This is a genomic window from Lysinibacillus sp. CNPSo 3705 (assembly GCF_028674935.1).
Taxonomy (GTDB): domain Bacteria; phylum Bacillota; class Bacilli; order Bacillales_A; family Planococcaceae; genus Lysinibacillus.
The window spans coordinates 1-57,671 of record NZ_JAQZSD010000019.1; the positions used below are offsets into that span (position 1 = coordinate 1).

The following is a 57,671-nucleotide window of genomic DNA, read 5'->3' on the forward strand; positions in this document are numbered from 1 at the left end:
GCTTTTAACAATTATAATCCTAATGATAAATAAATCAATCAATATTTTAAATTAATTAATTTAATTAAAAGTCAAAACCTCTATTTTAACAGAAAAGAAATAGTTTAAAATAAAATCTTGATGCTTAGTCAATCTAAATTGGATTAATTAATTTAAAAATGTTACATTTTAAATTAGCGTGTGTTACTATTAAATTGATTATATTTAAAATGGTAAAATAAGGGGGTTGAAAGGTTTGAAGGTTGGAAAAACGAAAGAAGAATTAATTGAAGATATTAAAGCGAAAATACCTTTGTTAGTTCAAAACGATTTAATTTTAGACGAAATTTCAATACAGCTTAATAAACATAACATTAACATAGGAAATATTCTCGAATTGATTAATGATGAGAACATATTAAGAGATGCGAATTTACAGGAATTGTTATTACTAGGAGAACAACTGCATTTAAAATTTGCAGACACTGATGATAATTGGATAGCAGAGTGGCTTAATCCTTCAGAAATTAAAGAGTTAAGGTTGTACATAAAAGAATCACCATATCAAGAAACTATTACGTTGCCATATACTTTCGAGAATGTTATGAAAACAGGACATAATGAGTATACTGCAGTAATTCCAAATTCAATTATTGGTAAGCTTTGGATGAGCGGTATTACAATGTATAATCCAAATATTCAACGTCAAGCAAAAAAGAAAAGAGTAAAAAGTGGAATTATTGAGGTCATGAATTTAAATCCAAAATCTTTACATGAGATTGAAAAGCAAGCTTTAGAGGGAGACTTAATTACTTCTACTTTACGCTACAATGCCAAAGTTGGTTCTGGGATGGATGGGGTTGAATTTATTTTCGATGAACGAGATAAGTCTCTGACATTGTTAGAAGGTACTTTATTAGATGTCTTAGATGGGGCGCATCGTACTTTCTCAATTTATAACGCGTATATGAAGAAAGCAGATTTAGAAGGTAACATGATCGTTATTTTTTCTAATATGACAGAGGCACAATGTAAACGAGTACAAGTAGATATGGCAAAGGCTAACCCAATACCTAAACCAAGATTACAAGAATTAGCAAAAGGAAAATTATCCGACGAAGTTGTCATTGAGTTAAAAGCAGAAGGGGAATTAAGAGGTAAGATTACATCAAGTTCTAATGTTAAATATTCATATGGTGAAGTAGTTACTTTTTCGGAATTATCAAATGCCATCGACAAAAGCTTTCATTTGGAAAATCGCCTAGAAGTTATAAAAGTAGCAAAAGTAATTAATGATTATATGATGTATCTTTTTGCATACTATAAGGCAAATGTGTTTGATAAAAATTCCTTAATGTTTAAGAGTAGAATGTTTATAGGTCACATTGAGCTAGCAGCTAAAATGTTTGAACATAATATTCCGTTTGAAAGCTTAAATGATTATTTAGACAGAATTGATTTTACAATCGATAATCCCTTATGGGAGAAAATTGGACTACAGAAATATGGTAGTTTAAGTGCACGCAGTCGAACAAAAATTCAAAAAGTATTCGAACAATTAATTCAAGAATGAGGTGTAAAAGATGCTAAAGGAAAATGTTTTTAATAAAGATATTAAAGAATGGTACTTACAATCATTAGATGTTCAGGAAAATAGTCTAACTACTTATTTATCGTTATTCAATAAAGCAACGTTGCTTGAAAATCAAAAAAATAAAGATATTTTTGATATGCACAAAGTAGAGCTGGAAGAGTTATTTTATAGTTTAAAATCACCAAGTCCACAATCCATTAGTGCCTCCATCGGTGTTATTGTCAGATATATAGACTGGGCTATTATGAATGGCTATACAGACAATCGTTCACAAAGGCTTCCTAGCATTATTGATATGGAATATTGTAGTAAGTTTATCTATAAAGCATCGATTGTCCGATATACAAGGGAACAATTATTACGCTATATGAATTTGTTTGATGACCAGAGATATGCCATATTTCTCCTATGTTTATTTGAGGGAATTAAGGGCGAGGGCTATAGTGAGATTTTAAATTTAAAGATGGAAGATTTGACAAATGAAGATGGGGTCTGCTTTGCTAATTTGACGAATAGTAAGGGTTACACAAGAACGATTGAAATCTCTGAAGATTTATATTGGAGGCTGGAGAGGTTAGATAAAGTATCTTCAACAAGCTCACAACCGAAGCAGGGCCAAAAATATTTTTCAGATAGTACCTATATATTTAAAAAAGCAAATGCTAAAGGGGGCGATATACAACTTAGGGCATCTTTTGGAAATAGGGCTTTGGATTTAGCAAAATCAATTTTTGACAATAGTAACCTGATAGCAAGTACAATACAAGTATCGGGTATGATGTGGTATATATGGGAATTGCTTGAACATAAAGAAGCAAAAGTCTTGAATAAAGAAATACTTGAGAGAGTTGCTAATAAATATGATACTGGCTATGTCAACAAAGATAATAAGTATGTAAGTTATTCAATACTCCAACATAAACTAGATTTTGATTTTATGAAAACGAATTATGGTTTTTTTTATATTGAGCTATAGAACTGGTGAATACCAGTTTTTTTTTTATTTTAAGTACTATTAAGATTCATAAATTGTAAATATTCTCTAAAAATAACCTTGAAAACGAACGTTTGTTCGTGTTAATATAAAAATAAATAAATAGATTGGTGCATTACTTTTGTTATAGGAAGTAATTAAGGAGGGATTTAAATGAGTGATAAGGAGACTACGGCAATATTAGAACTAGTAATTTATAAGGATAGAGATATATCAGAAGAGTTAATGAGTGATTTCTATGGCAGCATATCAAATGTGATATTGAATGATGAAGGTGGCAATGCTCTTACATGTCAATGCATGGACAGCTCACTTTCTAGTTTAATCCTTATGGATAAATGGAATGATGATGAGGTCGAATTAATAAAGGGGGGAGGTGATACAAAATTTATTTATAAAAAATCACAAGAATTAGATATTCAATATGATAGTTTAGTTCAGTTGGATGGTAATAACGAAAATATTTATAGTGTTGTTGAATTCCAAAATATTGTTTACTTATACAATGGATATCAACGAAAATCTATTATTGATAACAATATTACAAGTTTAAAAAGTCTCAAACATTATTTAAATCATTATTATCCAGAACATAAAGTTTTGGAAAGAATAAATTGAGGATCATTTTTTTAGCAGTTTTATAGAATATTTATAGATTAATTAATAAGAAATGCGAGGGTTTTAAATTGGAGAAACGTTTAATAAGTGATTTTGCATCTGAAATAGTTGAACAGTCCAGAGGGAGAATAAGCTCGATAGATGCTGAAGCACTGGCAATTGTTTACATATCTAAGATGAAAAATTTTAATCCCACTAAAAACATTAGAAGGATGGCCAAGGAGATTGTAAAGTGTAAATTATAAAGATAAAAAGTCTAAATTAATGAAAGGAATGATTGGTGATATATACAAAATACGCACAATCTGTTTATAAAAAATACGGAATTATCATCTTAAAAGATAGTATGAGTAGTAAATGGCTATTAGTTCAAGTAGAAGATGATTTTATTTATTCCAAGAAATTTCCTTCTAAGGTAGCAGCCCAAAAATATTTAGATAAATTAATTGGAAATATTATTAAAATTAATGAAAGTAGGGATTATAGTGGATAAATTAATAATGACAGAAATGAAACAAATGATGAGAGAGTTTGGAGAGATCTTTAGCATAATTAATCGGAGGGAGCTTTTTGAGGATGAAAATAATATGAAAGAATGTTTATACAAATGCAAAAAACTACAAAATGTATTAATGAATTGTACAAAACTAATAGAATTAACATTTATTGAATTACAGGAAAAGCGGGAACAGGCTCTGCTAGCATTAAGTTATGAATCAGATAATGAAAAAAAGTTAAAACAATTAGATTCACTAGTTTTAGAAATTAATAGAAAACAACAAGATAAGTGACGGCCTATAAAAAATGGAAGGAAGGAGTTAAATGACTATTAACAAAAATATAAATGGGTTTAAAGAAGATTATTATGAGATGGCATTAGCCTACAAGGAAATGGGTGATCTAAATTTAACGATATCAAAGGAGATGGAACATCTAGAATGGGAAGCAGTTAACTTGATAGAAGCCTTTATCGAGAATATCAATGTACTTGAGATTTAATTAATGTTTATACATAAACTAATATAATACATATTTCGGAATTAAAAATATGGTCCTGCAAGACCTATATGGAGTACTAAAGTATCATATGAATAAATATAAAATAATTTTAGCCATATTTTTCATCTTTTTATTTCCTATAAGTTTAATAGATGAAGATGTAAATAATGATATAGATTATAAAAGGATATTTCAAAATACTCCTAAGCATAGCTATGATAACATGATTACAACAATTGTTACTTCAGCAGAACAGCTAGAACAACAAAAAAATGAGAAGCGGCAAGAATTAAAACGATTGATGCATGAAAAAGAGATTCGAAAAGAACAACTTAGAATAAAACGGCAACAGAAAGATTCTAGTATAAAAGAAAATATTGAGTGGTTAAATTTCCACGCTACTTATTATGGCAATGATTGTATAGGATGTAGTGGGATTACGGCTACAGGAATTAATGTACAAAAAACAATATATTTTAAGGGGTTGAGAATTGTAGCAGTGGACCCAACAATTATCCCATTAGGAACTATTGTTGAAATTAAAACACCGAATGAGAGGTTTAAGGCGATTGCTGCCGATAAAGGTGGTGCCATTAAAGGATATCGGTTAGATATCCTTGTTGAATCCGAAAGAGTATCAGCACAATATGGCAGACATGACGTCCAATTACGCATTATAAAGTAATTAAGCTACTCAAAAAACTTGATAATTCAATACATAAATTTTAAGGAGCATAGTTTTTGCTCCTTTCTTTTATTTTGAAAATGTGAAAAATTACGAAACTTTTTGTAGTCTGCATCCGTATAGTAGGTAATACAATGAAAAGGGGTGAACAACTTGACGCTATTTGGCTATTCACTCGAGCAAATCTTTTTAGTGGGGTTAATATTCGGGGGCCTTGCAACACTTTTATTTACGTTTTTTAGTGATGCTGTCGAGGGCATTGGAGAGGGGCTACCGATTTTTAATCCAAGTGTCATTCTATCTTTCATTACGTTGATGTCAGCAGCAGGATTTATTTTAGAAAAACTAGCCTTCTTCCCTAGCGTTTGGAATATTGTTGCTGCTTGTATCATCGGAGCTATTTTAAGTGCACTATTTTATTTATTTGTTCTAGTTCCGCTACGATCAGCCGATGTTTCGTTAGCTTATACAGAAGAATCGCTTGGAGGTCAGCTAGGAAAGGTCATTGTTCCAATCCCGACTGACGGTTTTGGAGAGGTAGTGATTGCAACGACTAGCGGAATGATTTCAAAGCGAGCAACAGGATTTGACAATGAGGCTATTGATTACGATACGACGGTACTTGTTGTAGAAGTGAAGGAAGGAACGCTTTTTGTGAGATCTTATGATAAGAAATTTTTATAGAGGAGCGATATTTATATGTCAATGGAGATTTTAATTGTAATAGGAATTGTAGCCTTTGTTTTAATTGCACTAGTTGCACTATATGTGACAAAGTATCGTACAGCAGGTCCTGATGAAGCACTGATTGTGACTGGTAGCTATCTTGGCTCAAAAAATGTACATAAAGATGAGTCGGGAAACCGCATAAAAATTATTCGTGGTGGCGGTACATTCGTATTCCCAATTTTCCAGCAAGCACATCCATTAAGCTTATTGTCTAGTAAGCTTGATGTGACAACGCCTGAAGTGTATACGGAACAAGGTGTACCGGTTATGGCCGATGGAACGGCTATCATTAAGATCGGTGGTTCCATTTCAGAAATTGCTACGGCGGCGGAGCAGTTTTTAGGGAAGCAAAAGGATGAGCGTGAAAATGAGGCACGTGAAGTGCTAGAAGGTCATTTACGTTCAATCTTAGGTTCAATGACGGTTGAGGAAATTTATAAAAACCGTGATAAATTTTCTCAGGAAGTACAGCGTGTTGCGTCACAGGACTTAGCGAAGATGGGTCTGACAATCGTTTCCTTTACGATTAAAGATGTACGTGATAAAAATGGCTACTTAGAATCGCTTGGTAAGCCACGTATTGCGCAGGTTAAACGTGATGCGGATATAGCTACCGCAGATGCTGAAAAGGAAACACGCATTAAGCGTGCTGAAGCATCAAAAGAAGCACAAAAGGCTGAGCTTGAACGTGCGACAGAAATTGCGGAAGCGGAAAAAGAAAATCAATTAAAGGTAGCAGAATTCCGTCGTGAGCAAGATATCGCTAAGGCACGTGCTGACCAAGCCTATGAACTTGAAACAGCTCGAGCAAAGCAAGAGGTTACTGAACAAGAAATGCAAATTCGCATTATTGAACGTCAAAAGCAAATTGAATTAGAAGAAAAAGAGATTTTACGTCGTGAGAAGCAATACGATTCAGAAGTTAAGAAAAAGGCTGATGCGGATCGTTACGCTGTCGAGCAAAATGCGGCGGCAGCCAAAATGCGTGAGCTTGCGCAGGCGGACGCGGAGAAATATCGTATCGAATCATTGGCACAAGCCGAAGCGGAGAAAATTCGTTTGGACGGTCTTGCAAAAGCGGATGCTGAGCGTGCAAAAGGGGAAACAGATGCGGATATTATTCGTCTTCGTGGTCTAGCAGAAGCCGAGGCGAAACGTAAAATTGCGGAAGCCTTCGAATACTACGGTCAGGCAGCTGTCCTGGATATGATTGTACGTATGATGCCTGAATATGCGAAAGAACTTGCGAGCCCACTTGGCAATATTGATAAGATTACTGTTGTTGATACTGGTGGTGGAGAAGGCGGAGGCGGTGCTAATAAAGTAACTGCCTATGCAACGAATTTAATGTCAACATTACAGGAATCGTTAAAGGAAACTTCAGGAATTGATGTGAAGGAATTAATTGAAAGCTATGCAGGTAAGCATACATTGCGTCCGGAGCTAGAGCAAATAGCAGTAGGCTTAGGAAAGCAAACAACAGCTACAGCTAATGAAACGCAAGACGAAATAAAAGAAACGGTTGAACAATAATAGAAATAGCCGCCTGATTTGCTATCAGGTGGCTATTTTTTTCTCTATTTTTCCTTCCACTCACTTGCGAGCATGCCATAAGCAACTTGGTCAACATAATGGTCATAAAGCCATTCTGCTGCACGAATCGTTCCTTCTTTTGTAAAACCAAGTCGTTCAGGGATGGCGCGGCTTTTTGCGTTGCCCGTAGCAGCACGAATTTCGACCTTATTGAGCTGTAAATTCTTAAAAGCATATTGTAATAATGCTTGGACAGTCTTTGTCATAATACCATGTCCTTGAGCCCCTTCGCTGAGCCAATAGCCAATAGCAGCGATTTTATTGCTATGATTTATCGTATTAAAGCCAGCAATGCCTACGATTTCATTGCGAAAAATGATAACAAGAGAGAGGCTGCTTTTAACTTCATGCCCTTTTATACAGCCTTCTATATATGCCGTTGTATCGGCTACTTCTTTTGTAATATCCAGCCACGGCAACCATTCCCGTAAATATGTACGTGATGCATCTGTTAAGGCAAAAACAGCATTTGCATCTTCTAATTCGATAGTCCGTAAAGATAATTCCGGATTAATGGTCATTTGCAATATTCTTCACCTCTTTTTTATTTTAAGGCGTTATGCATAAAGCCCTTCATTTCATGACTAAGAACGGTTAACTCCTCAATAATTTCACTAAAATCTTGAACGAGCTGAGACTGTTCGTTTGTTGCGTCATTGATTTGCCCCATATTTTGCTTAAGGTTTTCTAGGTTCCTATTTATATTATGTAGGGAGGCTTCGATATTTTCTGTGGCGCTGGATGTTTCGAACGAGAGCTTTCTAACTTCCTGCGCTACGATGTTAAAGCCAGCACCATGCTGGCCTGCACGAGCCGCCTCAATAGATGCATTTAAGCCGAGTAAATTTGTTTGGCGAGAAATGCTTTTTATTAAATCTGTTACTTCATTTGTTTTCTTTGAATCTTCAAGGGCGTGCTGTGCTTGTTTATTAATCTCCTCACTTGTTGCTGCTAATTCCTCAGAATGTGAGGCAATTGTATGTACTTTGTCCTGTAAGCTGTTTACAAGGCAATCCATTGTCCCCATATAATCCTCAAGTTTAAGCTCATTGTCGATTGGTAGTCCAAAAGCTAGGGCACCTACGACTTTACCATTTTCACGGATTGGAAATGAAAAAGCATTGATGGCAACCCCGTATACATCCTTTGGTATTACGACATCAGCATTTTTTCCAGTAAAGGCAATGAAAACATTTTGGTCATTAGCATTTACTTTTTGTCCATCTAGGTAGCCTGAATCTACACGTTTGCCAGCTAAATATTTTACAACTATTTCACTTTCCTTCTCGACGACAGCCACAATTGCCTCTTCCTTTAATGCAAGGTGGATATAAGGTACTGAAAGTGCTAAAGCTTCAATAATTTTCATGAAAATTCCTCCAAGTCTGTGCAGTGAAAAATAGTTTAGTCATCGGAGCTTTTTGCCAAGGATTGCTAGATGATTACTTTCACTGTAACACAATATTTGCCACTAAAAATAGACAAAAACTAAATTTATATGAAGAAAATGTGATTTTAGTCACGGTAATTTGTCAAATGAAATCATGCGCATAATAAAAAAACAACGGTAAATTTGTCTATTTTTTGACAAGTTATCGTGTGTTTTGAAGATCATTGTATTAGAATAATAGTAGAATTGAAAGAACGTAAGGAGAGAGAGAGATGGGTTACATTCAAAAGGGGACAAAGGCGTTTCATAAAGCAAACTGGGCTTTATTTTTAGCAGGCTTTATCACCTTCGCCAATTTATATGTATCACAGCCATTATTACCAACATTTGCGAAGGAGTTTCATGTATCACCTGCAGTTGCAAGTTTAACGCTTTCTGTGACAACTTTTGCGTTATCCATCAGTATGATTATTGTGGGTTCATTATCAGAGGCATGGGGTAGGAAATCTTTGATGACCATTTCTATTTTTGCGGCATCTATTATTACGCTTGCTCTTGCCTTTTCCCCTAATTTTGAAACAATCCTAGTGTTACGAATAATACAGGGCGTCGTTTTTGCAGGATTGCCGGCAATTGCGATGGCATATTTAGGAGAGGAAATGGATCCAGCTAGTTTAGGGATTGCAATGGGTTTATATATAAGTGGAAATTCGGTAGGCGGGCTTAGTGGTCGAGTTATTATAGGCACATTAACGGATCTTTACAATTGGCAAGTGGGGATGATAGTACTAGGTGTCATCAGTCTGATGATAAGCGTGTTATTTATCTGGATGCTACCTAACTCCAAGCATTTTACAGCACGCCCTTTGCAGATAAAATCATTGACGACATCTCTTTTGCAGCATTTAAAGGACCCATCCATGCTTTGTTTGTTTGGCATTGGCTTTGTGTTGATGGGAAGTTTCGTGACGCTATATAACTACATTGGCTTTAAATTGATGGCACCACCTTATAATTTAAGTGCTACGGTTGTTGGCTGGATTTTTGTCATTTACTTAATAGGTACATTTAGCTCTGCCTGGTTCGGTAGTCTTGCTGATCGATATGGCCGTCAAAAGATGTTATTATTCTCTATTGCGATCATGTTTGCAGGGGCGATTTTAACATTAAATGGGCTACTTAGTTTGAAAATTTTAGGGATTACAATCTTTACATTTGGCTTCTTTGCTGCGCACTCGATTGCCAGTGGCTGGGTAAGTAAACGAGCCACTCATGATAAAGCGCAAGCCTCTTCGCTCTATTTATTTTTCTATTATTTTGGTTCAAGTGTTGGAGGTACAGTAGGGGGAATATTCTGGATGCATTATGGCTGGGGAGGCGTTATTGTCATGATTGCTGTATTTTTAGTCGTTGCATGCTTGCTGTCTGTTTTATTAAAGATGTCTAATCAGCTCCGTGGAAGAAGTCATTGGTCTGAGTTAAAAAAATGAAGCTTTTAGTATAAAAAGGATATAAAGAAAGTTGATGCTGTTAAGGAAAAGTGGATAGCGTTTTTTTATTTTGTTGCAGACCCTTTTTACAGGATTAAAATAGCCATCTGCACGAATTATTCATAAAAATGATTTGTCGTAAACTATCTGATAATATAAAGAGTAGACTGGTGATTAAGAGGAGTTGAAAGAATATGTTCGCGCGTTTTAAAGAATTTTCTGTTGTCTTTGCGTTGCTGATGGTAGCATTTGTTTTGACAGGTTGTGGAGCCGCTAAAGAAAGTGGGCAATCGGAAGGAGATACGGCAAAGAAAACGGAAGAAAATGTGGATTATTCATCAAAAGTGAAGGAAAATCCAATTGTGACGATTACGATGAGCAATGATGAAAAAATCGTCATCGAATTAGAACCTTCTACAGCGCCGAATACGGTAGCTAATTTTATTTCGTTAGTTAAAAAAGGTTTTTATGATGGTCTTATTTTTCATCGAGTTGTCCCTGATTTTATGATTCAAGGTGGGGATCCTTTAGGTAATGGTACGGGTGGTCCAGATTACTCGATAGAAGGTGAGTTTTCATTAAATGGCTTTAAAAATGATTTAAAGCATGAACGCGGTGTCATTTCAATGGCTCGTTCACGGGATCTGAATTCTGCGGGATCACAATTTTTCATAATGGTAAATGAAGCGACACATCTTGATGGTGAATATGCTGCCTTTGGAAAAGTGATCGAGGGGATGGAAACAGTAGATGCTATCGCTGCTGCTGAACGAGATGGTGAAAAACCAATAAAAGATCAGCAAATGAAAAAGGTAGAGGTGGATACAAAGGGCTTTGATTATCCAGCCCCTAAAGTAATAAAATAACGTTTGTTAAATTTAGAAGTACAATACGAAACAAAGAAGCATGAGAGATCAATGATGATCCTTCATGCTTCTTCGTATTTAACCCATAATATTGTAGCCTGCGTCGATGTAAATCGTTTCGCCTGTTACACCGCGTGATAGGTGAGAAAGCATCACGATTGTCATATCTGCTACTTCGTCTTGTTGAACATTACGTTTTAATGGAGCTGTTTCTTCGATTTTGTGTAAAATTGTATTGAATGAAGGAACACCTTTTGCAGCAAGGGTGCGAATTGCCCCAGCAGAGATCGCATTAACGCGAATATTATCTTTACCAATATCTGCTGCAAGATAGCGCATAGATGCTTCTAATGCTGCCTTCGCTACACCCATGACATTGTAGCCATCAAGTACGCGTTCTGCTCCTAAGTAACTCATTGTTACGATAGAGCCACCCTCAGTCATATAAGGATGTGCGGCCTTTGCTGCTGAAATAAGAGAATAAGCGCTAGTATCTTGTGCAAATGCATAGCCATCACGAGTTGTATCTAAGAAGCGATTGTGTAAATCTTCTGCATTGGCAAAAGCTACTGAGTGCACGATACCATGGATAACGCCTACTTTTGTACCGATTTCATTGAAAGCCGCTTTTGTGCTCTCGTCGCTGTTAACATCACATTGTACGATCAGTGAATCAGCTTGTCCGATGTTTTCTAATTGCTTTTGTAATTTTTTTAATGAACGTTCTTGGCGATAAGTGAAAATAACATTTGCACCTACGTCAAATAAACGTTTTGCGATGCCCCAAGCAATACTTCGATCGTTTGCCACACCCATTACGACAATATTCTTATCTTTTAATTGTAATAAATTATCTATCATTTATAAGAACCCCTTTATGAAATAATATCTGTTATTAGTACCAACTACTAAAATCTTATCATACATAAAAAATGGTTGCAATAACAAGATGAAAAGAGTGACCAACTTTACTTGCAAAGTACAAAAAAATTCATCTCCATTATGTTAGAGATGAATCATTGCATAAGAATCGTTCGTTTGTAGAAAATTGCTCATCACCATACGTATGGTTGATTTCCGTTCCGGCTGGGTGCTTTGTTGTTGCTGACGCTTCGCTATGCTACAGGATCTCGAGCCAACAGATGTTTTTTGCGAGAAAGTAGTTGCGATATGGTGGCAGCGTCACGATGCAGGATATGATAATTTTAACCTTCGTTCCTCTATTGCTGATCTCCAAGGAGTCGTCCTGTCTCTGCTCCAATCAACTAATACATGAGGGGATAAAAAAAGCATCCAGTTAAGGATGCCTTTAAGATACGTATGAAGGACTATTCGAATTTTAAAGAGTCGCCATCAAAAGGTTCATCTGCTACTTTGATTGAGTCAGTTGGGCATCCTTCGAAAGCATCTTGCATGTCTTCTAGTAGATCTTCTGGAACTTCAGCAGTTCCCATGTTATCATCTAAAATAACGAAGGCAATCCCTTCATCGTCATAATCATAAATATCTGGTGCTGCGGCTCCGCAAGCGCCACAAGCGATGCATGTATCTTTATCAACAATTGTGAATTTAGCCATTTTTCTTTCTCTCCTTTTACATGTTCCTACAAAGCTTCATACTCATTTTAAAGATGTTTATCTTACATTTCAACATAAATACTATTAAATTGGAGGAATTTGCGTCTATGTTTCATCAAATCTTATTGCAAATCTTTCAAAAACTAAATAATGAAAGAACAATTTCTGCTGCTTATCACATATTAAGAGGGAAGCGCTCAGGTCAGACTATTCAAGACATTGGCCTATTTCAGTTACATAAATATTTTGGGCTATTACCTAAGTTACCTAGGAAAACATTTGATGAAGCCGTAACTTCGTTTTTACAGTATAGTTGGTTAACAATGCAACAATCTGGTCACTATTCCATGAAAAAGCTAGGTTTACAGCGAGCAACGCAGACACCTGATTTTTTATTTGACGGATGGCACTATCGAGGAAATGAGCATGTTTTTTTTGCGAGGTTCTCGTTAATTGTACAAAGTTTATCTTATCAAAGTGCTGGGGTTCGTTCTTTTTCTCCCATAAGTAGGGATACGAATATTCAATCTTGGGTGCGTACATTTTTAATCGAGCATAACTATCAAGATGGGCATTTACAGCAACGATTATTGGAGGAATGTGAACAGGTACTTTCTGTATTACCTTTATCAGATGCCAACAAACAGCTTGTCCTCTATCGGTTGAGTGGTCAAAGTTTACCTGGATGGACGTGGCAGCAGCTTGCTGGTGAACGTCAGGAAACAGTTTTAGATAGTCAGTTAGCGTTTATAGAATTGCTACATACATTGTTAAATGAAGTTCATGAGACAAATGATTATCCGTTGCTTGGTAAGATTGCTGAAGGATTAAGAGTAAAAGCATTAGTAACTGATTCAGCGCAGCAAACAGCACATTTATATGAGCAGGGCTATTCAATTGAACAGATTGTGCAAATAAGGAAACTAAAACAAAGTACAATCGAGGATCATTTAGTAGAATTAGCCATGAATGAACCGAACTTTTCGATTGGCCCATTCGTCTCATATGAAGAAGCGGAAAAAGTTTGGCAGGCATCGAAACACTATCAAACAAAAAAATTGAAAACATTGCATGAAGTAGTTGAAGGTATGAGTTATTTCCAGTTAAGGCTTGTCCTCGCGAAAGGAGAAGTATAAATGGAACTTGAACAAACGTTAGTAAAGTATTTTGGCTATACAACATTTCGTCCAGGCCAGAAAGAGGTTATTGAAGCAATCTTAGAAGAAAAAGATGTTATTGCTTTATTACCAACTGGAATGGGAAAGTCACTTTGTTACCAACTATCAGGATATATCTTGCAGAAGCCAGTATTAATTGTTTCTCCGCTGCTTTCTCTAATGCAGGACCAGGTAGAGGAGCTAAAACGCTTTGGTGAAAAGAGGGTAGTTGCCTTAAATTCATTTTTAACCGTAAGTGAAAAACGATATGTATTACATTTTTTAGAGCAGTATCGTTTTATATTTACGTCACCGGAGATGCTTTTACAGCAGCAAGTTCAAGACAAGCTTTCACAAATGCAGCTAGGTCTTATCGTCGTGGACGAGGCACATTGTATTTCCCAGTGGGGCTTTGATTTTCGGCCAGATTATTTACGAATTGGACAATGGTTTTCACAAGTAAATCGTCCACCGGTTTTAGCATTATCAGCTACTGCGACGAATAAAGTAATCAATGACATACGAGATACACTGTCGCTACATACACCATTTGAGTTTTTGTACAATGTGGATCGGCCTAATATTCATCTTGGGCGTGTCATATTTGAGGATAGGACAGATAAAACACACTGGATTATGCAACATATTAAAGAGACGGCAGGACCGGGTATATTATATTTGTCCTCGCGTAAGCGTGCTGAACAATATAGCGCAGCACTTATACAAGCAGGTATACGTGCAGCAGCTTATCATGCAGGCTATGGTGCTGAGGACCGTCAGTTTATTCAGCAACAGTTTATTGACGGGGAGCTCGACTGGATTGTGGCGACGAATGCTTTTGGAATGGGTATCAATAAGTCAAATATTCGTCAGGTTATCCATGAAACGCTTCCTGCTAATGTAGAAAATTACATGCAGGAGATTGGCCGCGCAGGGCGTGATGGTCAATCAGCGCTCGCAATTTTACTTTATAGCGATGGTGATGAGGAACTTGCGAAATTTGTTGTAACAGGCGATTTGCCAACAGCTGGTCATGTTGATCGTTATCAGGAACTACTAAATCAACATATGCATCCTTCCCAAATGTTGAAAAATGGGGAGGTAAGTGAAACCGCTTTTCGTGTACTTGATTACTGGTTACAACAAGAAACGGTGGAACAAGTGAAAGTACGTTTAAATCATTTAGTACTGGAAAAGTATCGAGCTGTCGATAAAATGCATAAAATTACTCAGACAAAAGACTGTATTCGCACACAGCTAGTCGGGTATTTTGGGCAAAAATTGCTGAAAAAACCAGAAAACTGTTGTGAAAATTGTGGAATCCATTATGATGAAATCAATAAGGTACGCTTAAAAGAAGAAAAGAAAATAGAAATGATGCCATGGAAAAGTCGGCTAAAGCAGCTCTTAATGGGTTGTTAAAGGCTCATCACTCAAAGTTGTGGATGACATTTTGTTAACAACGTATGCCAAATATCAGTTGATTTCCGTTCCGAATGGACGTCTCCAAGAAAGCGCCCTGTGGAACGGAAAATCAACCCCACGTTATGGTGATATGTCCTTTTTAGCCTATAACTGACGGTCATTTACTTTTTTCGCAAAATTCGTCATAATAGAATGATAGAAAAGCGTAGTAAGGTTGGAGGAACGGCGAATGAGTAAAGAAGATTATCGCGATAAAATTGAAGAACATCGTCAATCTTTTGAGGAAGAACAAAAAGAACAGCAAGCTTTATCTAGAGTTTCAAGAATGAAGAAAAATGGAAATGACAATAAAAAACCAAGTAAAACAAAACGAAAACCGCCATTAATGACGATTCTTTTTGTAATTTTTATCTTAATTCCATTATCGATATTGGTCTATTTTTTAAAATTCTATGAACCTGGAACAACAATTGAAGAGGCCGAAAAAAATTCTTCAGATGAAATTGTAGAAATTGATAATTCAGGGGATGAAGATAAGGTGCCTGTATCTACTGACAAAGTAAAAGAAGACGATAAAGCAAACAAAGATAAGGCAGACAAAGCAAAAGAGCCTTCTAAGAAAGACGCTGAGAAATTAGCTGCTGAGCAAAAGGCAGCTGAGGAAGCGAAAAAGACCGAAGCAGCCAAGAAGGCAGAAGAAGCTAGAAAAGCCGATGAAGCTAAAAAAGCGGAGCAAGCTAGAATAGCACAAGCAGAAGAGGCTAAACGAGCTGAACAAGCTCGAAAGGCCGAGGAAGCGCGTAAAGCTGAGGAAGCACGCAAAGCAGAAGAAGCAAAACAATCTGCAAAAGCAAGTACTCATACTGTAAAAGCAAATGAAAATCTATATCGTATTGCTTTAAATCACTACGGCGATGGAAGTGAAGCAACATTATCGAAAATTCGTGCAGCAAATGGTATGTCTTCAAATAATGTAATGATTGGGCAAGTGATTAAGCTACCATAAGAAAAGCGGGTGTCATTCTTTGGCAATGATGTTTTTCTAGTATAAAATAATGGACAAACGTCAACACCAAATATGGTTGAGGCGTACGTCTTATTTAGTGAAAAGGCGATTCTTCATTATAACGAATCGTCTTTTTGCTTTCGTAAGGAGATGTGAGGGAATGATTTATATTGGACTATTTGTTTTAGTAGTCATCGCGTTCCTGCTTTATATGTTGAAGGTGGCACATGAAAATAATGTTTTACATCATCAATTGTTATTAAAGGGTGAACAGGAAAAGGTCCGACTATTTTTTATTTCGGATACACATTTACGCAAAATTAATCGCCAAATGATTGAACAGTTAGATGGTCAATTTGATGCTGTTATTATTGGTGGAGATTTTGCAGATGGACGCACACCTATTCAACGTATTCATGACAACCTTAAATTATTAACTCCTTTAGGACCGACATTTTTTGTATGGGGTAATAATGACAGAGAAGTAGGCGAAGAACGATTAAGAAGTATTTTGCAGGAACATGGTGTTCAGGTCATCGCTAATGATGCTGTATTACTACCTAAAAAAAACCGTTTTTGGCTAAATGCAATTGAAGACACATCTACAATGAAATATAGCTTTGATGAAGCATTTGCAAAGGTAGGAGAGAAAGACTTAGTTGTTTTTATCTCACATAACCCTGGTGTTTTTGCAAGAGTCCGTGCAAAATTTAGAGCAGATTTAATGATTGGTGGGCATTTACACGGTGGTCAAATAAGAATTGGTCCATACGGTGTGCATCCTAATGGCTCTTACCGGGAGCGTGAGGGTGTGATGACGTTAGTAAGTAACGGCTATGGTACGACATTATTGCCTTTCCGGCTTGGTGCGAGACCACAGTGTCATATTATTGACATTGAAATTTCGGGTAAATAAACAACCAAAACTCGATGGAAGGCGTATAATGGAAGCGATAAGGATTTATTTGAAAGTAAAGTATTAGCAAATTGCTGATACAAAGTTGATAGGAGTGTAAGAAATGCAGCAAGTAGATGCAATTATTGTTGGAGGAGGCCCATGTGGTTTAGCAGCAGCAATAGCCTTGCAAAATATTGGATTAAAGCCAATTGTCATTGAAAAAGGCAATATCGTAAATGCGGTTTACAATTACCCGACGCATCAAACTTTTTTTAGTACTAGTGAACGACTAGCTATTGGTGATGTACCCTTTATAATTGAAGGGCGTAAGCCAAAGCGAAATCAAGCACTAGTTTATTATCGAGAAGTTGTACGTTTGAAAGGTATTCAAGTAAACCGCTTCGAGAAAGTAAATAGCGTCGTAAAAAGTGGAGCCGTGTTTACAGTAACGACAAATAAAGAGATCTATACAACACCTTATGTTGTAATCGCAACAGGCTACTATGACCATCCGAATTATTTAAACATCCCAGGTGAGAAATTGCCAAAAGTCTTCCATTACTTTAAAGAGGGACATGAATTTTTTGATACAGATGTTCTTGTAATAGGTGGAAAAAATTCTGCAATAGATGCGGCGCTTGAGTTAAATAAGGCTGGAGCTCGCATCACTGTTGCCTATCGCGGTAGTGAGTATTCACCTAGCATCAAGCCATGGGTTTTACCGGAATTTGAAGGTGTAGTACGAAATGAAGAAGTCCAAATGCTTTTCAATACAAATATACTGGAAATCCGAGAGCATGAGGTCGTAATAGAAATTGCTGGTCGCAAGAAAACTTTACAAAATGATTTTGTTTTTGCTATGACAGGATATCATCCGGATCATTCATTTATTCGAGCAATGGGTGTCTCTATTGATTATGAAACGGGTCGTCCCTTCTTTAATCCTGAAACGATGGAAACAAATGTAGAAGGCTTATTTATTGCGGGAGTTATTGCAGCTGGAAATAATGCCAATGAAATTTTTATAGAAAATGGCCGTTTCCATGGCGATTGTATTGCAAAGACAATTGACAAAAGAACAAAATAGCAAGATGAGCTGTATAGGCATATAAGCTTATACAGCTTTTTTAAACCGTTAGAGAGAAGAAAGAAAGCAGTGGAGGAGTACGAAGCGACGGATAGAAGTTTCGGAGTGATGGATGAGAGAGCCGAAGCGACGGAAAGAAATGTCAGAGCGACGGAAAGAGCCGAAGTGACGGAAAGAAGTGTCAGAGCGACGGATGAAAGAGCCGAAGTGACGGAAAGAAGTGTCAGAGCGACGGATGAAAGAGCCGAAGCGACGGAAAGAAGTGTCAGAGCGACGGAAAGAGCGAAGCGGCTCTCCGGATAACCCCCAGGAAAGTGCCCAGTCATATCGGAAATCAACCTCACATTATGGTGATAGTACATATAAAAGGTGTGAAAGAATGATTGGATTATATTGGATTATAAGTTATGTTATAGGGAACTTCATGACAGCGTATGTCGTTGGAAAAGCATATGGCGTTAATTTACAGGAAGAAAGAAGTAAAAACTTAGGTGCAAGAAATGCTGGTAGTGTGATTGGGAAAGGTGCTTTTCTATGGACTTTTTTAGGGGATTCTTTTAAAGGTGCGCTCATTGTTAGTGTAGGGCGTTTACTGCATTGCGAAGAATGGGTAATTGTGTTAGGCGCTAGTTTGGGTATGTTTGGTCATATGTTTCCGTTTTGGCTTCAGTTTAAAGGTGGAAAAGGAGTAGCAACTTTTATAGGTGTAGGTCTGGCATTATCTCCGAGCTTATTTTTTATGATGGTTGTAGGAACAGCTATGACGTTTAGTGTAACTAGAAGTTTAACACTTAGTATGGTAGGTGGCTTAGTTTTATATGTGGGAGCAATTGTTTGTACAAATAAATTACTGTTATACATACCGATACTAGTAGCAATTTGTTTTATGCTTATTAAACATATGTCGAATATTAAAGAGTCTTTAGAGAGAAAGAAGTGATTATTATGTATTGGTGTAAAATTGCGCAAACAGATGCGGAGTTTGAGGAAATTGCACGTTTAAATTATGAAACCTTTGTTGAAGAAATTCCACAGCATAAACCAAACTCTGAAAGGAAAAAAGTTGACCGTTTTCATCATGAAAATACGTATATTGTTGTTTATAAAGGAATAGAACTTATAGGCATGCTTGCATTTAGAGATCAGAGGCCGTTCTCAATTGATGAAAAGATAGGAAAAGTTGAGCAATATTTATCTAAAGAGATTAGTGCTAAGCTATGTGAAATTAGATTGCTTGCAGTCAAGAAGGCATACCGTACAGGAAGAGTACTGCTGAAATTGACACAGGCATTGACTGCTTTTGCATACGAGAAAGGTTATTCGGCAGCGGTTATTTCAGGTACTACTCGTGAAGAGAAGCTTTATAAACAAATGGGCTTTAGCCAATTTGCACCTGCTACAGGGACAGAGGATGCTTTATTTTTACCAATGGTATTAACGAGACAGCAGTTTGAAAAGTCTTTACAGCAAAGACTTGCGAAGGAATGTCATACGTTTTATCCAGGTCCAGTGAAACAAAGAGAACCATTTATGTATTCAGAGCTTTCTCATCGCTCGTTAAGCTTCCAATCATTATTTGAGCAAATGAGAAATAAGTTACTTCAATTATCTGGAGCAGCGCATGTAGCTACAATTGTAGGAACTGGGACATTGGCAAATGAAGTTATGCTAGGGCAATTGAAGGCACAACAATTAGGGCGTGGACTAATTTTAACAAATGGTGAGTTTGGAGAACGTCTTCGAAAGCAAGCAGAGAGATGGTCATTGGATTTTGATGTAATTGAGCAAGTTTGGGGAAGTTCCTTTGATACAAATATTTTGGACGCTTATTTACAAAAAAGTTCGTATCAATGGCTTCTAGCAGTACATGGAGAAACGTCGACTGGTACTTGTAATGATATAAAGGAACTTATACAGCTTACACAGCGGTATAATATAAAGCTTTGCATTGATTGCATTAGTTCTTTCGGAGCAATGCCATTTTCTTTAAAAGATTGTTATTTAGCGACTGCTGTGAGTGGAAAAGCAATAGGTGCGCTCAGTGGTTTAGCTTTTATTTTTTCGCAAAACATTGTGAAATCTTCTTCAACATTACCAGCTTATCTCGATTTAGCTAATTACCAGCAAGGAGCGATTCCATTTACATTACCAGCAGTACTTGTTGCAAATGTTACTGCAGCGTTGCAAGCATATCCAGAAAGGTATGGACAGTTACAGCAACGTTTTAAAACATTACTGCAACTACCATTTATGCACTACCAAGTTTCAACTAGACAGTATCCGATGCTGATCACTTTACAACTGCCTAAGACTCTATCAAATCTACAGAGAGATTTAATGTTAAATGGTTATTATGTTCATGCAGATAGCCAATACTTACGTCAAAGAGATTTTATGCAGCTCTCTGTTATACAGCCGGATTTTGAGATAGCAATCAATCATTTACATAAACTCTTGAATTATTATAAGCAAATTGTAGATGCATAAGCTTACTTGAACATTGAATACAATAGCCTTACATGAAAAATTCCTTTAAATTAAGAGGAGTTCCTACTTTGTTAAGTCCAATTAATAATTTTAGTCGTGCCTTTTGACCATTAATACCAGTTGCAAATATAGCGCCTAAGTCTTCGAGCATTTTGCCGCCGCCAACATAGCCATAAACTCCTTCTGCGATACCATTAAAACAACGGGATACCAGTATAACAGGAATGCCGCGCTCTAAAAGACTTTCAATACCTTTAGCGACTGTTGGAGGGACATTGCCTTGTCCAAGGCCTTCTAATACAACGCCATCATATTTACATGCGAGTACTACATCAAGTAAGTCAATCTCCATGCCAGCATACACTTTCAGCATGGCTACTCGTTTTGATAATTCATCAATTTCTACATATTGACGGCGGATAGGGGCATGATGAAATAATATTCTTGATTTTGTAATAAGTCCAATCGGGCCATATTGAGGCGATTGAAAGGTATTTACAGAACTAGTGCTTGTTTTTGTAGTGTTAACAGCAAGGTGGACCTCGTCATTCATGACAACAAGTACACCTTTCTCACGAGCTTCTTCATCAACGGCCACACGAACGGCTTCTACTAAATTATAAATACCGTCTGCACCAAGTTCGTTTGAGGAGCGCATTGCACCTGTTAAGACAATGGGAATTGATAAATCCGTCGTTAACTCTAAAAAATAAGCTGTTTCTTCTAATGTATCAGTACCATGCGTAATAACAACGCCATCAATGTTCTTTTCTGCAACTTTTTCGATAATGAGATTACGTAATGTAAGCATTTCTTTTTGCGTAATATGTGGTGATGGGAGGTTAAAAGCCTCCATTTCAATAATTGTGGCAAGTGCATCAAGTTTACGGCTTTCCTTCATTAGAGGATTTTCCTTGTTTGGCATAACGGCACCTTCATCACTCATCGCCATAGAAATTGTGCCACCTGTATGAATTAATAAAATTGTTTTTTTCATAAAAAATATTTATCTCCTTTTAAAAAGTTTTATGTCATATCATGGTATAATAATAGCAGTTTATCTTCATGTAATAGATAGTTATTGTTGAAAACGGAAGCTTAATGTCTCATAAGTTTTTACACTTGAGATATACGTATATATTTTTTATGCAGCCGTCCAATATTCGGTAGATAAAGATAAACTTGGGAAATTATTTTACATCCTTTAAAAACACTAAAGTATCCCAACATGATGTCGCTTCACATACGCGCAAGAATAAAGTTGTTGGTTTAATGTATTGAGGGATGTCACGAATTTTAAAATCTTAACATAATTATGTCAAGGCGAAATTGATTTTTTGAAAGGAGCCGGCATCATGATCATTTTATTATCAGCTGCCATTGCTCCCGGTCTAGCGCTTTTTAGTTACTTTTATTTGCGCAATCAGATGGCAACGGAGCCAAGAAGAACCTTACTTCAAACGTTTTTATATGGCGCATTTTTAACGTTCCCAATCTTGTTTTTACAATATGTACTAACAGAGGAAGGGGTCTTTCGTTATCTTTATCTACAAGATGTAGTTTTTTCTAGTGTAGTTGAAGAGTTTTTTAAATGGTTTGTTCTGTTGATCGCAATCTACAATCATGTAGAATTCGATGATCCTTATGATGGCATACTGTATGGTGCAAGTATATCTCTTGGTTTTGCCACGATAGAAAATGTGCTTTATTTATTTTCTTTCGGTTTGAATACTGCATTTATGCGTGCATTATTACCTGTATCGAGTCATGCTTTGTTCGGTGTTGTAATGGGCTATTATTATGGACGTGCCAAGTTTTCTAAGCTTGCAAAGACGAAAGAAATGATTGCTATGGCGCTTTGTGCACCGGTAGTATTACACATTTTATATAATACAATTTTATCATTCAAAGGGTATTGGGTATATTTAATGATCCCTTTTATGCTATTTTTGTGGTGGTTTGGGCTACGGAAAGTCAAGCTCGCTCACTATCACCTCGTACAACATTTGCATATGCATAAAAAAATATAAAGCGTAGAAATCTAAAAAAGATTTCTGCGCTTTTCTTTTTTAACTTTTCAGCAATGTTTTCTATAAAGAAAGTTAAACGTAGTTACTAGTAAAAGAAAGCGTCAGCAATTGGAATCTTCCTTTTCTATAGGTGGTGAGATGAATACGGATTTAAGTTACTTTGCAGCGGGTGTATAAACACCTGTAGCTCCGCTTTCGGTACAAAAAAATCTACTAAAATAGAGGAACTCAGTCAAACAAGTGGCAATTTAAGTTTAAGCACAAAACCGATTTCAGACGCAATTTTACCGAGGCAAAATTGATAGGTATAAAATGAGTCGTTTGTTTCAAGCTATGAAAAAAGGAGTGATGATCATGCGTTTAGTAAGCATAGTTTTTGCTTTCATGTTGGGGATTAGTATTTTTGCTATTCCGCAAAATGACGCCATTGCATTTACCGAGCAACAGATTTCTCGTGGTGCTTATGGAGATGATGTAATTGAGCTACAGGCAAGGCTACAATACTTAGGATTTTATAAAAGTAAAATTGATGGCAAATTTGGCTATAACACATATTGGGCTTTACGAAATTTCCAAGAGAAATATGGTTTACCAGTAGATGGAATAGCCGGTGCAAAAACTAAAAAAACTTTATCTGGTTTTTCGGATTACGATGAAGGATGGGTAAAAGCACAATTAAATGCAGGAAATCAATTTACTTATTATGGTGGAACGCCACTTGAACAGCAAGTGAAACCAAACACTGGCGGCGGTGGTGGAGGTGGTAAAAGTAGTGGTAGTAGTAATAATAATGGGACTAAAACTCAAGTACCTCCAAAGTATACTGACAGAGATGTACAGTTAATGGCGAATGCGGTTTATGGTGAAGCTAGGGGAGAGCCCTATGAAGGTCAGGTGGCTGTAGCGGCTGTTATTTTAAATCGTTTGGAAAGTCCTGAATTCCCTAATACTATTTCAGGGATTATTTTCCAACCGCTCGCTTTTACTGCAGTGGCAGATGGGCAAATTTGGCTTGAACCAAATGAACGTGCAAAAGAAGCAGTTCTTGATGCGATGAATGGATGGGATCCTTCGGAAAATGCACTTTATTATTTTAATCCGAAAACAGCAACAAGTAAGTGGATTTGGTCACGACCTCAAATTAAACGAATTGGAGAACATATTTTCTGTTCATAAGAAAGGAGGAAAAAAATGAGAACTATGCTCGTTATTCTCACTGCTGCAGTTATTGGTTTAGGGGCATATAGCATTAATATGCACGGAAAAAATGCAAGTTTACAACGAACTGTGTTAGCTCAGTACACGGATAGTTTAACAGATGCATCCGAGAAATTATCACATTTACAAAGAGCTGTTTCGCAATCTTTATTGTTTCGAGATGACAATGCCATTCACAATGAGTTAGATTCTGTTTGGCGACTAAGCTCTGACGTTCGATCTTCTATGTCGAATATTCCTATCGGGCAGGAAGTGTCGAACGACTGGCTAAGCTACTTAGGGCGCCTAGGAGATGAGGCAAAGAAAACAGCTAAAACTGGTGATTTTAAAGCATGGCGAGAAAAAATGCCACAAGTCTCTACAAATTTACAGGCACTTTCAGATGAATGGTCATCTGCAACAGTAGATTTTTATAAAAACAACGGTAAGATGGATGTCTGGTTAAGACAAGTAGATACTAAAAACCCAAATACAACATTTGATAATGTGCATAAGACATTAAAGGATTACAGCGAAAAAGACTTCCCACTTACATTAAGTGAATCGGATTGGCAGAAAAAAATGGATCTTAAAGCATTACAAGATTCAGACATTACTGAAAAAGAAGCGTTGGAAAAAGTAAAACAGTTATTCCCTATCATAAAAGACGCAACATTTACTGTGACGAAAAGCAGTGATACGGCACCATATCCGTTTTATCATATCCAATTCCACCAAGATATTCGTTTAGGATATGTCGATTTAACAGAAAAGGGTGGACATTTAATATCCTATTTAGTGGAACGTCCAGTAGATGAAGCAAGGCTTTCACAAGATGAAATTATGAAAAAAGCTGAAGAATATGTAAAACGACTTGGAATGAATGATGTTGCATTTGTGGAATCTCGTGAAAACCATCAAGCATGGCATGTAACATTTGCGCGTGTTCACCCTGGTGATAATGCATTGATTTATGCAGATGGAGTGCAATTAAAACTTGCTAAGGATACAGGCGAGTTACTTGGTGCAAATGCGATGGAATATATTCAGGCAGAGACGATTAAACCACAAACGGCAAAACCAATAGATTGGAAAACTTTCTTCGATGATGATGTGAAAGTACAAGAAGTAAAAAATATTTATACAGATAACGGCTCATTTGAACAACGTCTTTGTTATGAGGTAATTGCGGTCCGTGATAAAAACGCGCAAGAAACTTTCCGAGTTGTTATTGACGCTGAAAATCACAATGTTTTAAAAGTGGAATATTTAACGTAATATAAGAAAAAACTACCAGTATATATAGCCAAAATGGGCATCTCGTGCGATAATAAATGTATATTTGTGTTCGGGGAGATGCTCATGGAAATAAAAATTGGTACACAATTAGAACTAGAACCAACTTATACAGAGCGTGTTGAAAAATTCCGCTGTAAAGTTGTAGAACAAAAAGATAATATTATTTATATCGATTATCCAATAAATATTGCCACAAAGAAAACAGCTTTTTTAATAGATGGCTCTGAATTTAGAGCAACTTTTCACACGGGGGATAAACAATCATTTTCTTTCAATACTGAAGTAATTGGACGTAAAGCTGGTAATATACCGATGATTATGTTGCATTGTCCAAAGGCAGATGACTTTATCAAAATTCAACGTCGTGAATATGTACGTGTGGAAACGCCTGTGGATGTAGCGATTCAGTTTAAGGATTACAAATATCAGCTAGTAACATCGGACATTAGCGCAGGTGGTTTGGCAGTAACCTTAAAAGGGGCAATCGCTTTCCAAGATGGTGATGAGGTTCAGCTGACCATCGTTTTACCATATGCCAATGGCGATATAAAATACGTGGTCACAGATGCGACGGTTGTTCGTATATACGAAAAAGATGAGATGAAAATGGCAACCATTCAACTAACAGATACGGATGATGTGGACCAACAGCATATTGTTCGTTTCTGCTTTGAACGCCAATTAGTGAATCGTCGTAAAGAAATAAATCCTTTTGATGCCTAATTTTACAAAGCTGATTTGGACGCAATGAAGCAGTAGCATAATTATTGGTCTTCCCAACTTCCATTGGTGAGTGGAAAATTCCATGAAATTTTGCAGGGAGTTTACACACCTTCAAATCGAGTAGTAGTTTGATTTAAGAAAGCCCTCTGCTTAAAGAGGGCTTTTTTATGATACAATATGGTGTGTTAGAAAGTAGGGGAAATTATGAAGAAAAACATTCAAATTGCAATTGACGGACCGGCTGGTGCAGGGAAAAGCACAATTGCGAAAATTGTTGCAGAAGCACTTGGATTTACTTATATAGACACAGGTGCTATGTATCGTGCGGTGACGTATAAAGCGATGCAACAAAACATACATTTAAATGATGAAACAAAATTAGCAGAAATGCTAGCATCCAGCACAATTGACTTAAAGCCTTCTTCTGAAGGACAACTTGTCTTTTTAGACGGGAACAACGTGTCGGCAGAAATTAGATCTAATGAGGTAACTTCATCCGTTTCACAAGTAGCAGCACACGCTAAAGTACGTGAACTATTAGTAGCGCAGCAACAAAAGCTTGCGGCTAATGGTGGCGTTGTTATGGATGGGCGCGATATTGCTACGCATGTATTAAAAACTGCAGAACTAAAAATCTTTATGTCTGCAACTGTAGAAGAAAGAGCAAGACGTCGTTTTATGGACAATCAAAAACGAGGAATCGAATCTTCTATTGAAAAGCTGCAAGAAGAAATTGCCCTGCGCGATAAAATGGATAGCGAGCGTGAAGCATCGCCACTAATTCAGGCAGAAGATGCCATATTTTTAGATACGACAGCATTGTCAATTGATGAAGCAGCACAAGCCATTTTAAAATTAGCGCACGAAAAAATGGTATAAATCCTAAAATTTCAGACATTTTTTGAATTTAAAGGATTTATTTTTGTCTTTATCTTCAATTTCGAATAAAATAGTAAGGGAAGATGCGAAGGAGGGTTACATATGTCTGAAGAAATGAACTATGCAGAACAAACGTTTAACGAAGGTGATATCGTCAAAGGTATTGCAGAGCAAGTTGATGAAAAAGCGGTAACTGTTTCAATTCCAGGTGCACCATTTGACGGTATTGTACCAATAAGTGAATTATCAAGCTTACACATTGAAAAAGCGTCTGACGTAATTTCTGTTGGAGATGCGTTAGAGCTGATGATTACAAAAGTCGAAGAAGAAAACTATGTATTATCAAAACGTAAAGTAGATGCTGTAAAAGCATGGGATACACTTGAGCAACAATTTAACGCTGGGGAAATTTTCGAAGCGGAAGTCAAAGATATTGTTAAAGGCGGTCTTGTCGTTGATTTAGGAGTACGTGGCTTCGTTCCAGCATCCCTAGTAGAAGACCACTTTGTTGATGATTTTGAAGACTATAAAGGCAAATCTCTTAGCTTTAAAATTGTTGAGCTAGACAAAGAAAAAAATCGCTTGATTTTATCACATCGTGCTGTAGTTGAAGCTGAAAAAGCTTCTCAAAAGAAAGATGTTATTAACCAGATTAAAACTGGCGATGTTTTAGATGGTAAAGTACAGCGTATCGCATCATTTGGTGCATTTATTGACCTTGGTGGTATTGATGGACTTGTGCATATTTCACAAGTGTCTCATGAGCATGTCAGTGATGTAAGCGAGGTTTTAGCGGAAGGACAAGAGGTGAAGGTAAAAGTCCTTTCTGTAGACCCGGAAAATGAGCGTATTTCGCTATCCATTAAGGACACGATTCCTGGTCCTTGGTCGAACATCGAAGAGCGTGCAGCTAAAGGTACAATACTTGATGGAAAAGTAAAACGTCTTACTTCATTTGGAGCATTTGTTGAAGTTTTCCCAGGTGTAGAAGGTTTAGTGCATATTTCACAAATCGCGCATAAGCATATTAACACGCCACACGAAGCGCTAAAAGAAGGACAAGAAGTACAAGTAAAAGTGCTTGACGTTAATGCTGAAGAAGGTCGCTTAGCATTAAGCATTAAGGATTTACTTGAAAATCCTGAGGCAGAGGAAGTAGTCGACTATGAATTACCAGAAGAAAACACTGGTTTCTCTTTCGGTGATGTCATTGGCGATAAACTGAAAAATTTTAAATAAACTAGACATGTGAGGATGCAATTTGTGTCCTCGCTTTTTTATGGAGAAAATAGCTAGAAGTGCCGAAGAGATGGATGAAATAAGACAAAGTGAGGATAACCACATCGAACCAGCAGATTTAAGTGGAAACGATGAAAAAAATACCAGAGAGATGAATAGAACGGTACATAGCGCGCTCGTTTATGGATATGATATGATATAATGGCATTTTTCGTGTATAATAGCGAAAGACAAGAAGTTGGAAGGATGAAGTACAGATGACGAAACCAGTAGTAGCCATCGTAGGTCGTCCGAACGTAGGTAAGTCGACGATTTTTAATCGTATCGTTGGAGAACGTGTATCGATTGTGGAAGATATTCCAGGAGTTACACGCGACCGTATTTATAGTTCGGCAGAGTGGTTAGCACATGATTTTAATATTATTGATACAGGTGGTATTGAGATTGGGGACGAACCGTTTTTAGAGCAAATTCGTCAACAAGCAGAGATTGCCATTGATGAGGCGGACGTTATTGTCTTTATGACAAATGGTCGTGAAGGTGTAACAGCTGCTGATGAGCAAGTAGCAAAAATTTTATACAAAACAAAAAAACCGGTCGTTTTAGCAGTGAATAAAATTGATAATCCGGACATGCGTGAGATGATTTATGATTTCTATGCGCTTGGCTTTGGTGAACCTTGGCCAATTTCTGGTTCTCACGGCTTAGGCTTAGGGGATTTATTGGATGAATGTGCAAAACATTTCCCTAAAGAAGATGAAGATCAATATGGGGACGAGGTCATTAAATTCTCGTTAATTGGTCGTCCAAATGTTGGGAAATCCTCGTTGGTAAATGCATTTTTAGGTCAAGACCGCGTTATTGTTAGTAATATCGCAGGTACTACACGAGATGCTATTGACACGCCTTATGAGTATGATGGACAGGAATATGTCATTATTGATACTGCAGGTATGCGTAAAAAAGGGAAAGTATACGAAACGACAGAGAAATACTCTGTATTGCGTGCGTTACGTGCAATTGAACGCTCGGATGTTGTTTTAGTTGTTCTTAATGCAGAAGAAGGCATCCAAGAGCAAGATAAAAAAATTGCAGGCTATGCGCACGAAGCAGGAAAAGCGATTGTTATTGTTGTTAATAAATGGGATGCCGTTGAAAAAGACGAAAAAACAATGAACGTCTTTACACAACAAATACGCGAGCATTTCTTATTTTTAGACTACGCACCAATTATTTTTGTTTCCGCCAATACAAAGCAACGTGTACATCAAATTTTACCGATTGTACAACGTGTAAGCGAAAACCATGCAATGCGTATTCAATCATCTATCCTTAATGAGGTTATTGAGGATGCTGTAGCGCGTAATCCGGCACCTGCTGATAAAGGCCGCCGTCTGCGTATCTACTATGCTACTCAAGTTGCGATACAGCCACCGACGTTTGTGGTGTTTGTCAATGAACCAGAGCTAATGCATTTCTCTTATGAGCGATTTTTAGAAAATCGTATTCGAGAGACATTTGATTTCGAAGGAACGCCAATTCGTTTAATTTCCCGTGCTCGTGCTTAGGAAAAATATACACATATAATACGCCAGCCCGACAATAATTGTTGGATGGCGTCTTTTTACAAGAGGGGAAAGTATAATTTTCTAAAGTCTACTATAAGATTGCTTTGAAGGTTTACTGTTGTAAGCATTTTCTCTAGCATTTTTCGTAAGAATAAGAATGAATTGTCTTTTCTTAACAAGGGAGGATTTTGAATGGAAAAAGTTTGTGTGTTAGGGGCAGGCTCGTGGGGTACAGCACTTGCAATGGTACTTGCAGAGAATGGGCATGATACACTTCTATGGACTCATCGAACTGATCAAGCTGAAGAAATTAACAGCTTGCATACAAATAGGAAGTATTTACCTGAAACGGAGCTGCCGACAAATTTGTATGCAACAAGTGATATTGCTCAAGCAGTAGCTCATTCGGAGACTATTGTCGTTGCTGTACCTACTAAGGCTATTCGAGAAGTATGTGAAAAAATGATAGCAGAGCTCGATAAAAAAGTACTGTTTGTTCATGTTTCTAAGGGGATTGAGCCTGATACATTAAAACGAATTTCAGAAATTTTGGCAGAAAGTCTACCAGCTGAATATGTAGAAGAGATTGTTGTACTTTCAGGTCCAAGCCATGCAGAGGAAGTTGTCTTACACCACCCGACAACTGTTACAGCCGCTTGTGCAAGTATTGAAGCCGCGGAAAAAGTACAGGATTTATTTATGAATCAATATTTCCGTGTCTACACAAACAAAGATGTGATTGGTGTAGAAATAGGTGGCGCCTTAAAAAATGTAATCGCATTAGCTGCGGGTATTTCAGACGGCTTAAATTATGGTGATAATGCCAAAGCGGCGCTAATTACTCGAGGATTGGCGGAGATTTCACGTCTTGGTGTTAAAATGGGTGGGAATCCATTTACATTCTCAGGACTTACAGGCATGGGAGACTTAATTGTAACATGTACAAGTGTGCACTCTCGTAATTGGCGTGCAGGTAATTTACTGGGGCAAGGAATGAAACTGCCAGAGGTACTAGACCAAATGGGCATGGTTGTTGAAGGGGTACGCACAACAAAAGCCGCCTATCAACTAGCAGAGAAATATGACGTGGCTATGCCAATAACAACGGCGCTTTATAGTGTTCTTTTTAGTGATATCGAACCGAAAGTAGCAGTTGATGCATTAATGATGCGTATGAAAAAGCGAGAAATCGATGACATGATATACTAATAAAAAATCATTAACCGTTATATATAGATTTTTGGTTAATGGATAAAAATGACTAATCAACATGCCTAATCTATGTGATTAGTTTTGTCATAAAATGGACATAAATAAGGTGTCTCAGTGAATAACTGAGACACCTTATTGTGTGCTTTTAGTTGAAAAATCTATAACGCTACAAAGGTTGTACATTTAACTTCTTTCAGCCAATGTCCTGCCTCTATAGGTGTTGGTATGATGCGGATTTAAGCTACTTTTCAACGGTTGTCCAAACGCCCGTGAAAGAAGTTAAAGCCTCCGGCAGATCGGGAAGGAATTCTTTGCGTAAGCTCGATTCCAGCCGCAATTATGCGTGGGCATAATTGATGGATAGTTATTGGACAACTATTTCTTTTTGGCGAAAGCACATAGTATAATATAGTTTGATTGTTTCGTGACGTTGAAGAAAGGTGGTTGTCTTAAATGGGTCCGTTAGCACATTTGCCAGCGCTAGATGTAATGTGGGTATCATTTTATTGTATCGGCTTTATGATTATCTCTGTTGGTTTAATTTATTTAGCTCGAAATAAGGTTTCAAACGGTTTTTTACGTACAATCGTAAATTTAATTGCATACATACTATTTGGGCTAGGCACATTTTTAATGGTACTAATTGTAGCAACATGGCCATGATAAAAAATGATGAGGTGGAAGTGACATGAAAAAACTAAGTGCTTTTCTTTTGGTAATAGTAACCGCAGTTCTTCTAGTAGGTTGTGCATATCCAGAAGACGAAAAAAGGGCAAAATTAGTGCCTGATGCTGACCAGTTAGCCGCTGTACAGCGTGCGGTTGATGAATACCGTGAAGCAACTGGAGGCCTAGTTCCCATTAAAAATAGTGAGCTAGATACAGATATATATATAAAATATTTAATTGATTTTGAAAAACTAATGCCTAAATATCTTGCTCAAATTCCAGGGAATGCCTATGAAAAGGGCGGGATTTTCCAGTATATTATTTGGGATCCTGAGAATGAAGCTAAAGTAAAATTGGTAGATTTAAATGCTGCAGAGCGAATTCGTGAAATTAATATTCAAAAACTTTCTACCCAATATTTACCGATAAAGGGTGCGACTTCTGATAATGTATATCAAATTAACTTTGAAGAATTGGGCTATAAAAAAGATGTAACTGTGAAAAGCCCTTATTCTGGTACCGAATTACCAATATTTATGACAGGTGATGGAGAAATGCATGTGGACTATTCCATCGATTTAGGTCAACTACTAAAGGAAGACAAGCCTAATGTGAAGCCTGGAGATGATATACGTCAACTACTTGTCGATAAATACCCAGTAGTACCAGCATATTCTATACCATATACAGTAGATGAAAAAGGTGAGCCCATTTATTTTATGGACGCCTATAATAGTGACGCAAAAAAAGCTAGAGAGAAAGCTAGAGAAAAAGCAATTCAAGAGTCTAAATCCAAAACTAAATAAGATTAGTCACCAAGCTCCTTACATTTGTGAGGAGCTTTTCATATTTATCTATCTGCTCGCATATAGTGAAAAAGCGTAGATAAAGGAGGCAGAAACCTTGAGTGAAGCAGTATTTAGAGAAATTGCAGAGCGCACAAATGGCGATGTTTATATTGGTGTTGTCGGTCCAGTACGTGTAGGTAAATCAACATTTGTAAAAAAGGTTATGGAAGCAGTCGTGTTACCAAATATTGTGGATGATACAGAAAGAATGCGTGCACAAGACGAGTTGCCACAAAGCTCGCCGGGGCCAGTCATTATGACTGCTGAGCCGAAGTTTGTGCCTGCCCAAGCAACACGTATTGCGGTCGGTGAGGATGAAATGACGTTCCAAATTCGATTAGCAGATTGCGTTGGTTATATCATTGAAGGTACAAAGGGCTATGAAGATGAAAATGGGCCGAAATATGTGCATACACCTTGGCATACAGAGCCTATCCCTTTCCAGGAAGCGGCGAAAATAGGCACAGATAAAGTTATTCGTGACCATGCCAATATTGGAATTGTTGTAACAACAGATGGCACGGTAAATGGAATAAGTCGTCGTGCGGCAGAGAAGGCTGAAGAGGAAATTGTAGAGCAATTAATGGACATTGGAAAACCTTTTGTTATTGTATTAAATTGCCAAATGCCAGCACGAGAGGAAACAGTACAGCTTCGAAATGAGTTATTTGAGCGCTATAATGTTCCAGTAATTGCTACGTCAATTGATCAAATGCGTGCATCTGATATTCAGTTTATTTTGCAAGAAGCGTTATTTGAATTTCCAATTCGAACAATTGAGGTGGAAAAACCAGATTGGTTAGATGTTTTAGATGCTACACACCCGTTGAATGTTGCGTTAATTGATTCGATGGAAGAAGTGTTGTCATCTATTATGAAAATTAGAGATGTACAACAGGCGTCAGATGCCTTTAAAGCCATTGATTTTATTGACCAGAGTGAAGTGGTGCATGTGGATGCTGGTGTTGGGACCGCAGTCATTCGAGTGTCATTACAAGGTGAGCTTTATAAGTCGGTTTGCAATGAATGGCTAGATGAGCCGATTGAGACGAAAAGAGATTGGCTACTATTTATTAAAGAGGCAGCAGAAGCAAAAGAGGCGCAAAAACGCTTTAAAACGGCTATTAGTGAAGCAGATTCGAAAGGTTATGGCGTAACATTGCCAATGATGCAGGAGTTTGAGCCAACAGCACCAGAGCTTATTAAACAAAATAATTTTTATGGTGTACGTATGAAGGCAAAAGCGCCATCATACCATATCATTCGTGTAGATATGGAATCAGAATTCGCGCCACTAATTGGCTCTGAATTCCATAGCCAACAATTACTTAAGGATTTAAATCATGCCTATTTACATGATCGTGAAGCTTTATGGAACACACAACTTTTTGGAACTCCGCTACATGAAGTGTTAAAAGAAGGAATACGCTATAAAATGGATGCAGTACCAGCGACAGCCAAAAAACGGATGCGCCAAACAATTGAACGTATGGTGAACGAAGGTGATAGAGGATTAGTTACATTTATTTTGTAGTGAAAAAATGAAAAATAAAGCGCAAAAAATTACTACAGGGCTATTCGTTTTTATGCGAAAAGTCCTGTTATTTTTGTTTTTTGGGTGAAAAACGCAATTTTTGGTTATAATCATGTATGAATACAGTTGCGTAGCGGTTTTCTATGTGTTAATCTTTTTACAGAATTGGTTCATGACCCTTTGAGAGGAGGTGAATGGTGTGAATAAAACAGAATTAGTAAACTCTGTTGCTGAAGCTGCAGGTCTTTCTAAAAAAGACGCTTCTAAAGCAGTTGAAGCTGTATTTGATACAATTCAAGATGCTCTTGCAAAGGGTGACAAAGTACAATTAATTGGTTTTGGTAACTTTGAAGTACGTGAACGTGCGGCTCGTAAAGGTCGTAACCCACAAACTGGTAAAGAAATCGAGATCGCTGCTAGCAAGGTACCTGCTTTCAAACCAGGTAAAGCGCTTAAAGACGCGGTAAAATAATACACGTCTAGTAGTTACATAGAGCAGTCTTCATGTAAATGACATGGAGGCTGCTCTTTTTAACTTTTTTCAGCGGGTATCCAAACATTCGCTTAAATAGAGTCTAAAAACACCACGACCTTTGGCAATTTAACTGTGCGAAGGCGAAGCTATAGAAACGGAATGACCCACATAATGTTTTTCCACTAAGAAAAGATGTGAAAGATAGCTAAAAAAGTTAATGTACATAGAAAGATGCAATAAACGAAAGTGTGAGCGTTAGAGATATTATTTGCACAATTTAGGTCCATCACTAAAAATAGAGCTATCTTTGCTAATACTAGAATATTAGTTGATTGGAGTGGAGGCTGGGCGACTCCTTGGGGATCAGCGATAGAGGAACGAAGGCTAAAAGCATCACATCCTGTGATAACGCCTTCGTGACCAACATCGGAGCGGCAGCGGTAAAGCGCCCAGCCGGAACGGAAATCAACCTGACGTTATGGTGATGAGCCAAATTTACAAAACATACTGCTAATTAGAAAGCAATAAGTGGCTATTTTGCTCATATAGCGTTGAATTTCTTTTGAATCAAGTAAGTCGTTTTGCGCTTACCTTTTGGATATGCTACGATGCATAAGGAAATGTGTAATGTACTGATACGCAGGAGGGTTTTTACGGATGTCGAATGTTGATTTATTGAAAATAGAAGAAGCAGTAAAAATGATTTTAGAGGCGGTAGGAGAAGATGTAAATCGTGAAGGTTTACTCGATACACCGAAACGTGTAGCAAAAATGTATGCGGAAATGTTTAGCGGCCTACATGAAGATGCAAAAGATTATTTTAGAACAGTGTTTCATGAAGACCATGAGGAATTAGTACTTGTAAAGGACATTCCGTTTTATTCAATGTGTGAGCATCATTTAGTTCCTTTTTATGGAAAGGCTCATGTTGCATACATACCAAACGATGGCATTGTTGCTGGACTAAGTAAATTAGGACGTGCAGTAGAAACTATTGCTCGCCGACCGCAATTACAGGAACGAATTACTTCCGCTGTTGCAGAGACAATTATGGAAATGCTCTCTCCGAAAGGTGTTTATGTAGTGATAGAGGCGGAGCATATGTGCATGACTATGCGAGGACTTAAGAAGCCAGGATCTAAAACTGTGACATCGGTTGCACGTGGTATTTACGAAGAAGATGAAGTGAAACGTAGAGAAGTTTTATCATTTATTCAAATGTCTTAAATTGAGTGTCTAATTATGTTATGATGGACTAAGAATTTGTCGGATTTAAGGAGTGTACAGACAATGGCACAAGATTATATTGTTATTCAAGCAGAGGAAGATGGCGTACATGTAATCGGTTTAACACGAGGTACAGATACAAAATTCCATCATTCTGAAAAATTAGATGCAGGCGAAGTTATGATTGCTCAATTTACCGAACATACATCTGCCATGAAAATTCGTGGGAAAGCACAGATTCATACAGCACACGGTGTTATAAATAGCGAAGCTAAAAAGTAATAGAGAGAAATACCATTCAAAATGCATGATGAAAGGTATCGTGTCTATGTAAATTAGCAGGGGCACATATAAATCGACTAGATGTGAAAACTTAGTAATGGAGTTTTCGATTCGATTCTTTCGGCGGGTGTTAAACATCACTGAAATAGACTAAGAACGCCACGTTCTGTGGCAATTTATCTGTGTGAAAGCGCTTTGTTAAACACAAAGCCGTTTCCGGACGCGATTATGCCGAGGCATAATTGATAGGCAGTTGGGATTTCTTCCGTTTTTTTTACGGGGAAGCTCTTCTGCCTATCATGTTGAATAAAGCAAAAATTTTTTATTCCGAATCGTCGCGTATGCTATAATGACTCAGTAAGCAAGCGTTAGGTCATGAAAAGACTAACGTATTTGAAAGTGAAATGGAGTAAGGTCTATGAATGCAACATACATTCAAAATTCAATTGCACAATTAAAAACAGAGATTTTCATGGATGTTCGTCATAGAACTTTGCAAAAATACACAGGATTGCCTGTGCTCGATGAAAATCAATTATTTTACTTGTTAGTTCCCTTTTTTAATGGGGAAGAGTGGCAACAAGATGAACGAGAAGCTGCCATCACTGTTGGAATTGTGTACGCAGCCTTAGCAGCGCACGATCATATTAAAGAACTAGATGCCACGTCAAAAGAACAGCAGTTAACTGTTTTAGCTGGAGACTTTTATAGTGGCCGTTATTATGAGATTTTAGCGATGTCGGGAAATGTCGCATTGATTCGAAATTTGTCACAAGGAATTGTGGCACGTTGTGAACACCAAATTAAAGTATATGAGGCTGAAAAACGTTCCAGTGAACAATGGTTTGCCTCAATCACTAACATTGAATCAGGATTAATCTCAAAATTTTTTGAGCTCTATTCATTTAGAGATTATATTCCAATTGTGGAGAAGAGCTTATTAATCTTGCGTTTAGAAAGAGAATTGGCGACATATCAACGTGGGCAAGGATCTTTAATGAGTAAAGTTCTTGAAGAAAGCGCGAGATATGCTGGAGCGACCTTTGGCAACGTCATAAAGGACAAAATTATGCAATTAAAAGCAGAGCTGTTACAGATGATAGAAGATGCATCGTTTCTACAAGGTGATGTGAAACAAGCTCTACAAGCACGTGTAGAGGCATCCATTGCTTCTACTAATGGATAAGAGAGGTTTTTCAAAATGGCTAAAACGAAAGAAGAGCACGTGCATGAAGTATTTGAAAGTATTTCGGAAAACTATGACAAAATGAATGGCGTTATTAGTTTCCAAATGCATGTTGGCTGGCGCAACGATACGATGAAGCATATGGCAGTAAAACCTGGAGCGAAGGCTCTAGATGTTTGCTGTGGTACGGCAGATTGGACAATTGCATTAGCCGAGGCAGTTGGTGAAGGCGGAGAAGTAAAAGGGGTAGACTTCAGTAAAAACATGCTGAAGGTTGGTGAAGAAAAGGTAAAGCCATACCCACAAATTGAACTAATACATGGAAATGCTATGGAGTTACCTTTCCCAGACAATACGTTTGATTATGTAACAATTGGTTTTGGGCTTCGCAATGTACCAGATTATTTACAAGTTTTAAAAGAAATGAATCGTGTTGTAAAACCAGGGGGAATGGTTGTTTGTTTAGAAACATCTCAATCTGAAATTCCAGGCTATCGACAACTATTCCGTTTTTATTTTAAATATATAATGCCGATATTTGGTAAAATATTTGCGAAAAGCTATAAAGAATATTCTTGGCTACAGGAATCAGCAAATGATTTCCCAGGTATGAAGAAGTTAGCGGCACTGTTTGAGCAGGCAGGTTTAGAAAAAGTAACGTACAAAGCATACAGTGGCGGTGCTGCGGCAATGCATATAGGCTTTAAAAAAGTACGTTAATGGGGGAAGGTTTTCACACGTGGAAAAGATGAAGTTAAAACTACTCTATTCCGATTTGAAATCAGATATCGATATCATTGAACAAGAATTAGAAAAAGCAGTGAACTCTTCTTCAGGTTTGATCAATGATGCTTCTCTCCATTTATTGCAAGCTGGTGGCAAACGGATACGACCTATTTTCGTGTTGCTTGGCGCGAAATTTGGCGTATATGATATCGAAAAGATGAAGGATGTAGCCGTACCAGTAGAGCTTATTCATATGGCATCACTTGTGCATGATGATGTAATTGATGATTCCAATATGCGAAGAGGACGCCCGACGGTCAAATCACAATGGAATAATAGAGTTGCAATGTACACGGGCGATTTTATTTTTGCGCGTGCACTTGAATATATTACAAAGCTTGAAGACCCATTAGTTCATCAAATTTTAGCGCGTACAATGGTTGAAATTTGTAACGGTGAAGTCATTCAAATCGAAGATAAATTTAGATTAGATCAAGGATTAAAGGATTATTTTAGACGCATTAAACGAAAAACGGCATTATTGATTTCTTCTAGTTGCGAACTTGGTGCAGTGGCAGCAGGTGTCGATCCTAAAACGGTGAGACATTTGAAACGATTTGGCTATTTTGTGGGCATGAGCTTCCAAATTATCGATGATGTTTTAGATATTATGGCAACAGATAAAGAATTAGGAAAGCCAGCAGGTAGTGATTTACTGCAAGGTAATATTACATTACCGATTCTAATGTTAAAAGATGATCCCGTAATGCAACCTTATTTGGCAAAAGTTTTTGCAGGCACATTGACGGAAACAGAACGTCAAAATATGCTGCAGTATGTGCGTAAATCCGACGCGATTGAACAAGCTAATAAAATGAGTGATAAATATTTGAAAAAGGCATTACAAGAAATAGATGCATTACCAAAACATCCCGTTAAGAAAAAACTACGTGATGTCGCGTTATTTATGGGTAAGCGTAAATTCTAGCTTTTTGTTGTACAAAGGCTCATTTTTTGTTAATATTTATCGGTAGGTGTAAAACCTGTTATACGAATTTAAGGAGTGTTTTAAACAATGGCAATCGAAAAAACTTTTTTAATGGTTAAGCCTGATGGCGTAGAACGTCAAGTAGTAGGAGATATCGTAGATCGTTTTGAACGTCGCGGTTTTGTATTGAAAGGTGCTAAATTAATGGTAATTCCTACAGAATTAGCAGAAAAGCACTATGCAGAGCATGCAGAGCGTCCATTCTTTGGTGAATTAGTTGATTTCATCACTTCTGGTCCTGTATTCGCTATGGTATGGGAAGGCGAAAACGTAATTAAGCTTGCTCGTACAATGATGGGAGCAACTAAACCTGAAGAATCTAACCCAGGTACAATCCGTGGTGACTATGCAACAACTGTTTCTCACAACATCATTCACGGTTCTGATTCACTTGCTTCTGCTGAGCGTGAAATCGGCCTATTCTTCGGTGAAGATTTAGTTTAATTCGCAAACTTAAAGAGCAATCTCAATTTCATTTGAGATTGCTTTTTTTTGCTCTAAAAGGGTGCCGGATCTCCTAAAACAATGGATAGAATTTTCTAGATACATATATAGAATTGTTAAATAATTCTTAGTCATGTAAAATAAAAGATATAATATTCTGATAATTAAGGTAGATGTCTTGGAATCGGAAAGGAAAAATAAAGTTCTATTAGTCAAAAATATCACACTCATGCGATAACGGCTAACTGACATGCATCGGTAAAAACGCCACGTCCTGTGATATTACCAAAATGACCGACATCGTGTAGGCTCTTATGCCGCTGCGCTTTCGCACAAAAAACATCTGTAGGCCTAAGCACAAGCCGATTCCGAACGCCTTGTTTATCTGCACGACAGCGGCAAGTATTTTCAGTAGCGAAAGCAAAGTGTCTTCCAATTATGCCTCGGCATAATTGATTAGCTTAATAATCAAGAATATATTTCATAGCATCTAAATACATTGGATGATAGGAAATGAGAGATGACAGTACAAAGGGGATTTTTTTATGAGAGAAGTTGTGATTGTATCAGCTGTTCGTACAGCAGTTGGGAGAAGTAAAGGGGCATTAAGCAATGTTCGAGCAGACGACTTAGCTGCAGATGTTCTGCAGGAAGTAGTACAACGAGCAGATATCAATAAGGATCAGGTGGAGGATGTAATCTTTGGCTGTGTAACGCAAACTGCTGAACAGGGCGCAAATATAGCGCGTACTGCATTATTAATGGCAGGCTTTCCGGATAGTGTCCCAGGTGTGACAATCGATCGTCAATGTGGCTCAAGTCAGCAGGCTGTACATTTCGCAGCACAGGCTATTTTAGCAGGGGATATGGATATTGTTATTGCTGGTGGGGTTGAAAGCATGACGAGGGTGTCGATGGGTTCTAACATGAAGGGTGCCCATACAGGTAAACGATTACAAGACAACTACACAATTATACATCAAGGGTTATCAGCTGAGAAAATAGCGGAAAAATGGAACTTAACAAAAGAACAGCTAAATAACTATGCTTACAATAGTCATAGACGAGCATTAGCTGCAATTGAGGCGGGCCATTTTAAAAAGGAAATACTGCCTGTCCAAGTTACGCAAGAAGACGGCGCAGTTACAACGTTTTCTGTTGATGAGGGTCCTCGGGCAGAAACGACAGTTGATAAATTGAATGGGCTTAAAACAGTATTCCAGGAAGATGGTGTGATTACAGCTGGTAATGCCAGTCAAATGAGTGATGGTGCCTCAGCGGTAGTTATAATGTCTTTAGAAAAGGCACAAGAGCTTGGCATCCAACCGCTTGCTAAAATTGTTTCAAGAGTTGTTGTTGGCTCAGATCCGACGTTAATGCTAACTGGTCCAATTGAAGCAACTAGACAAGTGCTAAAACGTTCAGGTCTTACGATAGAGGAAATGGATACGTATGAAGTGAATGAGGCTTTTGCGCCAGTACCACTTGTTTGGTTACATGAAATTGGCGCAGATCCAAATAAATTAAATCCAGATGGAGGAGCTATTGCCTTAGGGCATCCATTAGGAGCATCAGGTACAAAACTGTTAACAACGATGCTATACAGAATGGAACGAGAAAATTTACGTTATGGCTTACTAGCAATTTGTGAAGGTATGGGAATGGCGAATGCCACTATTATTGAAAAAATGTAAAAGGGGTTGTGTTTGATGAATGACGTAATAGCAGTTGTAACAGGGGGAGCATCTGGTTTAGGAGAGGCGACGGTTCGTAAAATTGTTGCGGAGGGTGGTAAAGCAGTAATTTTTGATCTTAATGCCGAGCGAGGACAGGCACTAGTAGAGGAGCTAGGGGAGAATGTCCAATATGCACGTGTAAATGTCACAAAAGAAGCTGATGTAGCGGCAGGTCTTGAGCAAGCAGTTGCAAAGTTTGGGGCCATTAATGTCACAGTGAATTGTGCTGGAATTGCTGATGCAAGTAAAGTACTTTCAAAGCGTGGTGTACATGCCCTTGATTTATTCGAAAAAGTGATTTCTGTAAATTTAATTGGTACTTTCAATGTTATTCGCCTAGCAGCTGAGAAGATGCAACATAATGAACCAAATGAGGATGGTCAGCGAGGCGTTATTATTAATACGGCATCTGTGGCAGCATTTGATGGACAAATAGGACAAGCAGCATATAGTGCGTCAAAGGGTGGTGTGGCAGCGATGACCTTGCCGATTGCTAGGGAGCTTGCTGAAATTGGGGTGCGTGTTATGACTATTGCTCCAGGGTTAGTAGAGACACCAATGTTTGCATCGTTACCAGAGCCAGCAAGAACAGCACTTGCCCAAATGACACCGTTCCCTAAACGACTTGGGAAGCCATCAGAATACGCGCTATTAGTCGAAAGTATTATCAAAAATGGTTTATTAAATGGCGAAGTTATCCGCTTGGACGGCGCGATTCGTATGCAGCCAAAATAGGGGGGGATTTCAAGGTGCTCGCCTCAAACTGAATAAGCTAGGCTGTTCACGGAAATGAGAATGAGCAAAGTCTCCTGTGTTTACGCATTTGGGAAGTACAGAAAGTTAAAAGGTATTTGTCCTGCGGCAGCGAGCGAAAAAATGACTTGTTTTATATGGTTCACACCAAGAGTTGAGGGTGAAATAAGTTGAGTGGGGGCTGGTCGACTCCTTGGGGATTAGAGGCTCATCGGACGCCCCCAGGTAGCTGTGCCCTACGCGTCAGCAAAAAAGCGCCCAGCCGAAACGAAAATCAACCACACGTTTTGGTGATGATCCTTTTATATGTAATTATTGGTAGTAGCAGTCAGCCTTGGACGATTCAAAAATTTATATAAACAAAGGGGAGCGTTACTATGCATATGATGGATACACCTTTATTATTAACAAGTTTTTTGGATCGAGCAGAACGATTTTTTCATGCGAAAAAAATATATTCGCGGACAGGCTCTACATTAATTCACGAGTTTACATATAAAGACTATGTAAAACGAACTCGTAAGCTAGCAGATGCCCTTACAAAGCTAGGAATGAAGAGAGGTATGAAAGTAGGTACCTTTGCTTGGAATCACCACCGTCATTTAGAAGCATATTTTGCAGTCCCGTGTGCGGGGGCTGTCTTGCATATGATAAATATTCGATTAGCCCCTGAGCATATTGCTTATGTTATTAACCATGCAGAAGATGAAATATTACTAATTGATGATAACTTAGTTCCACTTCTTGCACCGATTGTCTCACAGCTTAAATCGGTAAAGTATTTTATCGTAATGGGAGATGAAGTTGTGCTTGATAACATCCCATTACCAAATGCTCTATCTTATGAGGCATTACTCGAAGAAGCAAATGAGAATTTTAGATTTCCAGATGATTTAGATGAAAATACACCTGCTGGCATGTGCTACACAAGTGCCACTACAGGAATGCCAAAGGGTGTAGTGTATACGCATCGTAGTATTGTCCTCCATACTATGGCAGCAGGACTCTCCGATAGTATTGCAATAGGCGAGGCTGATGTTTTATTACCTGTCGTACCGATGTTTCATGCAAATGCATGGGGATTTCCGTTTGCTGGTGTATTATTTGGTGCTACCCAGGTACTACCAGGGCCAATGTTTACACCACAGCTATTACTTGATTTAATTGAAACTTATAAGGTAACACTGACTGCAGGAGTACCGACAATTTGGCTTGGGGTATTGCAGGAGCAACGCAAAAATCCTCGTGATTTGTCTTCGATACGGTTGATTGTATGCGGAGGCTCAGCATCGCCGCTCGGTCTAACTCGTGGCTTTGAGGAGGAGCTTAAAATTCCTTACATGACGGGCTACGGTATGACCGAGACATCGCCGCTTGTTAGTATATCGATGTATTTAACACATATGCAAGATTATACGATGGATGAAAAAATGGATGTTCGTATTACACAAGGAATAACAGTACCGCTTATTGAAACACGCGTAGTCAATGAAAACGGTGAAGTCCCTTGGGATGGCAAAACAATGGGCGAATTGACAATTAGGGGCCCGTGGATTGCAGCCGAGTATTATAACGATGAACGAACAAAGGAAGCCTTTAAAGATGGCTGGCTTTACACTGGTGATATTGCTGTAGTGACAGCAGATGGTTATATTAAAATTACAGATCGTACAAAAGATTTAATTAAAAGCGGTGGAGAATGGATTTCTTCAGTAGAGCTTGAAAATACTTTGATGTCCCATCCTAAAGTGTTTGAGGCTGCTGTTATAGCCATTCCCCACGAAAAATGGATTGAACGACCTTTAGCGTGTGTTGTACCAAAGCCCGAATATAAGGATTCCATTACGAAATCCGAGCTACTAGAAGATTTACGATCGCAATTCCATAAAACATGGATCCCTGATGATGTAGTATTTTTAAATGAAATACCGAAAACTTCTGTAGGAAAATTCATGAAGGTGAAATTACGAGAAGAATTAAGGGATTATCGAATAGAGGTTTAGGAAACTATAAAAAATGAAGGTGGTGACTAACTACCTTCATTTTTTACGTAAATATATAGGCTTATACCCATAACGCGGGGTTCGGCTTTGTACTATCACAAAGTCTATTCCTTACGCAATTATGCCGAGATCTAGCTACGTTTAACGAACGGTAAAGAGAATATTTTAGCTGAATTAATGAAAGAATAAAAAGAAAAATGAAACTATTCTTTCCGTTTTGCCGTATAATCTTTATTAATGAAAGGGTGTGGACGTATTGATAGCAGAGATGGGGATTATTGCAGGAGTAGTTATTTGTTTAGCAGGTATTTTTACAGATACACATACAAAAAAACAAAAAATTAAATTGAAGGCTATTGAAAAGGAAGTAGAGCTAGAGAAGCTAAGATTAGAAACGTATACGTTGGAGACAGAAAAATTACGTCTAGAATTAGAGCAATCCAAAGTGTTATTGTTAGAGGAAAAACAAAACTCAACTAAGTAACTTGGATTTCATGTGAAAGACTATTTCAGGAATGGCACTTTTCCGCTATAATGGAAATACGAAGCTAGAGGGGAAGAAGACCGCATGTCTGATTATGAACAATTTATAGAAGGTATAAAGCGCAAAACAGGAATAGATTTAGCGTTATATAAAGAAGCGCAAATGAAAAGACGATTAACATCCCTATATGAAAAAAAGGGATATCGTAATTTTATGGATTTTCTAAAGGCACTTGAACAAGATCGTAATTTAATGAATGAGTTTTTAGATCGTATGACGATCAATGTTTCTGAATTTTATCGCAATGGGAAGCGCTGGGAAGTGTTGCAGAAAAAAATATTTCCGAAATTACTGCAATCTAATAAGCGTCTGAGAATTTGGAGTGCTGCTTGTTCAACGGGTGAAGAACCCTATTCTTTAGTCATGGTATTATCTCAATTAGTGCCATTATCTCAAATTCAAATCATTGCTACTGATTTAGATGAAAATGTAATTCAAAAGGCGAAATTAGGTGTCTACCCAGAGCGCTCATTAGCAGAAGTGCCGAGTGATATTAAAGCCAAATATTTTGAGCAAGAAGGTTCCTTTTATAGGGTCAAAGATGAGATTAAACGTTGTGTGACTTTTAAGAAGCATAATTTGCTTAATGATCATTACGATGCTAATTATGATTTAATTGTTTGCCGCAACGTGATGATTTATTTTACTGAAGAAGCGAAAGATCAGATTTATACGAATTTTAGTAAAGCATTGCGTAAAGATGGAATTTTATTTGTTGGATCAACAGAGCAAATCTTTAATCCATCTCGTTATGAGTTTGAAGTCGAAGATACATTCTTTTACAAACGAAAATAGTTAATAATATAAGAAAAGCATTCGTACAGAGACAATATGAATGTCATGTACATATTTCCGAAGCTTTAGACATAGATATAAATCGTGCGCTTTTCGCTTGATATAAGCAAAAAGCGTATTTTTTTAGTTATCACGCCGCATCTCGGGCAGTAAGACTCCAACTACAAATTAACTGATTGAAGATTAATAATTAGTGGAGATGAAGAAATTTTTTTCAAATAAATCGTTCAGAATATTCAAATTTAACATTGCAATCTAAAGTAACGTCGTAAACAATAGGAGGACCTTTCAATGATTCGGAATTTGCGAATAATTAAAATGAGTGTTAAAAGACATTTGCAAAAGGACTGTTTTTTTAGAGAATATATGTTATAGTGAAAAATACATACTTTAGCGAGTTGAAGGGAGAAAGCGTTTATGCGTTACTTAACAGCGGGAGAGTCACATGGACCCCAATTAACAACAATTATTGAGGGCCTACCGTCGCTCTTACCAATTACAGCAGAAAAAATTAACCACGATTTAAAACGTCGTCAAGGAGGACATGGACGCGGCCGCCGTATGCAAATCGAAACAGATACAGTGGAAGTGGTCGCTGGTGTTCGTCATGGACAAACACTTGGTTCTCCCGTAGCACTCGTCGTCACAAATGATGACTGGAAGCACTGGACAAAAATTATGGGAGCAGAACCGTTAGCAGAAGATGTGAATCCTGAAGATATCAAACGTCAAATTTCACGTCCTCGACCAGGGCATGCAGATTTAGTAGGAGGCATGAAATACGGACACCGTGATCTACGTAATGTACTAGAGCGTTCTTCAGCGCGTGAGACAACTGTTCGTGTAGCAGTAGGTTCTGTTGCTAAAGCGCTATTAAATGAATTAGGCATTTCCATTGTGGCACATGTAACAGAAATCGTTGGTATTAAGGCAGATACTTCCGGAGTGGAAGGGAAATCTGCAGATGAAATTCGTGCCATTGTTGAAGCAGATCCTTGCTATTGCGTTGATCCAGAGGCTTCGGCAAAAATGGTGGAGGCAATTGATGAAGCGAAAAAAGCGGGTGACTCAATTGGTGGTGTTGTTGAAGTCATCGTTGAAGGAATGCCAGCAGGTGTCGGTTCATACGTTCATTATGACCGTAAGCTAGATGCAAAATTAGCAGCTGCCATGTTATCTATCAATGCATTTAAAGGTGTTGAATTTGGAATTGGCTTTGAAATGGCGCGCCGTAAAGGCTCTGAAGTACATGATGAAATCATTTGGTCAGAAGGAGAAGGCTATACACGTGCAACCAACCGACTTGGTGGTTTAGAAGGGGGAATGTCTACTGGAATGCCAATTGTCGTACGTGGCGTTATGAAACCAATTCCTACTTTATATAAACCGTTGCAAAGTGTAGATATTGAAACGAAAGAGCCATTTAAAGCAAGTGTAGAGCGCTCTGATAGCTGTGCAGTACCTGCAGCATCAGTTGTTGCTGAGCATGTTATTGCCTGGGAAATAGCGAATGCAATTTTGGAACAATTCCATAGCGATCAATTACCTCAACTAAAAGCTCAAATCGACGAACACCGTCGTTATACAAAGGGGTTCTAATATGCGAGTACCAGTAGCGACGAAATCGCATCAATATGAGGTTGTTCTTGGTCATAATTTTTTAGTAGAAGCTGTAAAAGCATTTGATGATAAGCTTCAAAAAGCGGATAAGCTCATTGTTTTTACGGATGCTAATGTGTGGGCAGCGCAAGGAGATTATTTCAAGGCTAATTTCCCTTATCATTTTGAGGTCTTTGTCTTACCGGGTGGTGAGGCATGTAAAACCTTTGAACAATACAATGCAGCGCAAACATTTTTACTTGAACAAAAATGCTCGCGTAAATCATTTGTTTTTGCATTCGGTGGGGGAGCTGTAGGTGATTTAACAGGCTTTGTTGCAGCTACTTATATGCGTGGGGTGCCGTTTATTCAAATCCCAACGACGATTTTGGCACATGACTCAGCAGTAGGTGGTAAAACAGCTATTAACCATCCGCTAGGAAAGAATATGATTGGTGCGTTTTATCAACCTGAGGGAGTTATTTACGATACTGTCTTTATCGAAAGCTTACCTGAGCGCGAGGTACGTTCAGGAACAGCAGAAGTGATCAAGCATGCGATGATTTCTAATGCAGCGTGGTTAGAGGATTTAATGGCTGCAGAGACAGTTATGCATTTCACGACCGAAGAATTAGCGAAGCAGCTTAGAAAAGGCATTGAAGTGAAGGCGCAAATAGTAGCAGAGGACGAGACTGAGCAATCCGTGCGAAAATTTTTAAACCTAGGCCATACTTATGGGCATGCCATTGAAGCGGCCGCTGGTTATGGAAAAGTAGCACATGGCGAGGCGGTCATGATTGGTCTCGTATATTGTTTATTATTAAGTGAACGATACGGTGAATTAGATCGTAACTTCACTACAGCATTTTTGCAGTTTGCAGTGAAGAATGGCTATCCATTTGAAGCTGTAAAAGAATATTCCTTTGAACAGTTAACAGAGTATTTAATGAAAGATAAAAAAGCGGAGTATGGTATTTTACAATTTGTGTTGTTGGAGAAAATTGGTAAACCATTCATACAACCAATTGATTTAGCGGAGTGTAGAGAAGTAGATGCCGAATTCCGACAACTATTAGCGGAGGTGCTTGTATGATTCGTGGACTTAGAGGAGCAATTACAATTGAATCTGACAAGCCAGACCTTGTATGGAATGAGACAGCAAGATTAGTGCGTGAAGTAGTAGCAGCCAATAATGTGGAAATAGATGATATTGCTTCTATATTAATATCTACAACACCTGATATTACGTCAGCATTTCCGGCACGTGCTGTACGGTTAATGGATGGGTGGCAATATGTACCTGTCATGTGTACGCATGAAATGGACGTGCCAAACGCATTACCACTTTGTATTCGTGTATTAATCCATGCAAATGTGGAAGTAGCACAAAAGGATGTAAAACACTTGTATCTCAATGATGCAGTGAAATTAAGACCAGATTTAGCCCAAGCTAAATAATAGAGGAGATGTTTAAGATGAAATGGAAACAACAATTGGACGGTATGCAAGCGTATAAGCCTGGCAAACCAATTGAAGAAGTACAACGTGAATATGGCTTACAAGAAGTCGTAAAATTAGCATCTAATGAAAACCCATTTGGGTGCTCACCTAAGGTAACTGCTTATTTACAAAATAATTCAGTAAATCATGCAATCTATCCAGACGGCTATGCGCAAAATTTACGTACAGCTGTTGCAAATCATCTAGGTGTCAAGGAAACACAGCTTCTTTTTGGTAACGGCTCTGACGATATCATTGCAATTATAACTCGTGCATTGTTGTATCCAGGTGTAAATACAGTGATGGCATACCCATCCTTCTCCCAATACTGGCACAATGCTGAAATAGAAGGCGCAGAGATACGTAAAGTTCCATGTATTGAAGGTGCCCATGATCTAGATGCAATGGCAGAAGCAATTGATGATAATACATCGATCGTTTGGGTTTGTAGCCCAAATAATCCAACAGGTGTAGTGATACCTGATATTGAGTTGCGAGCATTTTTAGCTAAGGTTCCAAATGATGTGCTAGTAGTTTTAGATGAGGCATATATCGAATACGTAACGCATCATGGTCACAAAGATACTCTACCTTTAATAGAAGAGTTTCCAAATGTACTATTAATGCGTACATTCTCAAAGGCATACGGTCTTGCTTCTTTCCGAGTTGGTTATGCAATTGGGCAACCAGAAGTAATTGCAAAGCTTGATCCAGTAAGAGCACCATTTAATAATACAATTTTAAGTCAAGCAGTTGCGGCCATCGCTTTAAGTGATCAAGAATATATAAATGCTTGCCGTGAAGCAAATGAAAAAGGTAAAAAACAATATATTGAATTCTGTGAGAAACATAATTTAAAATACTTCCCTTCTGATACGAACTTTATTTTCTTTAATACAAATACTGATAGTGATGTTGTTTTCAATGAGCTAATGAAACGAGGTTTTATAGTCCGCAGTGGAAATGCGTTAGGATTATCTGGGTTTATCCGCGTGACAATCGGAACTGAGGATCAAAATTCAGCGTTGTTACGTCACCTTGAAAACGTCCTAAAAGAGCAAGGAGTTTTTGCATGATACGCAACGTGCTTGTTATTGGGCTTGGCCTAATTGGAGGCTCGATTGCATTGGCATTGCAAAAGGCACCAGAAACAAAGATTATTGGCTATGATATGGATGCGAAAACTCGCGAACATGCGAAAACATTAAATATTGTTCATGATATTGTGACAGATCCAAAAGAAGTGGTGGCCGACGTGGATGTCATCATTTTTGGAACTCCTGTCAACGCAACGCTTGAATGGATGGAACAATTAAAAACATGGCCGTTAAAAAATAAAGTCATCGTAACAGATACAGGGAGTACAAAAAAGAAAATTATGCAAAAGGCTGGGGAACTACGTGAGTTAGGCATTACCTTTATTGGAGGACATCCAATGGCAGGCTCACATAAAAGCGGTGTTTTAGCTGCAAAGGCTCACCTTTTTGAAAATGCGTATTATATGCTAACACCGCTCGCCGGTGAAGAAATTGTCAATATGGCACAGCTTGAAAGTCTCTTAAAATTTACACATGCAAAGGTTGTTAGTGTATCTGCTCGTGAGCATGATCATATGACAGCTGTAGTTAGTCATTTTCCGCATGTCATTGCTGCTTCTCTTGTGCATCAATTGGGCGGAGAAAACGGGGAATATCCGATGACACGCTCACTTGCGGCAGGTGGTTTCCGTGATGTAACGCGTATTGCCTCGTCCAATCCAATTTTATGGCGAGATATTACATTACAAAATCGAGAAGAGCTAATTGCACAGCTAGAAGGCTGGGAAAAGGAAATGAGTCGTGTGAAGGAGCTGCTTTTTAATGGTAGCTCGGATGACATAGAAACATACTTTGCTGTTGCTAAAGAGCTAAGAGATGAATTACCGATTAGTGCAGGAGCAATGTTCACATCATTTGATTTATATGTTGATGTTCCTGACTATCCGGGGGTTATTTCTGAGGTGACAGGCTTACTTGCAGACGAAGCGATTAGTATTACAAATTTACGTATCGTTGAGTCACGAGAAGACGTTTTCGGGATTCTTGTTATTAGCTTACAAAGTGAAAGTGACCGTGAACGTGCGGCAGCGTGTATACAAAAGCGTGCTAATTATGAAACATATATTTCATAGGTACCTAGGAAATGCCTATGTAACAGAAAGCGTCGGCATTACGGCGCTTTCTATCTTCATATTGGAGGGAAGAAAACGATGAGTGAAAAAGTATTACAATATGATAAACCTTCCTTACAAGGGACTTTAACGATTCCAGGTGATAAATCTATCTCACATCGCTCCGTTATGTTTGGAGCCATTGCAACGGGTAAAACAACAGTTGAAGGCTTTTTATTAGGTGAGGATTGTTTAAGTACAATTGATTGCTTCCGCAAGCTCGGTGTGAAAATTGACGTAGAAGGAACAAATGTATCTATCGACAGCCCTGGTATAGAGGGGTGGCAAGAACCTACAGAGGTACTATACACAGGAAATTCTGGTACAACGACACGCTTAATGCTAGGGATTCTAGCTGGATCTACTGTACATTCAGTAATGACAGGGGATGCGTCCATAGGAAAGCGACCGATGCGCCGTGTTATTGATCCGTTACGTCAAATGGGTGCACACATTACTGGAAGGGCAAATGGACAATATACGCCATTAGCCATTCAAGGTACAGCCTTACAAGCTATTGATTACCATATGCCTGTTGCAAGTGCACAGGTGAAGTCAGCTGTTTTACTTGCTGGTTTACGTGCTGAAGGTACTACAATTGTACGAGAAATGGAAGTATCTCGAGACCATACGGAGAGAATGCTACGTCAGTTTGGTGCACAGGTTGAGGAAGTGGATGGTGTTATTTCATTAAAAGGAGGACAAACTTTAACAGGGACACATGTGTCTGTGCCAGGTGATATTTCATCTGCGGCCTTTTTCTTAGTAGCAGGAGCCATCTGTGAGGATAGTAAAATAACGCTAGAAAATGTCGGAATTAATCCAACACGGGATGGTATCATTGAAGTGCTTCATAATATGGGCGCATCTTTAACACTTATGCCAAATGAAGATAGCCAATCAGAGCCAACGGCAACAATTATAATTGAAACGTCAACATTAAGAGGCACTACAATTGAGGGAGATATTATTCCTCGTCTTATCGATGAAATCCCGATCTTGGCATTGTTAGCAACGCAAGCAAACGGTAAAACTATTATTAAGGATGCCGAGGAGTTAAAAGTGAAGGAAACAGACCGGATAACGGCTGTTGTGGATGAATTGAAAAAACTAGGTGCTAATATTGAAGCTACTGAGGATGGAATGATTATTGAAGGACCAACTCCATTACGTGGTGCTAGCCTTAAAACCTATGGTGATCATCGTATCGGAATGATGGGTGCTGTTGCAGCACTAATAACAGATGGGGATGTAACTTTAGATGACGCAGAATGTATTGCTGTTTCTTATCCCTCGTTTTTCGAGCATGTAGAGGAAGTAAAGTAATGTCATATCTTCATTCAGTAGAAGATTCCACCTCTAAAGGTATTGTCACGTTCTGTGGCAATTTATCTGTAGCGAAAGCAAAGCGTCAGCTACAATTACGCCAAGGCGAAATTGATATTTGACTCTCCAAGTCTTTTGGGGAGTTTTTTCTTGTTTCGAGAGAAAATGTTTTGTAGCATAAAGGTATTAATGAAAGAATAGGTGAATGACTGTGAACAATGCGATGACTGAAATGATGCAAGCACTTGAACAAGGGGACTTAGCATTAATTGAACAGCTACTTGAAACATTTTTAACGAAAGAGCTACCAGAGGACATTTATGCGCTAGCTGAAATTTTTATGCAGTATGGATATATGAAGGAAGCTGATCGTGTACTGGAGCATTTACAATTTTTATTCCCAGAAGAGGCACAGTTGAAAATTGATCGTGCAAACGTCTTAATGGAACTTGGCGATGAAGATGAAGCGTTAGATTTTTTATTAGAAGTAGAGGAGACAGCTCCAGAATATCCTCAGGCTTTATTAGTATTAGCGGATTATTATCAAATGCAAGGATTGTTTGAAGTAGCAGAAATGCGCATCAATGAGGCACTATCTATATTACCAGATGAGCCATTATTACAATTTGCTAAAGCAGAGCTTTTATTTGAAACTGGTCGCTTCTTAGAGGCTGCGAGACTATATGAAGAATTGTATGAACAACAAGTTGAATTTGCTGGGGTTAGTCTTACTGAACGGCTTGCTGAGGTGTATCGTGCAGGAGCTGCCTATGAAACGGCCTTAGATTACTATTTAAAAGCACTGGAAGATGAAGTGAAGCCAGATGTTTTATTTGGTGCAGCGTATTCAGCCTTTCAATCACAAAAATATGAAATGGCCATTAAACAATTAGAGGAATTAAAAGAATTAGACCCTGATTATTTTTCAGCCTATTTATTGCTAGCTGAGAGCTATGCCATGACAGAGGACAATAAAAAAGCATACGCCGCCATTCTGGAAGGATTAAAGCGTGACGAATACGATAAATCCTTATTCTTATTCGCCGGTAAAATGGCTTTAAAAACTGGTTTGCCAGCTGAGGGCGAGCAGCATCTACGTGAAGCCATTGCCTTAGATCCTGAATACATGGAGGCAGTATTAGCATTAATCTCCGTGTTGGCACAGCAAGAGCGTCATGAGGATGTAATAGAATTATTTGAAACGTTGCAAAAAAATGATTTTGAATGGAGCACCTTATACCCATTTGCTGCGGTTGCATATGAAAATTTAGAATTGTACGACCGTGCATACGAATTTTACCGTTTGGCATATAATGATTTTAAGGAAGACGCAGCATTTTTAGAAAAGTATGTTTATTTCTTATTAGAGGAAGGAAAACGTTCAGAAGCTAAAGAAGTGCTCGGTCAATTAATAACTATTCAGCCGGGTGAACTGGAGTGGCAAGAGAAGTTAGAAACCTTAGAATTTGAGTAAAGGAGGGAGTGGGTATGACTGCTTCTGTATCAGTTGTCGATAAAAAAGCATTTGTTAGATGGTTTTTAAAAAATTATCAATTGAAACGTCGTGAGTGTGTATGGATTTTGAATTACTTATTAAGTAATGATGAGTTATTAAAACGAATTCGATTTGTTGAAGAAGCTCACTATTGCCCTAGAGCAATGGTTATGTCAACGGTCGATTCAACAGGAGTGCCGTTTCGTTTTTACAAAGGCAATGTAATGACAGCAGATGCTGAGAAATCCTTCCATGATTTACGTTTACACGAACATGAAGATATGTATATACAATTGAATTTTCCAAATGTACCACCAAGTGCACAATACTTAGCAGTTCTTGAAGAAAACCCTTATATGCCAGAAGCACTGATTGTTAGTGAAAAAGATCGCTTACTGGCAGAAGAGCTGCTTTCCAACAGCTTACTCGTATTCCAAGAAGAAAAATTACTCGCGCAAATTGATGAAGCCCTCGATCAGGGAAATGAAGAGCGCTTTTATGAATTGTCTAATTTGTTACAAGCTTTAAAGGAAACGGCTAATTTACGTTAGTTATAAGTAAAAATGGAATGTCCTTTATCTACCTCAATATGATAACATAACAAGTGAATGATTGTTTTCACTTTTTATTGGCTATCCTATTGAAGAGTGGAAAAGGGCATTTTTTATTGTTATGCAGTGGGGTACCAAACCCTACTGCATGACGATAAAGCCACGGCGGATTTCACGGCTTTTGAATTGTGCACGGACAATTCAAAATTCGGACGAAATTACGCCAAGGCACATTGATTTATGCAACAAAAGGAGGTTTGTGAAATGTATTTTAATGCAAGTGATGTGACATTGTTTATGGCACAGAAGGAATTTATCGATACAGCAATTGTTCCACTCGTAACGGTCGATTTAACTCCTGAAAAAATGAAACAGAGCGGTACAGAGGTAGATTTTTTGTTATCGCTTACATCTTTTATCGAACAACAGTTTAAAGGTCGTTTAGTACTGATGCCACCATTTACGTCTAGTGCAACATTAAAAAACGAAAATATGCCGAAGCAATTAGAGGCACAATTACATAATGCTGGTTTTAAGCATGTGTTCTTCATTACTTGTGACCATTTTTGGACAAATATTGGAGATGAAGTAAATGTTATTTGGCTACCAGCTATTCCGTTAGAAAGCATGGATAAAGGCGTGAAAAACTCCATTCTCGAAGATCAATTGCGACAAGTGATCCCGATGTTTTCGACCAAATGGACACAGATTTAACAATTAGTTTCAATAATTGTTCACATTCTCCAGCTTTCCACAGAATGCTATATTGACCAAGCTATGGAGTTGATATATCATAGATATGTCCTAGTATTACTATTTGTAAATGAATGTCCGTTGGACTGACCTTTAAGTTAGAGGGGGGAAAAAAATGAGTAATAATCGAGTTTCACGTCGTCAATTCCTAAGCTATACACTAACTGGTGTAGGTGGTTTTATGGCGGCAGGTATGCTGATGCCAATGCTTCGTTTTGCGATTGACCCAGTACTTCAAAGTCATGCTGGTGGTAACTTTGTAAAAACAGAGCATAAAATCGCTGATATTACTGACAAACCTGTTAAAGTTGACTTAACATTTGAACAAGTTGATGCATGGTACAAATCAGACGTAACAAACGTAGCGTGGGTTTTCAAACAAGGCGATCAAATCGTTGCATTATCTCCTGTTTGTAAGCATTTAGGATGTATGGTGGACTGGGGATCAGATTCAACACACCCAGATCAATTCTTCTGTTCTTGTCATGGTGGACGCTATGAGAAGAATGGTAATAACGTAAAAGGAACACCACCATTAGGTCCATTGGATGAATATGAAATTAAAGAAGATGATGGTTACTTATCGCTTGGGCCAATTCATCCAAATACTCTAGTTAAGTAAGGGGGGTACAAAACAGTGCTAAATAAAATTTATGATTGGGTCGATGAGCGCTTAGATATTACACCGATTTGGCGTGATATTGCCGACCACGAAGTGCCAGAGCACGTGAACCCTGCACATCATTTTTCAGCATTCGTTTACTGTTTCGGTGGATTAACTTTCTTCATCACGGTAATTCAAATTCTATCAGGTATGTTCTTAACAATGTACTATGTACCAGACGTAGTGAATGCTTGGAAATCAGTTTATTATTTACAAAACGAAGTAGCATTTGGTGAAATCGTACGCGGTATGCACCATTGGGGAGCTTCATTAGTAATCGTTATGATGTTCTTACATACACTTCGTGTATTCTTTACAGGTTCTTATAAGAAACCTCGTGAATTAAACTGGATGGTTGGTGTAGGTATTTTCGGTGTAATGATGGGTCTTGGTTTTACAGGATACTTATTACCTTGGGATATGAAAGCATTATTCGCTACAAAAGTAGGTATCCAAATTGCTGCATCCGTACCGTTTATCGGTGAATGGATTAAAATCTTATTAGCGGGTGACTCAACTATTCTTGGTGCTCAAACGTTAACACGATTCTTTGCGATTCATGTATTCTTCTTACCTGCAGTATTGTTTGCATTACTTGCAGCACACTTTATCATGATTCGTCGTCAAGGAATTTCAGGGCCGTTGTAATAGTTCTTGACGGTTCGATGATTTTTTAAAGGAGGGGACATAATGCATCGCGGAAAAGGAATGAAATTTGTTGGTGATTCTCGTATTAAAGCGAATCACAGAATGCCGAACGTTCCAAAGGATTATTCCGAATATCCAGGTAAGACGGAAGCTTTCTGGCCGAACTTCTTACTAAAAGAATGGATGGTTGGTGCTGTATTTTTAATTGCTTATTTAATATTAACAGTTGCACATCCATCACCACTTGAAGGACCAGCTGATCCGACAAGAGCGTACATTCCATTACCGGACTGGTACTTCTTATTCTTGTATCAATTATTAAAATACACATATGCTTCAGGTCCATATAATGTTATTGGAACAGTTGTAATTCCAGGTCTTGCATTTGGAGCGCTATTATTAATGCCATTTTTAGATAAAAGTCCAGAACGTCGTCCATCTAAACGTCCGTTACCAACAGCGTTTATGTTATTGACTCTGGCAGCTATGTTTTACTTAACATGGGAAGCAGTTGCTAATCATGACTGGGAAGCTCAAAAAGCAATGGGCGCAATCCAAACAGAAGTTAAAGTTACTATTGATGAATCACTTCCAGGTTATAAAATTTGGACTGGTGAAACAAGTGACGCAGCTCAATCTTGTATCGGCTGTCATGCGGCTGACTTAAAAGGTGGCCCTGCTGCTCCAAAGTTACTTGGTAATACACTAACAGCTGAAGAAGTTGAAGATATTATCCATAATGGTCGAGGCAAAATGCCAGCTGGTGTATTCAAAGGTACCGATGAAGAAGCGAAGCAAATCGCTGAATTTGTTGCGAGCTTAAAAGAAGATAAATAAGTATAGTTTAAAAGAGTCAGGAAACTGGCTCTTTTTTTCTTCTAGTATAATAATGTGACTGTTACCACTTCAAAAAAGTTCCCACAAAAATGTTCTTTAGTTCTATAATATTTATTAGGATAAATTTAAAATATTCAAAAGTGGCTGGGCAGTCCCGGAAATTTATGTAGTACTAACCGTATAATACTCTTTAAACGGAATGTTAGAAAAAGCTCATCAACAAAAGTTAAGGATGACATTGGTTAAAATGTAAGCTATGTATATTCGTTAAGGATTTTGGCAAGAAAATATTGCCGATATTCATTATCGATGGTATGTGGCAAATTAAAGACTAGTTTATACATAATAACAAATAAAAAAGGCATCTTAGTAAAGACAGAAGATAAAGGAGTTTTAATGATGCAAATTACACGTGCAAATATTTGGTTTCTCCTTACACATAAATCATTTTTAATCCTATTACTTATTATCAATCTATTAGGCACTATTTACGGTTATTATTGGTATGGAGGGCAGCTTGCCATCACGAAGCCCATTTTTTATATTTTTGTGCCAGATAGCCCGACAGCCAGCCTATTCTTTTGCTTTGTATTGTTAGCATGGATTTTGGGAAAAAAATGGCCACTAATGGAAGTGCTAGCACTTATAACACTAGTGAAATATGGAATCTGGGCTGATGTAATGAATATTTGGACGCTGCTTGAAACTGGATCTATAGGTTGGCAAGGCTGGATGCTTGTAGGCTCGCATTTTGCAATGGCTGTCCAAGCAATTTTATATCTCGGTAAATATGTTTTTTCATATTGGCATATTGCTGTAGCAGCGGTATGGACATTGCATAATGATGTAATTGATTATGTTTTTGGTCAAATGCCGATGTATCGTGATTTAGCAGATTATACGAGCTATATCGGCTATTTTACTTTTTGGTTATCAGTTACATGCATTTTTTTAGCCATCTTCTCAATTAGATGGCGCAAATATTTGCCGAATTAGGTAAATGATTATAGAATTATAGTATCCAAGTAGAAAGGGGTTAGAAAATTGTCAACAAGTATGTATATTGTTTATTTTGCAATCATAATGCTACTACCACTTT

General features: G+C 37.9%; 62 protein-coding genes (1 of these 62 running past the window's edge). 57 read left to right on the forward strand and 5 right to left on the reverse strand.

What is annotated here, in order from left to right:
* Window positions 1-235 precede the first annotated feature (235 nt).
* The 10 genes from PVA17_RS10430 (at window position 236) to PVA17_RS10475 (ending at window position 7,131) form a co-directional block, all read left to right on the forward strand.
* The gene (locus tag PVA17_RS10430; RefSeq protein ID WP_274067656.1) at window positions 236-1,552 is read left to right on the forward strand and encodes a ParB N-terminal domain-containing protein; all 1,317 of its coding nucleotides are present in this window, start codon (window positions 236-238) and stop codon (window positions 1,550-1,552) included.
* Window positions 1,553-1,562: 10 nt separating this feature from the next.
* Window positions 1,563-2,549 carry a phage lytic cycle repressor MrpR family protein gene (locus tag PVA17_RS10435; RefSeq protein WP_274067657.1) on the forward strand — a complete coding sequence of 329 codons (987 nt, stop codon included), beginning with the start codon at window positions 1,563-1,565 and terminating at the stop codon, window positions 2,547-2,549.
* Between the two features lie 171 nt (window positions 2,550-2,720).
* On the forward strand, window positions 2,721-3,185 hold the full coding sequence (locus PVA17_RS10440) for an ADP-ribosylation factor GTPase-activating family protein (protein WP_274067658.1): 465 nt from the start codon (window positions 2,721-2,723) through the stop codon (window positions 3,183-3,185).
* A 68-nt stretch (window positions 3,186-3,253) separates the two neighbouring features.
* Window positions 3,254-3,430 (forward strand): hypothetical protein, encoded by a 177-nt coding sequence (locus tag PVA17_RS10445; protein WP_274067659.1) that lies wholly within the window; start codon window positions 3,254-3,256, stop codon window positions 3,428-3,430.
* A 35-nt stretch (window positions 3,431-3,465) separates the two neighbouring features.
* Entirely contained in the window at window positions 3,466-3,678 is a 213-nt protein-coding gene (locus PVA17_RS10450; RefSeq protein WP_274067660.1) for a hypothetical protein, read from the forward strand.
* On the forward strand, window positions 3,671-3,976 hold the full coding sequence (locus tag PVA17_RS10455; RefSeq protein ID WP_274067661.1) for a hypothetical protein: 306 nt from the start codon (window positions 3,671-3,673) through the stop codon (window positions 3,974-3,976). The genes PVA17_RS10450 and PVA17_RS10455 overlap by 8 nt, the downstream gene beginning before the upstream one ends.
* A 31-nt stretch (window positions 3,977-4,007) precedes the next feature.
* Window positions 4,008-4,184 carry a hypothetical protein gene (locus PVA17_RS10460; RefSeq protein WP_274067662.1) on the forward strand — a complete coding sequence of 59 codons (177 nt, stop codon included), beginning with the start codon at window positions 4,008-4,010 and terminating at the stop codon, window positions 4,182-4,184.
* A gap of 88 nt (window positions 4,185-4,272) precedes the next feature.
* The gene (locus tag PVA17_RS10465; protein WP_274067663.1) at window positions 4,273-4,869 is read left to right on the forward strand and encodes a 3D domain-containing protein; all 597 of its coding nucleotides are present in this window, start codon (window positions 4,273-4,275) and stop codon (window positions 4,867-4,869) included.
* 144 nt (window positions 4,870-5,013) lie between these two features.
* Complete coding sequence (locus tag PVA17_RS10470; protein WP_483308018.1) at window positions 5,014-5,553, forward strand: NfeD family membrane protein; 540 nt, start codon at window positions 5,014-5,016, stop codon at window positions 5,551-5,553.
* 15 nt (window positions 5,554-5,568) lie between these two features.
* Window positions 5,569-7,131 carry a flotillin lipid rafts scaffold protein FloT gene (locus PVA17_RS10475; protein ID WP_132359315.1) on the forward strand — a complete coding sequence of 521 codons (1,563 nt, stop codon included), beginning with the start codon at window positions 5,569-5,571 and terminating at the stop codon, window positions 7,129-7,131.
* Window positions 7,132-7,175: 44 nt separating this feature from the next.
* Here PVA17_RS10475 and PVA17_RS10480 read toward each other — a convergent pair whose 3' ends face one another.
* On the reverse strand, window positions 7,176-7,712 hold the full coding sequence (locus PVA17_RS10480) for a GNAT family N-acetyltransferase (protein ID WP_483308019.1): 537 nt from the start codon (window positions 7,710-7,712) through the stop codon (window positions 7,176-7,178).
* 23 nt (window positions 7,713-7,735) lie between these two features.
* Complete coding sequence (locus PVA17_RS10485) at window positions 7,736-8,560, reverse strand: methyl-accepting chemotaxis protein (protein WP_274067666.1); 825 nt, start codon at window positions 8,558-8,560, stop codon at window positions 7,736-7,738.
* Window positions 8,561-8,853: 293 nt separating this feature from the next.
* Here PVA17_RS10485 and PVA17_RS10490 point away from each other — a divergent pair, with 293 nt between their 5' ends.
* Window positions 8,854-10,071: an MFS transporter gene (locus PVA17_RS10490; protein WP_274067667.1), complete on the forward strand. Its 1,218-nt coding sequence runs from the start codon at window positions 8,854-8,856 to the stop codon at window positions 10,069-10,071.
* A 194-nt stretch (window positions 10,072-10,265) separates the two neighbouring features.
* Complete coding sequence (locus PVA17_RS10495; protein ID WP_132359307.1) at window positions 10,266-10,937, forward strand: peptidylprolyl isomerase; 672 nt, start codon at window positions 10,266-10,268, stop codon at window positions 10,935-10,937.
* 78 nt (window positions 10,938-11,015) lie between these two features.
* Here PVA17_RS10495 and PVA17_RS10500 read toward each other — a convergent pair whose 3' ends face one another.
* Both PVA17_RS10500 and PVA17_RS10505 read right to left on the reverse strand, forming a co-directional pair.
* Window positions 11,016-11,798 carry an enoyl-ACP reductase FabI gene (locus tag PVA17_RS10500; RefSeq protein ID WP_248718438.1) on the reverse strand — a complete coding sequence of 261 codons (783 nt, stop codon included), beginning with the start codon at window positions 11,796-11,798 and terminating at the stop codon, window positions 11,016-11,018.
* Window positions 11,799-12,265: 467 nt separating this feature from the next.
* Window positions 12,266-12,514 carry a ferredoxin gene (locus tag PVA17_RS10505; RefSeq protein WP_132359303.1) on the reverse strand — a complete coding sequence of 83 codons (249 nt, stop codon included), beginning with the start codon at window positions 12,512-12,514 and terminating at the stop codon, window positions 12,266-12,268.
* A gap of 107 nt (window positions 12,515-12,621) precedes the next feature.
* On the opposite strand from PVA17_RS10505, the gene PVA17_RS10510 reads away from it, so the two are divergent.
* From PVA17_RS10510 to PVA17_RS10540, 7 genes are all read left to right on the forward strand, one after another.
* A complete protein-coding gene (locus PVA17_RS10510) occupies window positions 12,622-13,650 on the forward strand; it encodes a YpbB family protein (RefSeq protein ID WP_274067668.1) in 1,029 nt (342 codons plus the stop codon).
* Window positions 13,651-15,093 (forward strand): RecQ family ATP-dependent DNA helicase, encoded by a 1,443-nt coding sequence (locus tag PVA17_RS10515; protein ID WP_274067669.1) that lies wholly within the window; start codon window positions 13,651-13,653, stop codon window positions 15,091-15,093.
* Window positions 15,094-15,325: 232 nt separating this feature from the next.
* Window positions 15,326-16,102: a LysM peptidoglycan-binding domain-containing protein gene (locus PVA17_RS10520; protein ID WP_274067670.1), complete on the forward strand. Its 777-nt coding sequence runs from the start codon at window positions 15,326-15,328 to the stop codon at window positions 16,100-16,102.
* 160 nt (window positions 16,103-16,262) lie between these two features.
* Window positions 16,263-17,018: a metallophosphoesterase gene (locus PVA17_RS10525; RefSeq protein ID WP_274067671.1), complete on the forward strand. Its 756-nt coding sequence runs from the start codon at window positions 16,263-16,265 to the stop codon at window positions 17,016-17,018.
* 103 nt (window positions 17,019-17,121) lie between these two features.
* Window positions 17,122-18,087, forward strand: a complete 966-nt coding sequence (locus PVA17_RS10530) for a YpdA family putative bacillithiol disulfide reductase (RefSeq protein WP_274067672.1) — start codon at window positions 17,122-17,124, stop codon at window positions 18,085-18,087.
* A 220-nt stretch (window positions 18,088-18,307) separates the two neighbouring features.
* Window positions 18,308-19,027, forward strand: a complete 720-nt coding sequence (locus PVA17_RS10535; RefSeq protein WP_274067673.1) for a glycerol-3-phosphate acyltransferase — start codon at window positions 18,308-18,310, stop codon at window positions 19,025-19,027.
* 5 nt (window positions 19,028-19,032) lie between these two features.
* Window positions 19,033-20,574, forward strand: a complete 1,542-nt coding sequence (locus tag PVA17_RS10540; RefSeq protein WP_132359289.1) for an aminotransferase class V-fold PLP-dependent enzyme — start codon at window positions 19,033-19,035, stop codon at window positions 20,572-20,574.
* A gap of 28 nt (window positions 20,575-20,602) precedes the next feature.
* On the opposite strand, the gene PVA17_RS10545 is transcribed toward PVA17_RS10540, so the two are convergent.
* Complete coding sequence (locus PVA17_RS10545; RefSeq protein ID WP_132359287.1) at window positions 20,603-21,571, reverse strand: asparaginase; 969 nt, start codon at window positions 21,569-21,571, stop codon at window positions 20,603-20,605.
* 358 nt (window positions 21,572-21,929) lie between these two features.
* Between PVA17_RS10545 and prsW the strand changes: the two genes are divergently transcribed.
* The 38 genes from prsW to PVA17_RS10735 all read left to right on the forward strand — a co-directional run.
* Window positions 21,930-22,604, forward strand: coding sequence for a glutamic-type intramembrane protease PrsW (prsW, locus tag PVA17_RS10550; protein WP_132359285.1), 675 nt, complete (start codon window positions 21,930-21,932; stop codon window positions 22,602-22,604).
* A gap of 354 nt (window positions 22,605-22,958) precedes the next feature.
* The gene (sleB, locus tag PVA17_RS10555) at window positions 22,959-23,780 is read left to right on the forward strand and encodes a spore cortex-lytic enzyme (protein ID WP_132359283.1); all 822 of its coding nucleotides are present in this window, start codon (window positions 22,959-22,961) and stop codon (window positions 23,778-23,780) included.
* A gap of 15 nt (window positions 23,781-23,795) precedes the next feature.
* Window positions 23,796-25,079 carry a PepSY1/2 domain-containing protein gene (locus PVA17_RS10560; RefSeq protein WP_132359281.1) on the forward strand — a complete coding sequence of 428 codons (1,284 nt, stop codon included), beginning with the start codon at window positions 23,796-23,798 and terminating at the stop codon, window positions 25,077-25,079.
* Window positions 25,080-25,163: 84 nt separating this feature from the next.
* The gene (locus PVA17_RS10565) at window positions 25,164-25,823 is read left to right on the forward strand and encodes a flagellar brake protein (protein WP_132359279.1); all 660 of its coding nucleotides are present in this window, start codon (window positions 25,164-25,166) and stop codon (window positions 25,821-25,823) included.
* Window positions 25,824-26,027: 204 nt separating this feature from the next.
* Window positions 26,028-26,702 carry a (d)CMP kinase gene (cmk, locus tag PVA17_RS10570; RefSeq protein WP_132359276.1) on the forward strand — a complete coding sequence of 225 codons (675 nt, stop codon included), beginning with the start codon at window positions 26,028-26,030 and terminating at the stop codon, window positions 26,700-26,702.
* A gap of 102 nt (window positions 26,703-26,804) precedes the next feature.
* Complete coding sequence (gene rpsA / locus PVA17_RS10575) at window positions 26,805-27,941, forward strand: 30S ribosomal protein S1 (protein ID WP_132359274.1); 1,137 nt, start codon at window positions 26,805-26,807, stop codon at window positions 27,939-27,941.
* Between the two features lie 257 nt (window positions 27,942-28,198).
* Window positions 28,199-29,509: a ribosome biogenesis GTPase Der gene (gene der, locus PVA17_RS10580; RefSeq protein ID WP_132359272.1), complete on the forward strand. Its 1,311-nt coding sequence runs from the start codon at window positions 28,199-28,201 to the stop codon at window positions 29,507-29,509.
* A 192-nt stretch (window positions 29,510-29,701) separates the two neighbouring features.
* Window positions 29,702-30,718 carry an NAD(P)H-dependent glycerol-3-phosphate dehydrogenase gene (locus tag PVA17_RS10585; protein WP_132359270.1) on the forward strand — a complete coding sequence of 339 codons (1,017 nt, stop codon included), beginning with the start codon at window positions 29,702-29,704 and terminating at the stop codon, window positions 30,716-30,718.
* Between the two features lie 456 nt (window positions 30,719-31,174).
* The gene (locus tag PVA17_RS10590; RefSeq protein ID WP_132359268.1) at window positions 31,175-31,384 is read left to right on the forward strand and encodes a DUF2768 domain-containing protein; all 210 of its coding nucleotides are present in this window, start codon (window positions 31,175-31,177) and stop codon (window positions 31,382-31,384) included.
* Between the two features lie 25 nt (window positions 31,385-31,409).
* The gene (locus tag PVA17_RS10595) at window positions 31,410-32,195 is read left to right on the forward strand and encodes a hypothetical protein (RefSeq protein ID WP_132359266.1); all 786 of its coding nucleotides are present in this window, start codon (window positions 31,410-31,412) and stop codon (window positions 32,193-32,195) included.
* 97 nt (window positions 32,196-32,292) lie between these two features.
* Window positions 32,293-33,771: a stage IV sporulation protein A gene (gene spoIVA, locus PVA17_RS10600; RefSeq protein WP_132359264.1), complete on the forward strand. Its 1,479-nt coding sequence runs from the start codon at window positions 32,293-32,295 to the stop codon at window positions 33,769-33,771.
* A gap of 199 nt (window positions 33,772-33,970) precedes the next feature.
* Complete coding sequence (locus PVA17_RS10605; protein WP_004232618.1) at window positions 33,971-34,243, forward strand: HU family DNA-binding protein; 273 nt, start codon at window positions 33,971-33,973, stop codon at window positions 34,241-34,243.
* A 660-nt stretch (window positions 34,244-34,903) separates the two neighbouring features.
* Window positions 34,904-35,473 (forward strand): GTP cyclohydrolase I FolE, encoded by a 570-nt coding sequence (folE, locus tag PVA17_RS10610; protein WP_132359262.1) that lies wholly within the window; start codon window positions 34,904-34,906, stop codon window positions 35,471-35,473.
* Window positions 35,474-35,536: 63 nt separating this feature from the next.
* Window positions 35,537-35,755: a trp RNA-binding attenuation protein MtrB gene (gene mtrB, locus PVA17_RS10615; protein WP_049666799.1), complete on the forward strand. Its 219-nt coding sequence runs from the start codon at window positions 35,537-35,539 to the stop codon at window positions 35,753-35,755.
* Between the two features lie 418 nt (window positions 35,756-36,173).
* Complete coding sequence (locus PVA17_RS10620) at window positions 36,174-36,941, forward strand: heptaprenyl diphosphate synthase component 1 (protein WP_132359260.1); 768 nt, start codon at window positions 36,174-36,176, stop codon at window positions 36,939-36,941.
* A 15-nt stretch (window positions 36,942-36,956) separates the two neighbouring features.
* Entirely contained in the window at window positions 36,957-37,661 is a 705-nt protein-coding gene (locus PVA17_RS10625; protein ID WP_132359258.1) for a demethylmenaquinone methyltransferase, read from the forward strand.
* Window positions 37,662-37,680: 19 nt separating this feature from the next.
* A complete protein-coding gene (gene hepT / locus PVA17_RS10630; protein ID WP_132359256.1) occupies window positions 37,681-38,655 on the forward strand; it encodes a heptaprenyl diphosphate synthase component II in 975 nt (324 codons plus the stop codon).
* Window positions 38,656-38,742: 87 nt separating this feature from the next.
* Complete coding sequence (gene ndk / locus PVA17_RS10635) at window positions 38,743-39,159, forward strand: nucleoside-diphosphate kinase (RefSeq protein WP_132359254.1); 417 nt, start codon at window positions 38,743-38,745, stop codon at window positions 39,157-39,159.
* A gap of 545 nt (window positions 39,160-39,704) precedes the next feature.
* Window positions 39,705-40,853, forward strand: coding sequence for a thiolase family protein (locus PVA17_RS10640; RefSeq protein WP_274067674.1), 1,149 nt, complete (start codon window positions 39,705-39,707; stop codon window positions 40,851-40,853).
* Window positions 40,854-40,868: 15 nt separating this feature from the next.
* Window positions 40,869-41,630 (forward strand): 3-hydroxyacyl-CoA dehydrogenase, encoded by a 762-nt coding sequence (locus PVA17_RS10645; RefSeq protein WP_132359250.1) that lies wholly within the window; start codon window positions 40,869-40,871, stop codon window positions 41,628-41,630.
* 395 nt (window positions 41,631-42,025) lie between these two features.
* The gene (locus tag PVA17_RS10650; protein WP_274067675.1) at window positions 42,026-43,651 is read left to right on the forward strand and encodes a long-chain fatty acid--CoA ligase; all 1,626 of its coding nucleotides are present in this window, start codon (window positions 42,026-42,028) and stop codon (window positions 43,649-43,651) included.
* A 268-nt stretch (window positions 43,652-43,919) separates the two neighbouring features.
* Window positions 43,920-44,135: a hypothetical protein gene (locus PVA17_RS10655; RefSeq protein WP_132359462.1), complete on the forward strand. Its 216-nt coding sequence runs from the start codon at window positions 43,920-43,922 to the stop codon at window positions 44,133-44,135.
* Window positions 44,136-44,219: 84 nt separating this feature from the next.
* Window positions 44,220-44,990, forward strand: a complete 771-nt coding sequence (locus PVA17_RS10660; RefSeq protein ID WP_132359246.1) for a CheR family methyltransferase — start codon at window positions 44,220-44,222, stop codon at window positions 44,988-44,990.
* A 417-nt stretch (window positions 44,991-45,407) separates the two neighbouring features.
* Window positions 45,408-46,589 (forward strand): chorismate synthase, encoded by a 1,182-nt coding sequence (aroC, locus tag PVA17_RS10665; protein ID WP_274067676.1) that lies wholly within the window; start codon window positions 45,408-45,410, stop codon window positions 46,587-46,589.
* Between the two features lies 1 nt (window position 46,590).
* Complete coding sequence (gene aroB, locus PVA17_RS10670) at window positions 46,591-47,682, forward strand: 3-dehydroquinate synthase (protein WP_132359242.1); 1,092 nt, start codon at window positions 46,591-46,593, stop codon at window positions 47,680-47,682.
* Window positions 47,679-48,047 carry a chorismate mutase gene (aroH, locus tag PVA17_RS10675; protein WP_132359240.1) on the forward strand — a complete coding sequence of 123 codons (369 nt, stop codon included), beginning with the start codon at window positions 47,679-47,681 and terminating at the stop codon, window positions 48,045-48,047. The genes aroB and aroH overlap by 4 nt, the downstream gene beginning before the upstream one ends.
* Before the next feature lie 17 nt (window positions 48,048-48,064).
* A complete protein-coding gene (gene hisC, locus PVA17_RS10680) occupies window positions 48,065-49,165 on the forward strand; it encodes a histidinol-phosphate transaminase (RefSeq protein ID WP_274067677.1) in 1,101 nt (366 codons plus the stop codon).
* Window positions 49,162-50,259, forward strand: a complete 1,098-nt coding sequence (locus PVA17_RS10685; RefSeq protein ID WP_132359236.1) for a prephenate dehydrogenase — start codon at window positions 49,162-49,164, stop codon at window positions 50,257-50,259. Before hisC ends, PVA17_RS10685 begins: the two co-directional genes overlap by 4 nt.
* A 78-nt stretch (window positions 50,260-50,337) precedes the next feature.
* A complete protein-coding gene (gene aroA, locus PVA17_RS10690) occupies window positions 50,338-51,624 on the forward strand; it encodes a 3-phosphoshikimate 1-carboxyvinyltransferase (protein ID WP_274067678.1) in 1,287 nt (428 codons plus the stop codon).
* Window positions 51,624-51,746, forward strand: a complete 123-nt coding sequence (locus PVA17_RS10695) for a hypothetical protein (RefSeq protein WP_274067679.1) — start codon at window positions 51,624-51,626, stop codon at window positions 51,744-51,746. Before aroA ends, PVA17_RS10695 begins: the two co-directional genes overlap by 1 nt.
* 83 nt (window positions 51,747-51,829) lie before the next feature.
* Window positions 51,830-53,098 (forward strand): tetratricopeptide repeat protein, encoded by a 1,269-nt coding sequence (locus PVA17_RS10700; protein WP_274067680.1) that lies wholly within the window; start codon window positions 51,830-51,832, stop codon window positions 53,096-53,098.
* A gap of 14 nt (window positions 53,099-53,112) precedes the next feature.
* Window positions 53,113-53,670: a ReoY family proteolytic degradation factor gene (locus tag PVA17_RS10705; RefSeq protein ID WP_132359230.1), complete on the forward strand. Its 558-nt coding sequence runs from the start codon at window positions 53,113-53,115 to the stop codon at window positions 53,668-53,670.
* Window positions 53,671-53,934: 264 nt separating this feature from the next.
* A complete protein-coding gene (locus tag PVA17_RS10710) occupies window positions 53,935-54,384 on the forward strand; it encodes a DUF2487 family protein (protein WP_274067681.1) in 450 nt (149 codons plus the stop codon).
* 154 nt (window positions 54,385-54,538) lie between these two features.
* Window positions 54,539-55,045, forward strand: coding sequence for a Rieske (2Fe-2S) protein (locus PVA17_RS10715; RefSeq protein ID WP_274067682.1), 507 nt, complete (start codon window positions 54,539-54,541; stop codon window positions 55,043-55,045).
* Between the two features lie 15 nt (window positions 55,046-55,060).
* Window positions 55,061-55,735, forward strand: a complete 675-nt coding sequence (qcrB, locus tag PVA17_RS10720; RefSeq protein ID WP_053482547.1) for a menaquinol-cytochrome c reductase cytochrome b subunit — start codon at window positions 55,061-55,063, stop codon at window positions 55,733-55,735.
* 42 nt (window positions 55,736-55,777) lie between these two features.
* A complete protein-coding gene (locus tag PVA17_RS10725; protein ID WP_274067683.1) occupies window positions 55,778-56,572 on the forward strand; it encodes a menaquinol-cytochrome c reductase cytochrome b/c subunit in 795 nt (264 codons plus the stop codon).
* Between the two features lie 399 nt (window positions 56,573-56,971).
* Entirely contained in the window at window positions 56,972-57,568 is a 597-nt protein-coding gene (gene lhaT / locus PVA17_RS10730; protein WP_274067686.1) for a lipoprotein heptaprenylglyceryl N-acetyltransferase LhaT, read from the forward strand.
* A gap of 60 nt (window positions 57,569-57,628) precedes the next feature.
* Window positions 57,629-57,671, forward strand: the 5' end (the start) of a protein-coding gene (locus tag PVA17_RS10735; RefSeq protein WP_132359457.1) for a zinc metallopeptidase. It continues 632 nt past the right edge of the window; the window shows 43 of its 675 coding nt (coding positions 1-43); it begins with the start codon at window positions 57,629-57,631; its stop codon lies off the right edge, out of view.

What these genes read in the sequence shown, in the direction of transcription:
- PVA17_RS10435 (WP_274067657.1), top strand. Translation starts at nt 1,563, where the DNA reads ATGCTAAAGGAAAATGTTTTTAATAAAGATATTAAAGAATGGTACTTA.
- PVA17_RS10440 (WP_274067658.1), top strand. Translation starts at nt 2,721, where the DNA reads ATGAGTGATAAGGAGACTACGGCAATATTAGAACTAGTAATTTATAAG.
- PVA17_RS10460 (WP_274067662.1), top strand. Translation starts at nt 4,008, where the DNA reads ATGACTATTAACAAAAATATAAATGGGTTTAAAGAAGATTATTATGAG.
- PVA17_RS10465 (WP_274067663.1), top strand. Translation starts at nt 4,273, where the DNA reads ATGAATAAATATAAAATAATTTTAGCCATATTTTTCATCTTTTTATTT.
- PVA17_RS10475 (WP_132359315.1), top strand. Translation starts at nt 5,569, where the DNA reads ATGTCAATGGAGATTTTAATTGTAATAGGAATTGTAGCCTTTGTTTTA.
- PVA17_RS10480 (WP_483308019.1), bottom strand. Translation starts at nt 7,712, where the DNA reads ATGACCATTAATCCGGAATTATCTTTACGGACTATCGAATTAGAAGAT.
- PVA17_RS10485 (WP_274067666.1), bottom strand. Translation starts at nt 8,560, where the DNA reads ATGAAAATTATTGAAGCTTTAGCACTTTCAGTACCTTATATCCACCTT.
- PVA17_RS10490 (WP_274067667.1), top strand. Translation starts at nt 8,854, where the DNA reads ATGGGTTACATTCAAAAGGGGACAAAGGCGTTTCATAAAGCAAACTGG.
- PVA17_RS10495 (WP_132359307.1), top strand. Translation starts at nt 10,266, where the DNA reads ATGTTCGCGCGTTTTAAAGAATTTTCTGTTGTCTTTGCGTTGCTGATG.
- PVA17_RS10500 (WP_248718438.1), bottom strand. Translation starts at nt 11,798, where the DNA reads ATGATAGATAATTTATTACAATTAAAAGATAAGAATATTGTCGTAATG.
- PVA17_RS10505 (WP_132359303.1), bottom strand. Translation starts at nt 12,514, where the DNA reads ATGGCTAAATTCACAATTGTTGATAAAGATACATGCATCGCTTGTGGC.
- PVA17_RS10510 (WP_274067668.1), top strand. Translation starts at nt 12,622, where the DNA reads ATGTTTCATCAAATCTTATTGCAAATCTTTCAAAAACTAAATAATGAA.
- PVA17_RS10515 (WP_274067669.1), top strand. Translation starts at nt 13,651, where the DNA reads ATGGAACTTGAACAAACGTTAGTAAAGTATTTTGGCTATACAACATTT.
- PVA17_RS10520 (WP_274067670.1), top strand. Translation starts at nt 15,326, where the DNA reads ATGAGTAAAGAAGATTATCGCGATAAAATTGAAGAACATCGTCAATCT.
- PVA17_RS10525 (WP_274067671.1), top strand. Translation starts at nt 16,263, where the DNA reads ATGATTTATATTGGACTATTTGTTTTAGTAGTCATCGCGTTCCTGCTT.
- PVA17_RS10530 (WP_274067672.1), top strand. Translation starts at nt 17,122, where the DNA reads ATGCAGCAAGTAGATGCAATTATTGTTGGAGGAGGCCCATGTGGTTTA.
- PVA17_RS10540 (WP_132359289.1), top strand. Translation starts at nt 19,033, where the DNA reads ATGTATTGGTGTAAAATTGCGCAAACAGATGCGGAGTTTGAGGAAATT.
- PVA17_RS10545 (WP_132359287.1), bottom strand. Translation starts at nt 21,571, where the DNA reads ATGAAAAAAACAATTTTATTAATTCATACAGGTGGCACAATTTCTATG.
- prsW (WP_132359285.1), top strand. Translation starts at nt 21,930, where the DNA reads ATGATCATTTTATTATCAGCTGCCATTGCTCCCGGTCTAGCGCTTTTT.
- sleB (WP_132359283.1), top strand. Translation starts at nt 22,959, where the DNA reads ATGCGTTTAGTAAGCATAGTTTTTGCTTTCATGTTGGGGATTAGTATT.
- PVA17_RS10560 (WP_132359281.1), top strand. Translation starts at nt 23,796, where the DNA reads ATGAGAACTATGCTCGTTATTCTCACTGCTGCAGTTATTGGTTTAGGG.
- PVA17_RS10565 (WP_132359279.1), top strand. Translation starts at nt 25,164, where the DNA reads ATGGAAATAAAAATTGGTACACAATTAGAACTAGAACCAACTTATACA.
- cmk (WP_132359276.1), top strand. Translation starts at nt 26,028, where the DNA reads ATGAAGAAAAACATTCAAATTGCAATTGACGGACCGGCTGGTGCAGGG.
- rpsA (WP_132359274.1), top strand. Translation starts at nt 26,805, where the DNA reads ATGTCTGAAGAAATGAACTATGCAGAACAAACGTTTAACGAAGGTGAT.
- der (WP_132359272.1), top strand. Translation starts at nt 28,199, where the DNA reads ATGACGAAACCAGTAGTAGCCATCGTAGGTCGTCCGAACGTAGGTAAG.
- PVA17_RS10585 (WP_132359270.1), top strand. Translation starts at nt 29,702, where the DNA reads ATGGAAAAAGTTTGTGTGTTAGGGGCAGGCTCGTGGGGTACAGCACTT.
- PVA17_RS10590 (WP_132359268.1), top strand. Translation starts at nt 31,175, where the DNA reads ATGGGTCCGTTAGCACATTTGCCAGCGCTAGATGTAATGTGGGTATCA.
- PVA17_RS10595 (WP_132359266.1), top strand. Translation starts at nt 31,410, where the DNA reads ATGAAAAAACTAAGTGCTTTTCTTTTGGTAATAGTAACCGCAGTTCTT.
- folE (WP_132359262.1), top strand. Translation starts at nt 34,904, where the DNA reads ATGTCGAATGTTGATTTATTGAAAATAGAAGAAGCAGTAAAAATGATT.
- mtrB (WP_049666799.1), top strand. Translation starts at nt 35,537, where the DNA reads ATGGCACAAGATTATATTGTTATTCAAGCAGAGGAAGATGGCGTACAT.
- PVA17_RS10620 (WP_132359260.1), top strand. Translation starts at nt 36,174, where the DNA reads ATGAATGCAACATACATTCAAAATTCAATTGCACAATTAAAAACAGAG.
- PVA17_RS10625 (WP_132359258.1), top strand. Translation starts at nt 36,957, where the DNA reads ATGGCTAAAACGAAAGAAGAGCACGTGCATGAAGTATTTGAAAGTATT.
- ndk (WP_132359254.1), top strand. Translation starts at nt 38,743, where the DNA reads ATGGCAATCGAAAAAACTTTTTTAATGGTTAAGCCTGATGGCGTAGAA.
- PVA17_RS10640 (WP_274067674.1), top strand. Translation starts at nt 39,705, where the DNA reads ATGAGAGAAGTTGTGATTGTATCAGCTGTTCGTACAGCAGTTGGGAGA.
- PVA17_RS10645 (WP_132359250.1), top strand. Translation starts at nt 40,869, where the DNA reads ATGAATGACGTAATAGCAGTTGTAACAGGGGGAGCATCTGGTTTAGGA.
- PVA17_RS10650 (WP_274067675.1), top strand. Translation starts at nt 42,026, where the DNA reads ATGCATATGATGGATACACCTTTATTATTAACAAGTTTTTTGGATCGA.
- PVA17_RS10655 (WP_132359462.1), top strand. Translation starts at nt 43,920, where the DNA reads ATGGGGATTATTGCAGGAGTAGTTATTTGTTTAGCAGGTATTTTTACA.
- PVA17_RS10660 (WP_132359246.1), top strand. Translation starts at nt 44,220, where the DNA reads ATGTCTGATTATGAACAATTTATAGAAGGTATAAAGCGCAAAACAGGA.
- aroC (WP_274067676.1), top strand. Translation starts at nt 45,408, where the DNA reads ATGCGTTACTTAACAGCGGGAGAGTCACATGGACCCCAATTAACAACA.
- aroB (WP_132359242.1), top strand. Translation starts at nt 46,591, where the DNA reads ATGCGAGTACCAGTAGCGACGAAATCGCATCAATATGAGGTTGTTCTT.
- aroH (WP_132359240.1), top strand. Translation starts at nt 47,679, where the DNA reads ATGATTCGTGGACTTAGAGGAGCAATTACAATTGAATCTGACAAGCCA.
- hisC (WP_274067677.1), top strand. Translation starts at nt 48,065, where the DNA reads ATGAAATGGAAACAACAATTGGACGGTATGCAAGCGTATAAGCCTGGC.
- PVA17_RS10685 (WP_132359236.1), top strand. Translation starts at nt 49,162, where the DNA reads ATGATACGCAACGTGCTTGTTATTGGGCTTGGCCTAATTGGAGGCTCG.
- aroA (WP_274067678.1), top strand. Translation starts at nt 50,338, where the DNA reads ATGAGTGAAAAAGTATTACAATATGATAAACCTTCCTTACAAGGGACT.
- PVA17_RS10695 (WP_274067679.1), top strand. Translation starts at nt 51,624, where the DNA reads ATGTCATATCTTCATTCAGTAGAAGATTCCACCTCTAAAGGTATTGTC.
- PVA17_RS10700 (WP_274067680.1), top strand. Translation starts at nt 51,830, where the DNA reads ATGACTGTGAACAATGCGATGACTGAAATGATGCAAGCACTTGAACAA.
- PVA17_RS10705 (WP_132359230.1), top strand. Translation starts at nt 53,113, where the DNA reads ATGACTGCTTCTGTATCAGTTGTCGATAAAAAAGCATTTGTTAGATGG.
- PVA17_RS10710 (WP_274067681.1), top strand. Translation starts at nt 53,935, where the DNA reads ATGTATTTTAATGCAAGTGATGTGACATTGTTTATGGCACAGAAGGAA.
- PVA17_RS10715 (WP_274067682.1), top strand. Translation starts at nt 54,539, where the DNA reads ATGAGTAATAATCGAGTTTCACGTCGTCAATTCCTAAGCTATACACTA.
- PVA17_RS10725 (WP_274067683.1), top strand. Translation starts at nt 55,778, where the DNA reads ATGCATCGCGGAAAAGGAATGAAATTTGTTGGTGATTCTCGTATTAAA.
- lhaT (WP_274067686.1), top strand. Translation starts at nt 56,972, where the DNA reads ATGCAAATTACACGTGCAAATATTTGGTTTCTCCTTACACATAAATCA.